At 67.6% G+C, this 55018-nt stretch carries 57 protein-coding genes and 1 rRNA gene (1 of these 58 running past the window's edge); 30 read left to right on the forward strand and 28 right to left on the reverse strand.

Going from position 1 to position 55018, the window contains the following annotated elements:
• Positions 1-354 carry the end of an alkene reductase gene (locus AS031_RS17810; protein ID WP_058269501.1) on the forward strand. Its footprint begins 723 nt before the window's first position, so only the last 354 of its 1077 coding nucleotides appear in the window; its start codon lies off the left edge, out of view; the stop codon is at positions 352-354.
• Between the two features lie 252 nt (positions 355-606).
• On the opposite strand, the gene AS031_RS17815 is transcribed toward AS031_RS17810, so the two are convergent.
• Entirely contained in the window at positions 607-924 is a 318-nt protein-coding gene (locus tag AS031_RS17815; RefSeq protein ID WP_058269557.1) for a hypothetical protein, read from the reverse strand.
• Positions 925-1044: 120 nt separating this feature from the next.
• Here AS031_RS17815 and AS031_RS17820 point away from each other — a divergent pair, with 120 nt between their 5' ends.
• Both AS031_RS17820 and AS031_RS17825 read left to right on the forward strand, forming a co-directional pair.
• The gene (locus tag AS031_RS17820) at positions 1045-3471 is read left to right on the forward strand and encodes a Tex family protein (protein WP_058269502.1); all 2427 of its coding nucleotides are present in this window, start codon (positions 1045-1047) and stop codon (positions 3469-3471) included.
• Between the two features lie 71 nt (positions 3472-3542).
• Entirely contained in the window at positions 3543-3893 is a 351-nt protein-coding gene (locus AS031_RS17825; protein ID WP_058269503.1) for a hypothetical protein, read from the forward strand.
• Here AS031_RS17825 and AS031_RS17830 read toward each other — a convergent pair.
• From AS031_RS17830 to AS031_RS17840, 3 genes are all read right to left on the reverse strand, one after another.
• On the reverse strand, positions 3890-4735 hold the full coding sequence (locus tag AS031_RS17830) for a YqjF family protein (RefSeq protein ID WP_082642044.1): 846 nt from the start codon (positions 4733-4735) through the stop codon (positions 3890-3892). The two genes, AS031_RS17825 and AS031_RS17830, sit on opposite strands and share 4 nt — an antisense overlap.
• 79 nt (positions 4736-4814) lie before the next feature.
• Complete coding sequence (locus AS031_RS17835) at positions 4815-5675, reverse strand: NAD-dependent epimerase/dehydratase family protein (protein WP_058269505.1); 861 nt, start codon at positions 5673-5675, stop codon at positions 4815-4817.
• A 2-nt stretch (positions 5676-5677) separates the two neighbouring features.
• Positions 5678-6598, reverse strand: coding sequence for an MSMEG_6728 family protein (locus AS031_RS17840; protein ID WP_058269506.1), 921 nt, complete (start codon positions 6596-6598; stop codon positions 5678-5680).
• 156 nt (positions 6599-6754) lie between these two features.
• On the opposite strand from AS031_RS17840, the gene AS031_RS17845 reads away from it, so the two are divergent.
• Positions 6755-7342 carry a hypothetical protein gene (locus tag AS031_RS17845; protein ID WP_058269507.1) on the forward strand — a complete coding sequence of 196 codons (588 nt, stop codon included), beginning with the start codon at positions 6755-6757 and terminating at the stop codon, positions 7340-7342.
• Positions 7343-7478: 136 nt separating this feature from the next.
• On the opposite strand, the gene AS031_RS17850 is transcribed toward AS031_RS17845, so the two are convergent.
• Positions 7479-8117, reverse strand: a complete 639-nt coding sequence (locus AS031_RS17850) for a LysM peptidoglycan-binding domain-containing protein (RefSeq protein WP_058269558.1) — start codon at positions 8115-8117, stop codon at positions 7479-7481.
• Positions 8118-8401: 284 nt separating this feature from the next.
• On the opposite strand from AS031_RS17850, the gene AS031_RS17855 reads away from it, so the two are divergent.
• The 3 genes from AS031_RS17855 to AS031_RS17865 all read left to right on the forward strand — a co-directional run bounded on the left by AS031_RS17855 (position 8402) and on the right by AS031_RS17865 (position 11136).
• The gene (locus AS031_RS17855) at positions 8402-9508 is read left to right on the forward strand and encodes an adenosine deaminase (RefSeq protein ID WP_228379668.1); all 1107 of its coding nucleotides are present in this window, start codon (positions 8402-8404) and stop codon (positions 9506-9508) included.
• Between the two features lie 259 nt (positions 9509-9767).
• Entirely contained in the window at positions 9768-10694 is a 927-nt protein-coding gene (locus AS031_RS17860; RefSeq protein WP_058269508.1) for a pullulanase X25 domain-containing protein, read from the forward strand.
• Between the two features lie 109 nt (positions 10695-10803).
• Positions 10804-11136 carry an acylphosphatase gene (locus AS031_RS17865; protein ID WP_074447014.1) on the forward strand — a complete coding sequence of 111 codons (333 nt, stop codon included), beginning with the start codon at positions 10804-10806 and terminating at the stop codon, positions 11134-11136.
• Positions 11137-11193: 57 nt separating this feature from the next.
• On the opposite strand, the gene AS031_RS17870 is transcribed toward AS031_RS17865, so the two are convergent.
• From AS031_RS17870 to AS031_RS17880, 3 genes are all read right to left on the reverse strand, one after another.
• Positions 11194-14826 (reverse strand): TM0106 family RecB-like putative nuclease, encoded by a 3633-nt coding sequence (locus AS031_RS17870; RefSeq protein ID WP_058269509.1) that lies wholly within the window; start codon positions 14824-14826, stop codon positions 11194-11196.
• A gap of 197 nt (positions 14827-15023) precedes the next feature.
• The gene (locus tag AS031_RS17875; RefSeq protein ID WP_058269510.1) at positions 15024-16223 is read right to left on the reverse strand and encodes a TerC family protein; all 1200 of its coding nucleotides are present in this window, start codon (positions 16221-16223) and stop codon (positions 15024-15026) included.
• A gap of 33 nt (positions 16224-16256) precedes the next feature.
• Entirely contained in the window at positions 16257-17966 is a 1710-nt protein-coding gene (locus AS031_RS17880) for a RecQ family ATP-dependent DNA helicase (protein WP_058269511.1), read from the reverse strand.
• Between the two features lie 186 nt (positions 17967-18152).
• Here AS031_RS17880 and AS031_RS17885 point away from each other — a divergent pair, with 186 nt between their 5' ends.
• Positions 18153-20480, forward strand: a complete 2328-nt coding sequence (locus AS031_RS17885; protein ID WP_058269512.1) for an FdhF/YdeP family oxidoreductase — start codon at positions 18153-18155, stop codon at positions 20478-20480.
• 125 nt (positions 20481-20605) lie between these two features.
• On the opposite strand, the gene AS031_RS17890 is transcribed toward AS031_RS17885, so the two are convergent.
• Complete coding sequence (locus AS031_RS17890; protein WP_058269513.1) at positions 20606-20935, reverse strand: DUF6457 domain-containing protein; 330 nt, start codon at positions 20933-20935, stop codon at positions 20606-20608.
• A 71-nt stretch (positions 20936-21006) separates the two neighbouring features.
• Complete coding sequence (locus AS031_RS17895; protein WP_058269514.1) at positions 21007-21981, reverse strand: aldo/keto reductase; 975 nt, start codon at positions 21979-21981, stop codon at positions 21007-21009.
• A 333-nt stretch (positions 21982-22314) separates the two neighbouring features.
• Here AS031_RS17895 and fdhA point away from each other — a divergent pair, with 333 nt between their 5' ends.
• The 4 genes from fdhA to AS031_RS17915 all read left to right on the forward strand — a co-directional run bounded on the left by fdhA (position 22315) and on the right by AS031_RS17915 (position 26272).
• The gene (fdhA, locus tag AS031_RS17900; protein ID WP_058269515.1) at positions 22315-23526 is read left to right on the forward strand and encodes a formaldehyde dehydrogenase, glutathione-independent; all 1212 of its coding nucleotides are present in this window, start codon (positions 22315-22317) and stop codon (positions 23524-23526) included.
• A gap of 120 nt (positions 23527-23646) precedes the next feature.
• Entirely contained in the window at positions 23647-24000 is a 354-nt protein-coding gene (locus AS031_RS17905) for a GNAT family N-acetyltransferase (RefSeq protein ID WP_058269516.1), read from the forward strand.
• 136 nt (positions 24001-24136) lie between these two features.
• Positions 24137-25498, forward strand: coding sequence for an MFS transporter (locus AS031_RS17910; protein WP_058269561.1), 1362 nt, complete (start codon positions 24137-24139; stop codon positions 25496-25498).
• 9 nt (positions 25499-25507) lie between these two features.
• The gene (locus AS031_RS17915) at positions 25508-26272 is read left to right on the forward strand and encodes a dienelactone hydrolase family protein (protein ID WP_074447015.1); all 765 of its coding nucleotides are present in this window, start codon (positions 25508-25510) and stop codon (positions 26270-26272) included.
• A gap of 15 nt (positions 26273-26287) precedes the next feature.
• Here AS031_RS17915 and AS031_RS17920 read toward each other — a convergent pair whose 3' ends face one another.
• The 4 genes from AS031_RS17920 to AS031_RS17935 form a co-directional block, all read right to left on the reverse strand.
• A complete protein-coding gene (locus tag AS031_RS17920; protein ID WP_058269517.1) occupies positions 26288-27916 on the reverse strand; it encodes an alpha-amylase family glycosyl hydrolase in 1629 nt (542 codons plus the stop codon).
• A 46-nt stretch (positions 27917-27962) separates the two neighbouring features.
• Positions 27963-28904: an SAM-dependent methyltransferase gene (locus tag AS031_RS17925; RefSeq protein WP_058269518.1), complete on the reverse strand. Its 942-nt coding sequence runs from the start codon at positions 28902-28904 to the stop codon at positions 27963-27965.
• A 139-nt stretch (positions 28905-29043) separates the two neighbouring features.
• Entirely contained in the window at positions 29044-29796 is a 753-nt protein-coding gene (locus tag AS031_RS17930) for an ArsR/SmtB family transcription factor (protein ID WP_058269519.1), read from the reverse strand.
• A 200-nt stretch (positions 29797-29996) separates the two neighbouring features.
• Entirely contained in the window at positions 29997-30404 is a 408-nt protein-coding gene (locus AS031_RS17935; protein WP_058269520.1) for a DUF1304 family protein, read from the reverse strand.
• Between the two features lie 86 nt (positions 30405-30490).
• Here AS031_RS17935 and AS031_RS17940 point away from each other — a divergent pair, with 86 nt between their 5' ends.
• Together AS031_RS17940 and AS031_RS17945 are read left to right on the forward strand one after the other, a co-directional pair.
• Positions 30491-31534 carry a helix-turn-helix transcriptional regulator gene (locus tag AS031_RS17940; protein WP_058269521.1) on the forward strand — a complete coding sequence of 348 codons (1044 nt, stop codon included), beginning with the start codon at positions 30491-30493 and terminating at the stop codon, positions 31532-31534.
• Positions 31535-31544: 10 nt separating this feature from the next.
• On the forward strand, positions 31545-31880 hold the full coding sequence (locus tag AS031_RS17945) for a cupin domain-containing protein (RefSeq protein WP_058269522.1): 336 nt from the start codon (positions 31545-31547) through the stop codon (positions 31878-31880).
• 71 nt (positions 31881-31951) lie between these two features.
• Here AS031_RS17945 and AS031_RS17950 read toward each other — a convergent pair whose 3' ends face one another.
• The gene (locus tag AS031_RS17950) at positions 31952-33205 is read right to left on the reverse strand and encodes an MFS transporter (RefSeq protein WP_058269523.1); all 1254 of its coding nucleotides are present in this window, start codon (positions 33203-33205) and stop codon (positions 31952-31954) included.
• A 193-nt stretch (positions 33206-33398) separates the two neighbouring features.
• Here AS031_RS17950 and AS031_RS17955 point away from each other — a divergent pair, with 193 nt between their 5' ends.
• Both AS031_RS17955 and AS031_RS17960 read left to right on the forward strand, forming a co-directional pair.
• Complete coding sequence (locus tag AS031_RS17955; RefSeq protein WP_058269524.1) at positions 33399-33869, forward strand: SRPBCC family protein; 471 nt, start codon at positions 33399-33401, stop codon at positions 33867-33869.
• Between the two features lie 8 nt (positions 33870-33877).
• The gene (locus AS031_RS17960; RefSeq protein WP_058269525.1) at positions 33878-34222 is read left to right on the forward strand and encodes an iron chaperone; all 345 of its coding nucleotides are present in this window, start codon (positions 33878-33880) and stop codon (positions 34220-34222) included.
• 51 nt (positions 34223-34273) lie between these two features.
• Here the strand turns inward: AS031_RS17960 and AS031_RS17965 are convergent, their stop codons facing one another.
• Positions 34274-35137, reverse strand: a complete 864-nt coding sequence (locus AS031_RS17965; RefSeq protein WP_058269526.1) for a sugar phosphate isomerase/epimerase family protein — start codon at positions 35135-35137, stop codon at positions 34274-34276.
• 153 nt (positions 35138-35290) lie between these two features.
• On the opposite strand from AS031_RS17965, the gene AS031_RS17970 reads away from it, so the two are divergent.
• Positions 35291-35614: a hypothetical protein gene (locus tag AS031_RS17970; protein ID WP_058269563.1), complete on the forward strand. Its 324-nt coding sequence runs from the start codon at positions 35291-35293 to the stop codon at positions 35612-35614.
• A 276-nt stretch (positions 35615-35890) separates the two neighbouring features.
• Positions 35891-36277, forward strand: a complete 387-nt coding sequence (locus tag AS031_RS17975) for a VOC family protein (RefSeq protein WP_058269527.1) — start codon at positions 35891-35893, stop codon at positions 36275-36277.
• Between the two features lie 119 nt (positions 36278-36396).
• Here the strand turns inward: AS031_RS17975 and AS031_RS17980 are convergent, their stop codons facing one another.
• From AS031_RS17980 to AS031_RS17990, 3 genes are all read right to left on the reverse strand, one after another.
• On the reverse strand, positions 36397-36909 hold the full coding sequence (locus AS031_RS17980; RefSeq protein WP_058269528.1) for a DinB family protein: 513 nt from the start codon (positions 36907-36909) through the stop codon (positions 36397-36399).
• A gap of 155 nt (positions 36910-37064) precedes the next feature.
• Entirely contained in the window at positions 37065-38324 is a 1260-nt protein-coding gene (locus AS031_RS17985) for an MFS transporter (RefSeq protein WP_058269529.1), read from the reverse strand.
• Positions 38321-38779, reverse strand: a complete 459-nt coding sequence (locus AS031_RS17990) for a MarR family winged helix-turn-helix transcriptional regulator (RefSeq protein WP_058269530.1) — start codon at positions 38777-38779, stop codon at positions 38321-38323. Before AS031_RS17990 ends, AS031_RS17985 begins: the two co-directional genes overlap by 4 nt.
• 216 nt (positions 38780-38995) lie before the next feature.
• On the opposite strand from AS031_RS17990, the gene AS031_RS17995 reads away from it, so the two are divergent.
• The 3 genes from AS031_RS17995 to AS031_RS18005 are packed head-to-tail and all read left to right on the forward strand — an operon-like array spanning position 38996 to position 40599.
• Positions 38996-39436 carry a DUF3592 domain-containing protein gene (locus AS031_RS17995; RefSeq protein WP_228379669.1) on the forward strand — a complete coding sequence of 147 codons (441 nt, stop codon included), beginning with the start codon at positions 38996-38998 and terminating at the stop codon, positions 39434-39436.
• 52 nt (positions 39437-39488) lie between these two features.
• A complete protein-coding gene (locus tag AS031_RS18000) occupies positions 39489-40082 on the forward strand; it encodes an SOUL family heme-binding protein (protein WP_058269531.1) in 594 nt (197 codons plus the stop codon).
• Positions 40083-40095: 13 nt separating this feature from the next.
• On the forward strand, positions 40096-40599 hold the full coding sequence (locus tag AS031_RS18005; RefSeq protein ID WP_058269532.1) for a GNAT family N-acetyltransferase: 504 nt from the start codon (positions 40096-40098) through the stop codon (positions 40597-40599).
• Here the strand turns inward: AS031_RS18005 and AS031_RS18010 are convergent.
• From AS031_RS18010 to AS031_RS18020, 3 genes are all read right to left on the reverse strand, one after another.
• The gene (locus tag AS031_RS18010) at positions 40596-40832 is read right to left on the reverse strand and encodes a helix-turn-helix domain-containing protein (protein ID WP_176716570.1); all 237 of its coding nucleotides are present in this window, start codon (positions 40830-40832) and stop codon (positions 40596-40598) included. The two genes, AS031_RS18005 and AS031_RS18010, sit on opposite strands and share 4 nt — an antisense overlap.
• The gene (locus tag AS031_RS18015) at positions 40832-41473 is read right to left on the reverse strand and encodes a hypothetical protein (protein WP_058269534.1); all 642 of its coding nucleotides are present in this window, start codon (positions 41471-41473) and stop codon (positions 40832-40834) included. Before AS031_RS18015 ends, AS031_RS18010 begins: the two co-directional genes overlap by 1 nt.
• A gap of 96 nt (positions 41474-41569) precedes the next feature.
• Positions 41570-41962 carry a VOC family protein gene (locus AS031_RS18020; protein ID WP_058269535.1) on the reverse strand — a complete coding sequence of 131 codons (393 nt, stop codon included), beginning with the start codon at positions 41960-41962 and terminating at the stop codon, positions 41570-41572.
• A 120-nt stretch (positions 41963-42082) separates the two neighbouring features.
• Here AS031_RS18020 and AS031_RS18025 point away from each other — a divergent pair, with 120 nt between their 5' ends.
• Positions 42083-42625 carry a DUF2231 domain-containing protein gene (locus tag AS031_RS18025; protein ID WP_058269536.1) on the forward strand — a complete coding sequence of 181 codons (543 nt, stop codon included), beginning with the start codon at positions 42083-42085 and terminating at the stop codon, positions 42623-42625.
• Between the two features lie 94 nt (positions 42626-42719).
• Here the strand turns inward: AS031_RS18025 and AS031_RS18030 are convergent, their stop codons facing one another.
• Positions 42720-43154 carry an ester cyclase gene (locus AS031_RS18030; RefSeq protein WP_058269537.1) on the reverse strand — a complete coding sequence of 145 codons (435 nt, stop codon included), beginning with the start codon at positions 43152-43154 and terminating at the stop codon, positions 42720-42722.
• A gap of 298 nt (positions 43155-43452) precedes the next feature.
• On the opposite strand from AS031_RS18030, the gene AS031_RS18035 reads away from it, so the two are divergent.
• Positions 43453-43728: a hypothetical protein gene (locus AS031_RS18035; protein WP_058269538.1), complete on the forward strand. Its 276-nt coding sequence runs from the start codon at positions 43453-43455 to the stop codon at positions 43726-43728.
• Positions 43729-43757: 29 nt separating this feature from the next.
• Here the strand turns inward: AS031_RS18035 and AS031_RS18040 are convergent, their stop codons facing one another.
• Entirely contained in the window at positions 43758-44396 is a 639-nt protein-coding gene (locus AS031_RS18040; RefSeq protein WP_058269539.1) for a hypothetical protein, read from the reverse strand.
• A gap of 143 nt (positions 44397-44539) precedes the next feature.
• On the opposite strand from AS031_RS18040, the gene AS031_RS18045 reads away from it, so the two are divergent.
• On the forward strand, positions 44540-45307 hold the full coding sequence (locus AS031_RS18045) for a DinB family protein (RefSeq protein WP_058269540.1): 768 nt from the start codon (positions 44540-44542) through the stop codon (positions 45305-45307).
• Between the two features lie 14 nt (positions 45308-45321).
• Here the strand turns inward: AS031_RS18045 and AS031_RS18050 are convergent, their stop codons facing one another.
• Positions 45322-46203 (reverse strand): universal stress protein, encoded by an 882-nt coding sequence (locus AS031_RS18050; RefSeq protein WP_058269541.1) that lies wholly within the window; start codon positions 46201-46203, stop codon positions 45322-45324.
• Between the two features lie 152 nt (positions 46204-46355).
• On the reverse strand, positions 46356-48032 hold the full coding sequence (locus AS031_RS18055) for an FAD-binding dehydrogenase (protein ID WP_058269542.1): 1677 nt from the start codon (positions 48030-48032) through the stop codon (positions 46356-46358).
• A 76-nt stretch (positions 48033-48108) separates the two neighbouring features.
• Between AS031_RS18055 and AS031_RS18060 the strand changes: the two genes are divergently transcribed.
• The 3 genes from AS031_RS18060 to AS031_RS20060 all read left to right on the forward strand — a co-directional run bounded on the left by AS031_RS18060 (position 48109) and on the right by AS031_RS20060 (position 50380).
• Positions 48109-48660, forward strand: coding sequence for a GNAT family N-acetyltransferase (locus AS031_RS18060; RefSeq protein WP_058269543.1), 552 nt, complete (start codon positions 48109-48111; stop codon positions 48658-48660).
• A gap of 183 nt (positions 48661-48843) precedes the next feature.
• On the forward strand, positions 48844-50238 hold the full coding sequence (locus AS031_RS18065; RefSeq protein ID WP_058269544.1) for an OFA family MFS transporter: 1395 nt from the start codon (positions 48844-48846) through the stop codon (positions 50236-50238).
• 1 nt (position 50239) lies between these two features.
• Positions 50240-50380: an MFS transporter small subunit gene (locus AS031_RS20060; protein WP_169793889.1), complete on the forward strand. Its 141-nt coding sequence runs from the start codon at positions 50240-50242 to the stop codon at positions 50378-50380.
• A gap of 135 nt (positions 50381-50515) precedes the next feature.
• On the opposite strand, the gene AS031_RS18070 is transcribed toward AS031_RS20060, so the two are convergent.
• A complete protein-coding gene (locus tag AS031_RS18070) occupies positions 50516-51250 on the reverse strand; it encodes a YoaK family protein (RefSeq protein ID WP_058269545.1) in 735 nt (244 codons plus the stop codon).
• A gap of 187 nt (positions 51251-51437) precedes the next feature.
• Positions 51438-51866, reverse strand: a complete 429-nt coding sequence (locus AS031_RS18075) for a DUF2177 family protein (protein WP_058269546.1) — start codon at positions 51864-51866, stop codon at positions 51438-51440.
• Between the two features lie 163 nt (positions 51867-52029).
• On the opposite strand from AS031_RS18075, the gene AS031_RS18080 reads away from it, so the two are divergent.
• From AS031_RS18080 to AS031_RS18090, 3 genes are all read left to right on the forward strand, one after another.
• Complete coding sequence (locus AS031_RS18080) at positions 52030-52899, forward strand: DUF1295 domain-containing protein (RefSeq protein ID WP_058269547.1); 870 nt, start codon at positions 52030-52032, stop codon at positions 52897-52899.
• Positions 52900-53067: 168 nt separating this feature from the next.
• Positions 53068-54147 (forward strand): TerC family protein, encoded by a 1080-nt coding sequence (locus AS031_RS18085; RefSeq protein ID WP_058269548.1) that lies wholly within the window; start codon positions 53068-53070, stop codon positions 54145-54147.
• 576 nt (positions 54148-54723) lie between these two features.
• Positions 54724-55018 (forward strand): 16S ribosomal RNA (locus AS031_RS18090); the annotation flags it as partial.

Raw genomic sequence — 55018 nt, forward strand, 5'->3', positions numbered from 1 at the left:
GCCACCTACGAAGTCCTGGTGGACAGCATCGCTCCGCTCAACCTAGCTTACCTGAGCATCCTCCACCACCAGCCCACCGGCGAACTTGTCCAGGATCTCCGCAACCGTTTTGGCGGCACCTTCCTGGTGAACACGGGCTTCGGCGTGGTGACCACCCGGGAAGAAGCCGTCGACCTCGTGGCCGAAGGGCACGCAGACGCGGTCGTGGTGGGACGGCCTGCCATCGCCAACCCGGACCTCGTCCGGCGATGGCAGGAAGGCCTCCCGCTCAACGAGCCGGACTCCGCCACCTTCTACTCCACAGGCGCTGAAGGTTACACCGACTACCCCTTCTTCGAGAGCCGGAACTCCTAGCAGCGAGGCAGGCTAAAAACACCCCCAACAGCAAGGACGGCGGCACCCGGTATGGGTGCCGCCGTCTTTTGTGCTGCAGGGTGTGCTGTCCCGGCAGCCAAAACCGGAAGCCATCCGACGACCCCCGGCCTACGCGGAATATTGGCCCGCCGGACCCCTCGAGAAGCCGGCGGTGATCGAATGCTACTCCAGCGAATGGACTTTCGCTAGGGGGGCTCTTACGCCCGGTTATGGAAGGGGGGGAAGGGACGCCTACAGCACCGCCTCGCGGCCGGTTCCCTCCTTCATCACCAGCTTGTCGTCCTGGATGGAGACGAGCACGCTTTTGGGTTTCCCGCTGACCTTGGTGATCGCCTTAAGGCCCCGGTTGGTGACCTCGACCCCCACCTGCGAACCCTTCGCCGGCAGTTCCACGGAGATCTCCGAAGCGATGCCAAGGATCGGATTCGTGGAAACATCCACGTCGCGCCACACCTGCTTCCCGTTGACCGTCAGGGTGATGTTGGCCTCCTCGAACCCCTCCTGAAAAACAATCAGCAGTTCCTTCATCACGGCCTCTTCCTCGAGCAGCAATTGCCTCTGACGGCATATCAACTACAGCACTTCGCGGACCCGAGCGGAATACCTTTGCCGAGTCGCCGGCGGCCCCGGCCGGTGGAGTGCGGCGGGCACGTAGGGCAAGATGTTCTGGTGACTCAACAGCCGCAAGCCCCTTCCGCTGCCCCGAAAGCTCCCCACCAGGACGATGCCATCCACGCCCAGATAGCCGGCGAACTTGGCGTCAAGCCCTGGCAGGTCAAGGCGGCGGTCGAACTGCTCGACGGCGGGTCCACCGTCCCGTTCATCGCCCGCTACCGCAAGGAAGCCACCGGCACCCTGGACGACGGCCAGCTCCGTGAGCTCGAGGACCGCCTGCGCTACCTCCGCGAGCTGGCTGACCGCCGTCGTGCCGTCCTTGAAGCCATTGAAGGCCAAGGGCAGCTGACCGCGGACCTGAAGAAGGCAATCCTCGCCGCCGACACCAAGTCCCGGCTGGAGGACATCTACCTGCCTTTCAAGTCCAAACGGCGCACCAAGGCCCAGATCGCGCGCGAGGCCGGCCTGGAACCGCTGGCCGATGCTCTCTTGAAGCGGCCGGACCTGGATCCGGAACGTGAGGCCGCCAAGTACCTCAATGCCGACCATGCCATCGGCGACCCCGCCACGGCACTCAACGGCGCCAGGGCCATCCTCGTCGAACGGGTGGCACAGGACCCCGACCTTGCCGCCACCCTCCGCGACCGTCTCTGGACCCAGGGCCGGATGGTGTCCCGCGTCAAAAAGGGCAAGGAAGCGGACGGCCAGAAGTTCGCCGACTACTTCGACTTCACCCAGTCACCCGCCGGCATGCCCTCGCACCGGGTGCTCGCACTGCTGCGCGGGGAGAAGGACGGCGTCCTGGAACTTGACCTCGCCGAGGCGGATCCCGCGGACGACGACGCCCTCGCCGCCGCCCGCGCACGCTACGAATCAGCGGTGGCCAGGTTCCTCGGGGTCGCCGACCGCGGCAGGCCCGCCGATGCCTGGCTGATGCAGACGGCGCAGGTGGCGTGGAAGTCCAGGGTCCTGGCCCGGCTCACTGCAGACCTTCGCGGCCGCATGTTCGCTGCGGCCGAGGATGAAGCCGTCCGGGTGTTTGCCGCAAACCTCCGTGACGTCCTGCTGGCCGCCCCCGCGGGGAACCGCCCCACCCTAGGACTGGACCCGGGCCTGCGCACCGGCGTCAAGGTGGCCGTGGTGGACGGCACGGGCAAGGTGGTGGACACGGACACCGTGTACCCGCACGCCCCGGCCCGGAAGTGGGACGACGCCTTGGCAACGCTTGTGAAGCTGGCGCGGCAGCACGCCGTCGAACTCGTGGCCATTGGCAACGGAACCGCCTCCAGGGAAACGGACAAGCTGGCCGCTGAGCTCATCAAGCTCCTGCCGGACGTGGACCGGAAACCGCAGAAACTCGTGGTGTCCGAGGCAGGTGCGTCCGTCTACTCCGCCTCGGCGCTCGCAGCTGCCGAACTTCCCGGAATGGACGTCTCGCTGCGCGGTGCCGTGTCCATCGCCCGGCGCCTTCAGGACCCGCTTGCCGAACTCGTGAAGATTGATCCCAAATCCATTGGGGTGGGGCAGTACCAGCACGATGTGACTGCCTCGAAACTGGACCGCAGCCTTGATGCCGTGGTGGAGGACTGTGTGAACGCCGTGGGCGTCGACGTCAACACCGCGTCGCCGGCGCTCCTGAGCCGGGTGGCCGGCGTCGGGCCCCTGCTGAGCGAAAACATCGTGGCCTACCGGAACGAAAACGGCCCGTTTGCTAAACGCTCGGACCTCAAGAAGGTGCCCCGGCTGGGCGCCAAGGCCTTCGAGCAGTGCGCCGGCTTCCTCAGGATCACCGGGGGAGCGGAGCCGTTGGACGCGTCCAGCGTTCACCCGGAGTCCTACGCGGTGGCCCGGAAGATCCTGGTGGCGGCGGGTGCGGCGCCGGCGTCAACGCTTGATCCCCGCGACTTTGTGGACGACACCTTCGGCCTGCCCACCGTGACGGACATCCTTGCCGAACTCGACAAGCCGGGCCGTGACCCGCGCCCGGCATTCACCACCGCGACGTTCTCCGAAGGCATTGAAAAGATCTCCGACCTCAAACCGGGCATGGTCCTGGAGGGGACCGTCACCAACGTGGCCGCCTTCGGGGCGTTCGTGGACGTGGGCGTGCACCAGGACGGGCTGGTCCATGTGTCCGCACTGTCCAACCGCTTCGTTTCCGATCCGCGCGAGGTGGTGAAGTCCGGACAGGTGGTGCGCGTCAAGGTGCTGGAAGCCGATCCTGACCGGAAGAGGATTTCCCTGACGCTGAGGCTCGACGACGAACCGGGCGCCCGTCGGTCCGAGCAGGGTCCCCGCCGGACCGAAGCAGGGCCGCCGCGTGGCGGCAAGCCTGGCGGCCAGGGCGGCGGTAAGCCCGGCGGCCAGGGCGGCAGGAACAGCGGAGGAAAGAACCCCGGCGGGCGCGCTTCTGCACCCCAGCCGGCCCCGGCGAACACCGCCATGGCCGAGGCGCTGCGCCGGGCCGGGCTGGGCAAGTAGGACCGGAACCCCGGCCGGCTGCCGGGCGCGTCGGGGTTTCGGGCGGGGCGGCTTTCTGCAAGGGTGGGGAGATGACCTATTTCCTGGAGTACACGGTCCCTGCCGCTTCCAGCGACGCCGAGTTTGAGTTCCCCCATGATGAGATCAACCCAGGCACCACGGTTCCCCTCAGCCAGACGGACGCGGACGTTGTCCATGCCCCCGAACTGCCCGCCCGAACGGGCATTGTGGGTGCCACGGTGCCCGAAGCGAAGCTGGAGGCCGAACAGCTGATTGCCAACAGCCGGGCGTCCGAAGCCTCGTTGTACTTCGATCCGTCCGATTCCCTGCAGGCAGGTGTGGGAACCCTCGTGGCCACCTTCACCGAGGGCACGGGCTGGCAGGACACCCCCGGGGAGGATCCACAGGGGAGCACGTTCTAGCGGGTCAGCCCGGATGCTGGCTTCCCCACCATGCGGGGCATGCCGAACCTCGTCTGCACCCCGGGTGAGTAGAGGACGGACTCCGGCGGCCCCTCTGTCCTGATGCCCGCGGACCCAACCAGCCCGTCGGCCAGCACGTGGACGTCCGCGTCAAAGAGGGGCCAGGGGCTGTGCGTATTGGGGATGAATGCGGTCTGGCCGAAGAACCGGCCGTGCATGCCGAACCGTGCCGTCAGGAAAACGGACAAGGGGTCCGCCGCTGCAGCGCCCAGGCGGGGGACAACGGCAAAATCGCTGCCGGTTCCACTGCCGAAGCGGCGCACCGAATAGCCCAGCGGGAAGGCTCCGCCACCCGGTACCGCGGTTCCGGCCCCGGTTCCGTGCTGTCCGCCTGCTCCCGGGGGAAATGCCGGCCAGCGCCGGATCCTGGACCAGACGTAGGGGATGCCCGCTGCCCGGGTGGCAACCACCACCGGCAGCCGGTTGGCGTCCAGGCTGAGGAACACCACGCCGCGCGTCCCGTCCGGGGCCCGTGAGTAGAGCCGCACGTTGACCTCGTTGAAGCTCCCCAGATAGGGGATGCCGGGCCCGCGCCCCAGCCCGGCTTGTTCCATCCGGAACCCGATGAGGCCTACCCACGAACTTCCGTCAAAGACGTCCGGGCGGACGCCCGCGGGCATGAACCGGGACGCCTCGGCCACGCTGATGCGCCAGTGAAGGAAAACGGCGTCCAGCCAGCGCTGGTCGGAGAGCACCGGCGCCGGCAGCCCCGGCGGGTGCAGCCACGCATCGTTCACTGCCGGCCCTGGGCGAGGACCACCGTCGGGTGTGGGAACAGTCATGGCTGAAGCCTAGACGGCTGGGCAGTACGTGACCCAGCCTGCAGGAAGCGGCTGCCCGCCCCGGAAGCCGCTCAGCCGCTCAGGGGTGCCGTACCCCGTTCCCTGCCAGGACGTCCCTGTACCCTTCCCGGAACGTGGGGAACGCAAAGGTGAAGCCGCTGGCCCGCAACAGGGCGCTGGAACACCTCTTGTTGCCGCCGCGCGCCGGTCCGGCGTCGCCCACCGCCGGGGCGGGGAGCTTCATCTCTGCGGCCAGGAACCTGAGCACTGAGCCAAGGTCGGCTGCTTCGTTGTCCACTCCGATGTAGACCGGTGCCGGGGCGGGCTCCATGGTGGCAAGATGCACGATGGCGGCCGCGGCGTCGTCGCGGTGGATGCGGTTGGTGTACCGGATGTCCTCCGGGACGACGGCGGTCCCGCCGCGCACCTGGTCGATCAACCGGGTGCGTCCTGGCCCGTAGATGCCGCCGAGGCGCAGCGAAACGGGCGCCGCCGCTGTTCCGGCAAGCCGCGACGCGATGAGGTCTTCGGCTTCCAGCAGGACCCGTCCGGAAAATCCGCCCGGTGCGGCGACGGTGGTCTCGTCCACCCGGCCGCCGCCGGCGTCGCCGTACACCGCAGTGGAGGAGACAAAAAGCACCCGCCGCGGGACCACGCCGTCGCGCTCCAGCGCATCCAGCACGTGCGAGGCGCCTTCCACGTAGGCGGCCCGGTAGGCGTCCTCGGTGGGGCTGTCCGCCGCAACGGCAATGACGACGGCGGAGGTGTCCGCCGGCACCGGCGGCAGGTCTGCGGACGCCAGGTCAGCCGCGACGCCTTCGATGGCGGGCGGCAGTTTCCCGGGGGAGCGGCGCCACCCCACCACGCGGTGCCCCAGGGCGGCGAACCGCAGCCCGGCTTCGGTGCCCAGATCCCCGCAGCCTGCCAGGAGGACCGTCATGGTCAGGGGGCCTCGACGGGGAAGAAGACCCGGGGATCCTGCAGCATGGCCGGGTAGGCGAAGGCCGAACGGTCAATGATCTCCGTGACTTCGAAATGCCTGCCGAACCTGCCGTCCGCCAGGGTGATGGGCCGGCCCGTCACTTGGCCGACGGCGAACTTGGCGCCCTGTTCGAACGGGACAGCCACGGGCGTCTTGCCCGGCAGCGTGGAGAAAGCCTCCTCTTGGGCGAGTCGCTTGCGGGTGGGCTTCTTCTGCTGCGGCTTCGGCGGTGCCTTCCGCGGCTCCTTTGAAGGCCGCCGGGACTTCTCCTCGAGGTACACCGGGGTGTAGCCGTCCTCCGCCCCGGGCTCAACGGCAGCTGCAGCGTTGCGGCGGTTCACCGGCGGCAGGGCCACGGTGTCCAGCGACTGCGGATCTACCTCGGGGTGCGGGTCGCGCAGGATCCACAGGATCTCCCCGTCCGGCTCCTGCGGAAGGAACTCATGCCGGGGCTCAGGCCAGACGTAGTCCATCTCCGGAATCGCGTCCGGGAAGATCGGACTGTAGAACCTGACGTCCTTGTGGACCAGCTTGGAGCGGTGGCTCAGGTGGAATTCCGGGTCGCCAAGCCACGGCGGCAGCGGAATCTTCGATGCATAATCCGGGTGCGCTGCCTGCGGGGCGAACTCTGCAATGTTGGCCCGTGTGTTGTCCGGGTGGCCGCGTTCCTCCCATTCGTCCACCATGGCCAGCCCGTACCTGGTCAGGGCCGGAACATAGCCCATCCACATGCGGATGGCCGGATGGGTCTGCCAGCCGTAGCCGGGAAGCACCAGCGCCCGGAGCGTCTGGAGCGCCTCCACCCGCTGTTTGCCGAGCCGGGCGGTGTCCAACGCGGCGGCGCTTTGCCGGAAATCAGGGTACGGGAGGAAGGTTTGCATCCACTCAGTCTGACGGCACCCGGCGGATGTGCCAATTGCAGTGCCGGGCGCCACAGGAAGACACATAAGTTGTCCAAATAGTGGACGCATGCATACTGGAAGGAGGCTGAACCACTAAGATCTCCGCAACCCCTCCCGCGTTTTGGAAGCTCCCTCATGACATCTACACCTGAAACAAGCACCATCGCCGCCCGCCCTGCCCTGCCCCGGTACGGGCTGATGCTGGGTCCGGAAGCCAACGGCATCCTGGTCCTTGATGAGTTCACCATCGACCCCGCCGCGGCCCGCAAGGAACAGCACGGCTTCCGCGCCGGCATGGCCACCGTGGCCCGGACCATGCGCCGTATCGCAGCCCTCCGGGTGGTGATCGCCCTCGTGGCCATCGGTAACCTGCCCCTGTTCCTGCTCTCCAGCGGCTGGTGGATCTACGCCGTCTCGCTCGCCCTGGTGGTGGCCGTGCACACGGCCGTGACGCTGCTGAACAGGCACGAGCCTCGGCTCAAGCAGCGGTCCGCGCTGGAACTGCACATGCACCGGGAACGCAGCGCCAACTACCGCAAGGTGCGCGACGCCGTGAAGTACATGATCGACACCCCTGCGCGGATGAACGAGCATCTCTACCTTGAGCTGCTGGCCGTCAAGCGCGTGGCACTGAACCTGGCCCACGGCACGGTGGCCCTGCTGGACACCACCGACGATTCCGCCTGGAAGGTCCGGATCGTCCGGGAGATCCCGGCCGCCTAGCGATCCGGTGCCTCCCGGCCCGGGAGGCAGTCCGGAAATACTTAAAGAACGACGCCGGCACGTCCCTTGTGGGGGCGTGCCGGCGTCGTCTTGTGGTCAACGGAATTTGTCTATCGCCGACCTGTCTGATGCCCGCTTAGGCGGGGAGCTGGAGGACCTGGCCCTCGAACACGACGTTGGGGTCCGTGATGGTGTCCAGGTTGGCGTCGGCAAGGTGCTGCCAGCCGCCTGCGATACCCAGCTTATCGGCGACGGAGCTCAGGGTGTCGCCGGCCTGGAGGGTGTAGGTTTCCCCGCTGAGCGCCACGGAGGTGGCGTGCCGTGCCGGTGCCTGCGCGGCCGGGGCGCTTTCCACTGCGGCTGCCTGCACCGGTGCCTGCTGGACGGGTGCCTGCTGGATTGGTGCCTGCTGGACAGGGGCGCCGCCGCCGCCATTGAGGCCAAGCTGGGATGAGCAGGACGGCCACGCACCCCAGCCCTGGGAAGCCTGGACCCGCTCCGCGACCGCGATCTGCTGTTCGCGGCTGGCGTCAGCCGGAGAGCCCGTGCCGCCGTAGGCCTGCCAGGTGCTGGAGGTGAACTGCAGTCCGCCGGAGAAGCCGTTGCCGGTGTTGGTGGACCAGTTGCCGCCGCTCTCACACTGCGCCAGCGCATCCCAGGTGGACGTGGGCGTGGCAGCGGTGGCCGCGGACGTGGAGAGGGCAATGCCCGCTGCGGAAAGAGCCGCCACGGTTGCTCCACGGCGCGCGACAGTACGGAAAGAGGATTTATTCATGGTGGTGATGCTCCTGAAGGCCACCGGCGCTGGCTCCGTCCCCGAAGATCGTCGCGCCACTGCCCGCCCCTGACAAATAGAGGTCAACGTCGGTGGCTGCCGCTGGGCAGTTCTGGTGTAGGCAGCACCGGGCATTCGTGCGCCCGCCGGGCGGGCATGCAATTCACGCTAGGACATCATCCTGGCGTTATCAAATCGAGACCGGATGGGCGTTTCGCCTGTTCCAGGCACGGGGACGGTTGCTGGAAAAGCGGGAAACCCCGTACGGGGATTATCCTGACCGGATGGAAAACTTTGCCGGTGGCCCTGCCGCGTCCGAATCCGAAGCACCTGCGTCCGAAGCGCTCCTGGCCGAATCGCCGCAGGCCGACGCGTCATTGGAAGGGGAAGCCGTACCGGCCCGGATCCTCCCTGTGGCCGAGCTGCACCTGCACATCGAAGGAACCCTGCAGCCGGAACTCATCTTTGCGCTGGCCGAACGCAACGGCATCACCCTCCCGTACGCGGACATCGAGGAACTCCGCCGGCGCTACGAGTTCACCGACCTCCAGTCCTTCCTGGACCTGTACTACGCCAACATGGCGGTGCTGCAGACCGAAGAGGACTTCGCCGCCATGACCCACGCCTACCTGGAACGGGCGGCTGCCGCCGGCGTCCGGCATGCGGAGATCATGCTGGATCCGCAGGCCCACCTTTCCCGGGGCATCCCGCTGGAAACCTGCGTCAACGGCGTGGCGTCGGTGCTGGCCACGTCGAAGGAGGACTTCGGAATCTCCACGCTTCTCATCGCGGCGTTCCTCCGGGACCTGCCTGAAGAGTCAGCCCTCGAAGTCCTGGACGGACTCCTTGCCATGGACGCCCCGATTGGTGCCATCGGACTGGATTCCGCCGAGGTGGGCAACCCGCCGTCGAAATTTGAGCGGCTTTACGCCAAGGCCCGCGAGGCGGGCCTGCGGCTGACCGCCCATGCGGGCGAGGAGGGCCCGGCGTCGTACGTTGTGGAGGCCCTGGACATCCTGGGCGTGGAGCGGATCGACCACGGCATCCGCTGCATGGATGACCCCGACCTAGTGGAGCGGCTGGTTGCGGACCGGATTCCGCTCACCGTCTGCCCGTTGTCCAACGTGCGGCTGCGCGCGGTGGACACCCTGGCGGACCACCCCTTGCCCGCCATGCTGGCCGCGGGGCTGAACGTGTCCGTGAACTCGGACGACCCCGCCTACTTTGGCGGCTACGTGGATGACAACTTCGCCCAGCTGCAGGCGGTGTTCGAGCTTTCGGAATTCGACAAGGCGCGGCTCGCGGCCAACTCCATCCACTCGTCGTTCGCGTCCGAGGAGCGCAAGGCTGAACTGCTGGAGGAACTGAACAGCGGCGAACCCGCGCAGTAAGACCGGTCCGCCCGCGTACCGGGTGGCGTGATCACCGGCTAAACTTGGTCCCGCAGGCCGGTCAGGGCCAGCCCGGCACGCGACGCGCGCCGGCGCAACGGGGTTATGCAGCCGGCCCTACCCGAGACCGCCGCCTCAGTTGTTGTGATTTCCGCTTCATAGTCGGTCATGACACGCAGAGTTAACCAATTAAAGTCGCGCGATTTAACGGGCACTTGGCAAGATGCTCTCATCGGATCGCTCTCACACAAGGGGAATCATGGCCAAGTCCACCGCAGAAAACACCTTCCTTCGACTCAAGACCGTGCTGGATGTCCTGACCGAAGGCGTGTGGTCCGGTGATGCGCTGAATGCTGGCCAGGTCCTGGCGGAGTCCACGGCACGCGTGCCGTTCAACGATCACGAGGCAGAGCTGCTTAGCGGCGGCATTCCGCGCGGTCACAAGACCCTCACCACAGCCACTGCGAAGCTGGTCAAGGCCGGCTGGCTGGTTAAGGGCCGCTCCGGCTGGACCATCACCGAGGACGGCATGCGTGCCACAGTCGCCTTCCCGGACGCCGTGTCCTTCGCATCGGCGCTCGACGCCGGCACCCCCGTTCCTGCCGACACCCCGGTTCCCACCGCACCGGCAGGCTTTGTCCGCCCGGTCTCCGCGGCCGCAGCCACCCTTGAGGTGCCCGCCAAGGACGATGCCAAGCCGGCGAAGAAGGCCCCGGCCAGGAAGACGCCCGCCAAGAAGGCTGCCGCCGTTGTGGGCAAGGCGGCAAAGGCCATCGAGGACGCGGTGGAACCCGTGGTCAACGCCGTGAAGAAGAAGTCCCCGGCGAAGGACGGAGCCGCCCCCGCCGCCACCGAGCCGTTTGAGGGTCCGGACGTGGAGACGCACCCGCAGCCGGAGGCCGTGGCTGTGGCCGGCGACTTCAACACCATCCTCGGCGCTCCGGAAAACTGGGCACCGCAGTACGACGAAGCCCAGATGGAGTTCGACTTCCTGGACCAGCTGTGGAAGAAGAGCGCCGAACTGCCGGCTGGCTACTACACGTTCAAGATCGCCCTGAACCGGTCCTGGGCAGAAAACTACGGCGCATTCGGCGCATTCGACGGGCCCAACCACGAGCTGCACCACGCCGGCGGCACCGTCACCATCCGCTATAACCACGCAACCCGCGACATCACCATCAACTAATCGGACCGCACCCCAACTGGGTCGCGCTAACTGCCGTTTTGAGCCCTCATAACGGCCGTTGGTGCTACCCAGTTGGGGAAGGGGCTGGTTTTGAGGAGGAGGCGCACCCATGGCACACCACGCAGGACCAACGCCCGACGGCGGAACGTCGCCTGACGGAAGGTCACCGGATCAGGTCCGCCTGAGCGCGCGGGTGTTCGGTGTGGTGCAGGGCGTCGGCTTCCGGTACCGGACCATGGGGAAGGCCGGGGAACTCGGCCTCACCGGGGAAGTGCAGAACCTGGCGGACGGGTCGGTGGACCTTGTTGCCGAGGGGCCGGATGCCCGGGTGCGTCAGCTCCTGGACTGGCTGAACTCTGGCGGTGCCCCGGGGCGGGTGGAACGGGTGGAGCACTCCTTTTCCGATGCTGAGGGGACGTTCGGCGACTTCACGGCACGCTGATTCCCGCAGCCCTGAGATCACCCGGCAGCCGCGAGGTCACCCAGCTTCCGCGCAGGGTTACTCCCGCGGGCTCAGCCCGATGAAAGCCCCCAGTTCCTCCAGCCCGGCCGGTTTGTGGGGCATGTAGCTGGTGAGCTCGGGGGAGCGGATGATCACCGCGCGCCACTGCCCACGTGACACGGCAACATTGATCCGGTTCCGGTTCAGGAGGAACTCTGCCCCGCGGGGTGCCTCCGAGACGGCCGAACACGCCATGGAAACAAACACCACGGGAGCCTCCTGGCCCTGGAATTTGTCCACCGTACCCACGCGGACGTCCGGCAGGCCGGCGTCGGACAGCATCTTCCTGACCAGGTGGACCTGGGCGTTGTAGGCGGCCACCACCAGCAGGTCCTGCTGTTCCAGCGGCCGGGCCGCAGTGTCCGGCCCCGGTGTCCATTTCAGGCCCAGGTGCCGTTTCGCCTGCCGGACCACTTCCGCGGCTTCCTCGGCGGAGCTCGTGGCATGTCCGGAGTGCTCCACAAACACGGTCTCGACGCCGGGCGGCAGTTTTTCCAGCTCCCGGCCCGACGCTGCCGGGGCTGAATGGAGCTTGCCTTCGTAACTGAGCACGGACACCGCACGGCACAGCTCCGGGTGCATGCGCCAGCTGTCAGCCAAAAAGTATCCCAGGCGGGCAGGAAGGGTGGCATGCCCCGCTGCCAGCCAGCCGAGCGCCGATTCATCCACCGGTTCAGGGTGGGCGCCCTGCGTGACCTGGGGCAGTTGCTGCGGGTCACCCAGTAGGAGCAGCCGCTTTGCCGAACGGGATACGGCAAGGGTGTTGGCCAGGGAGAACTGTCCGGCTTCGTCGATGACCAAAAGGTCCAGCGAGTCTGCCGGGACCTCCTTGCCGGTCATGGTCCAGGCGGTTCCGCCCACCAGGCACCCGCCCGGTGCCTCCAGCAGTCGTGCCACGTCGCCGTCGGACGTAGCTTTCCACGGCACCGGGTGGGGTGAGCTGAGTTTCTTGGCCACCGCCGCTGGGTCCACCCCGCCGGTTTCGATGGACCGGCACAGCAGGTTTTCCACCACGTTGTGTGATTGGGCCACCACGCCCACCTTCCAGCCGTCACGGACCAGCATCCCGATTACACGGGCGCCCACGTACGTCTTGCCGGTGCCAGGAGGACCCTGGACGGCAAGGTAGGACCGGTCCAGGTCCCGCAGTGAAGCGGCGATGGCTCCGGCATAGTCGGCCCCGCCGCCTGCTCCGTGGGCCACTGGCGCGGGCCCCGGCAGGGTGTGGAAATGCGGCGGCAGCTTCCGGAGGATGTCCACGCCGGGCTGCCTGGGCAGATCCGGCACCGCCGCGCCGACAGCCCTGGCAATCTCTTTGATGGCCGCCTCGATGCTCACCGTGGCAAGCGGCTGGTCCTCCGTCAGGGCGACCGGAAGGTGCGGATAGGCTGCGACCTTTCCGCTTTCGCGCTCGGCGATGGTGATGACGGTATGGTCCGGATTGTCGGGCGCGGGCGCGATGTCACTGATCAGGGTGCCGAATCCGAATGCCCTCGCGGTGGGGGAGGCGTTGGCATCCGCCATGCCCTCCGGTGCCGGAGGGTCGTACAGCCGGCACCAGGTGGTGTCGGCACGGAAGTCAGACCCTTCGGTCATGGTGCCGCGCAGCTTCAGTACCCGGGTGCGCATGCGTTCCCGTGGCTTGGCCAGGGCCCAGTCGGTGGTTACCTCGGCAGACTCCACCACGAAGACGTTGCGCTGCCCGGACCAGTTTTCCACGGGTGCTTCAACCCGGTCGAAGTGCTGCCACCAGAACTGCTTCCGTTCGCGCCGGTGGTAGCCGGTGGCCGCGGACACCATCGCAACAGCGCGTTCGTCGTCCGTCCATGGGCGGTTGTCCGGCAAAGCGTCCAAATAGTGCCGGAGCTGCTGCTCCTCGGGGGTTTCCCCGGGAGTTTCGGCCGGGGCAGGGCTGGTCGCGCGGTCCGCAACGGCCTCCGCTTGGATACCGGCTGCCGTCGGCGCGTCCGCCGGAAGAGTTCCCGCACGTGCCGAAATCCCCAGCAGCCAGTCCCGCAGCTTCAGGGTGGACAGGCAGTCGTACCGGTTGTAGTCCGAAATGGAGGCGAGAATGGCCTCCGCCTGGTCCTCTTGCCCGGCATCCCGCGCAGCGCAATAGGCCGCGTAGGCAACCACGGAGGCGCCGGCGTCCTTCACGTCCCCGGACCGCAGGTTGTCGCCCATGTACAGCGGTTCGAGCTTCTTGATGGAGTAGGACGCCTCGGAGATGCGCAGCGAGTGTTTCACGGTGGCGTAGAGGTCCACCAGCAGGCCCTGCCGCAGCCAGTCGTCCACGATGTCCTCACCGGCCTGGTGGGCCAGCGAAAGATTACGCAAGGCCGTTTTTTCGTAGGCGGCGTAGTGGTAGACGTGCATGTCCGGATACTGCGCCCGGCGTTGCTCCACGTACTCGAGGAAGTCCAGGAACGCCTTCCGCTCACCGGAACGGGTGTGCGCCCAGAAAGGCCGGAACACAGGATCACCGGCCGCACCAGCCACCGGCGCCTCGATGACGCCGAACAGGTACTCGATGCCCCATGCCCCTGTTGCGGGGTCCTGCCAGAGCGGGTCGCCCTCGAAGTCGAAGAAGATGTCACCGGCGCTGGGCGCGGGCAGGCTGCCGATGGCGTGGTCCGGCAGGACGGTGTAGGAGACCGTGTGGGGTTCGCCGTCCTTGCTGAAGGTCCGGGACCCGGCAGGGGTATCCAGCCCCAGCTGCATCCGTGCCTGGGCGCGCAGGCGGGCTGCCGTGTTAGTCACGTCCGCGGCCGGCAGGGATGCGAGCTCGTCGATGGTGGTGACTCCGGCAGCATGGAGCTTCCGGCGCTGCACCACCGACATTCCGGCCACCATGAGGAGGTCCCGGTTCAGCTGGACCTGTTCCGCGCAGTAGTCGCACCGCCCGCAGTGGACGACGCCGGGCTGCTGCCACCTGACTGCCTCCGCGCCCCGGCGGTGTTCGGCCGTGAGCTGGCGGAAGCGCCGGCGTCGTTCGCGGAAGACGGGCAAAAGGTCCGGCAGCGAGTGGGTGCTGCGCAACCAGTCCTCACCGACGCGGGTGCCCAGGACGAGCGTGACGACAGGGGAGGGATCCAGGCCCATGCCTAGAAGCTGGTCGCCGTAGGCCGCCAGCTGAAGCAGGGCTCCCACCTTGGCGTGCCGGGCCAGCTTGGTGTCCCACACTTCGTAGCGGCCAGGCTTTCCGGTGCCGGCGGCCTCGTTGACCAGGAAATCCGCATATCCAAGGAACTCACCGTCGAAGAACGTAGCCTGGAAAACGACGTCGGCGCCGGAACGGAGGGCCAGCTCGGTTTCGGCGTGCTTTGCCTGGAGTTCCCCGCGGACGTTGTTGCCGCGTTCCAGGGAGTAGACCCCGGCGGCCCGGCCGGCATCCCACACGCCGTACTTGGCCACCAAACTGGCCAGCACCGTCTGCTCGTGGCGGTCGCCCAACTCGCCGGCACGGACCCGCATCTCGTCAGCGGGAAACTCGGCTTTGGGCGCCCGTCCCAGTTTCTCGTCCAGGATCCGGAGCGTGCGGTACTCGCACTCACTGGCGGCAACGAGATCGCTCGCGGAAAACACCAGGTCTTGTGGAGCGCCGCTGGCAGCGGATTCGAGCAGGAACACGGGGCCTCCCCATTGACAGCCGGGCCGGTGGGCGGTTGCCGCGGCCCTGTTTTACAGCTGCATCCAACGTAGCAAGAGGGGCCGACATTCCGGGCTCAGGCGAGCCCTCCAGCGCTGACCATCCCAACCAGGTAGCAGCAAGTGCCGTTATGGACCCCCAAAACGGCACTTTGCGCTACTTAGTTGGGAGGAAGGGGTCAGGCTTTCGCATCGGCGCGGACCTGGGCCTTGTCGTGTTCGGTGTGGGCCTTGCGGATGAGGTCCAGGAATTCCGTTTCGTTGCGGACCAGCCGCTTGTACTTCTCGGGGAGCTTGCGGATCTGGTCCTCCTCGCGGACCATCTTGGCGAAGAGCTTGTCCCGCTCGGCCATGTCCGTCTCGTAGTTGAGGTCCAGGTACTCCACGGCGTGCCGGCGGGCACCGGACACCGCGTTCTTGGCCTTGCCCTTGGGGCTGAACACGGAGGCCAGGATGGTGATGATCAGTACGCCCAGGATGACGCTGAGCGACAGGCCGGTGCTGACTTCCACCACGTTGACGTGCTCGCCGTCGTTGATGAACGGCAGCGTGTTCTCGTGGAGGGCATGCAGGATGAGCTTGACGCCGATGAAGCCCAGGATGACGGCCAGGCCGTAGGAGAGGAAGATCAGGCGGTCCAGCAGGCCGTCGATCAGGAAGTACAGCTGGCGCAAACCCATCAGCGAGAACGCCGTGGCGGTGAACACGATGAACACGTTCTGGGTCAGCCCGAAGATGGCCGGGATGGAGTCCAGCGCGAACAGGATGTCGGTGCCGCCGATGGCCACCATGACCAGCAGCATGGGGGTCAGGACCTTCTTGCCGTCCACCACGGTGAAGAGCTTGTCGCCGTCGTAATGCTCGGAGGCGGGGAGGAACTTCTTGGCCAGCCGGACGACGAAGCCTTCCGAATCATCCTCGTGGTCGTCCGGTTTGAGCAGGTTGCCGGCGGTGATGAGCAGGATCAGGCCGAAGATGTAGAACACCCAGGCGAAACTGTTGATCAGCGCAGCGCCCAGGAAGATGAACGCCGTCCGGGCGATCAGGGAGAACACGATGCCGAACAGCAGGACCTTCTGCTGGTCCGCGCGGGGCACCTTGAAGCTGGACATGATGATCAGGAACACGAAGAGGTTGTCCACGGACAGGGCTTTTTCCGTCACGTAGCCCGCAAAGTATTCGGTGCCCATCGTGGGCCCGCCGAACAGGAGCACGCCCAGCCCGAACAGCAGCGCGATGCCCACATAGATGGCCGACCAGATGGACGCTTCCTTGAGCGTGGGGGTGTGGGCCTTGCGGACATGGAAGAAGAAGTCGAAGGCCAGCAGCCCCACGATCCCCGCGATGGTCAACATCCAGACATAAGAGGGTACTTCCACGCGCGGGCCTTTCCTCGGAGGTGTCCCTTTACCCTAAGCGGGTTTGAGGAGTTTGTGCTCCATGACCGCCGTCCGCGACAACGTTTTATACCCCTCCTGCTCGAACAGCACGGTGATCACGTCATCCTCGTGCCGCATTACCAGCCCCTGGCCCCACTCCTTGTGGACCACGGCTGACTGCAGCGGGAACGGATCGTCAGCCCCGGCACCCTGGGAAGCACCGCCGTCGTACTTCTTTCCGCCTGCGCCGGCGTGCTTCCCGCTGCCCAGAGCCTGGCCTTCGCCCCGGCGGCCCGCCTCGGCGCAACCGTCGCAGTTGTTGCAGGGTTCGGGCAGGTCCTCGCCGAAGTAGCTGAGCAGGAACTGCCGCCGGCACCCGTCCGTTTCAGCGTAGGCGCGCATCATGGTGAGGCGGGACTGCTCCACGCGCTGCCGGGCTTCACCGAGCTCGACGGCGGCAGCCACCAGGGCGGAAAGCTTCGCCTTCGAGGCCAGTCGGACGCCGCGTTTGCCGATGGTGACGGACCCGGCTTCCTCCAGCTGGTTCACCAGGTTGGTGATGCGGCGTGGCTTGAAACCCGTCAGCTCCGCCAGGGAGGACTTGGGCGTGGCGGCGTGTGCGGCCTTGAGGACCTTCAGCACGGCCATGAGTGACTCGGGATCCGGTGTGTTGGTGCTGAAGAACTTGCGCAGCCCCAGGTCCTCGGACCGGTAATGCAGGATGGCGGCGGCAGGCTTCCCGTCGCGGCCGGCACGGCCAATCTCCTGGTAGTAGGCGTCCAGGGACTCCGGGATGTCGGCGTGCACCACGAAGCGGACGGTGGGCTTGTCGATGCCCATCCCGAAGGCGGTGGTGGCCACCACCACGTCCAGGTCATCCCCTTGGAACTGCTCGTGGATGCGTTCCCGCTCGGCGGCGGCCAGGCCAGCGTGGTAAGCCTCTGACCGCAGGCCCTCTTCGGCGAGCTTGGCAGCGTACTTCTCCGTGTCCTTGCGGGTGGCGGCGTACACCAGCCCCTGCCCGTCACGGGCCAGCCCGGCCACCTGCCGCAGGACTCCCTTGCGCTTGTCCTTGTCCTCGTGGTGCCGGACCACGTCCAGGCTGATGTTCGGCCGGTCGAAGCCGTGGACCAGGACCAGCGGGTCCTTCATGCCCAGCCGTTCCACGATTTCGTCGCGCACCGGCGGTGATGCGGTGGCGGTGAGGGCCGCCACGGGCGGGTTGCCCAGCTGCTCCCGGACCGTGCCCAGGCCCAGGTAGTCGGGCCGGAAGTCGTGGCCCCATGACGAAACGCAGTGCGCCTCATCCACCACGAACAGCGCGACGTCCAGGGCAGCAAGCCGCTGCACCGTCCGTTCCTTGGCCAGCTGCTCCGGCGCAAGGTAGAGGAACGTCGCCTGGCCGGATTCCGCTGCCTTCCACGCGGCTTCCACCTCGGCGTCGGTGTGGGAGGAATTGATGGCGACGGCGGCTTCCGGGCCGAGCGCGTCACGCAGCCCGTCCAGCTGGTCTTCCTGCAGGGCGATCAGCGGCGAGACCACCACGGCGGGCCGCCCCGAGTTGCGGTGCAGGTGCAGCGCCGCCACCTGGTAGATGGCCGACTTGCCGTAACCGGTGGGCATGACGGCCAGGACATCGCGGCCGGCGGCAAGCGCCGACATCCCGGCGAGCTGGCCGTCACGAAGGTCCGGCAGGGAAAAGGAAGATGCCGCGAGCGCGGCAAGCGTGGTGTCATCCGGCATGATGGGGCCTCCGCCTTGAGGTTCAGGCCGCTTGCTTCAGCCGTACGCTCCACCCTATCGCCCCACCCCGGGCCGCCGGGGCCGGTCCCCTTGACTTCCGCGGATGGCTGAACAACTGTGGACAATGCGGTGACGCCGAAGCAGCCGGCGCCGACCGTACCGGCAACGACGCAAGGAGGCCGCATCGTGGTGCGCCAGAATCCCAAGGTTGAAGAGCCCGACGAATCCGAACTTGAAGTCAGCGGACACCCCAAGACGTGGGCCGCCGGCGTCCCGGGGGTGTACCACTCCATGAAGCCCGCCCTCGAACACATGGGCGTGGAACGGTCGAGGAAGACCCTGCTGGCCCTGAATCAGAAGGACGGCTTCGACTGCATGAGCTGTGCCTGGCCGGACCCGGGGCACCGCAAGACGTTCGAATTCTGCGAGAACGGCGCCAAGGCGGTTACCTGGGAGGCAACCCCCGTGGTCATCGGCAGCAGCTTCTGGGCAGAACACCCCGTCAGTGAGCTGCGGCAGCGGTCCGAATACTGGCTGGGAATGCAGGGCCGGCTCACCGAACCGGTGTACAAACCGGCCGGGGAGGACCACTACCGGCCGGTCAGCTGGGAGCAGGCGTTCAGTATCGTGGGGGACAAGCTGAAGTCGCTGCCGGATCCCAACCAGGCCACCTTCTACACCAGCGGCCGCACCTCCAACGAGGCCGCGTTCCTGTACCAGCTGTTCATCCGCGCCTACGGAACGAACAACCTGCCGGACTGTTCCAACATGTGCCACGAGTCCTCCGGCTGGGGCATGGGCCAGACCATCGGCGTAGGCAAGGCCACGGTGGCCTACAACGACTTCGAAAAAGCGGACCTGATCATCATCATGGGCCAGAACCCCGGCACCAACCATCCGCGGATGCTCACCGCGCTGGAGGAGGCCAAGGAAGCCGGCGCGAAGATCGTGGCCGTCAACCCGCTGCCCGAGGCCGGTCTGATGCGGTACAAGAACCCGCAGAAGGTCAAGGGCATCATCGGCCACGGCACGGACCTGGCGGACCAGTTCCTGCAGGTGCGGATCGGCGGGGACATGGCGCTGCTGCAGGCCGTCTCCAAGCGGGTCCTCGACGCCGAGGCAGCCAACCCGGGCCACGTCCTGGACCACGCCTTCCTCGAGGAACACTGCGAAGGGCTTGAGGAACTGCGGGCACACCTCTCGGACCTCGATGAAGGCGCCGTCCTGGCCGCCACCGGACTGCGCAGCGCGGAGATCGACGAACTCGCGGCGCGGTACATCGCGGCGGACCGGGTGATCATCACCTGGGCCATGGGCATCACGCAGCAGAAGAAGGGCGTGGCCACCATCAAGGAGATCATCAACCTGCTGCTGCTGCGCGGCAACATCGGCAAGCCCGGCGCGGGCGCTTCCCCCATACGTGGCCACAGCAACGTGCAGGGGGACCGGACCATGGGCATCTGGGAGCAGATGCCGCCGGCATTCCTGGACGCGCTGGGCCAGGAGTTCTCGTTCGAGCCGCCGCGGGAGCACGGCCTGGACGCGGTACAGACGGTGCGCGGGATGCGCGACGGCGGGGTCAAGGTGTTCGTGGGCCTGGGCGGCAACTTCGTGGGCGCCATTTCAGACACGGCTGTGGCCGAGGAAGCAATGGAGAACACGGAACTCTCGGTCCAGATCTCCACCAAGCTCAACCACTCCCACGCTGTCACCGGCGCGGAGGCGTTGATCCTGCCCACCATGGGTCGGACCGAAATCGACCGGCAGGAAAGCGGGCCGCAGTTCGTTTCCGTGGAGGACACCGTCTGCGCGGTCCACGCCTCCCACGGCACCGTTGAACCCGTGGCGCCCGGCCTTCTGTCAGAGGTGGCGATCATCTGCCGGCTCGCCGCGGCCGTGGTGGGGGACAGGACGTCCGCTGACTGGGCCGGGTTCGAGAAGAACTACGACCTCATCCGGGACCACATCTCACACGTGGTCAACGGCTGCGAGGACTACAACCGCAAGGTACGGCAGGATGGCGGCTTCGTGCTGCCCAACGGCCCGCGGGACTCCCGCACGTTCAACACCCCCACCGGCAAGGCCATGCTCACCGTCAACGAACTGGAGCACGTGGAGCGCCCGGCGGGCACCCTGATCCTGCAGAGCATGCGCTCGCACGACCAGTTCAACACCACCATCTACGGCAACAACGACCGCTACCGCGGTATCAGGAAGGGCCGTGAAGTGGTGTTCGTGAGCCCTGCGGACCTCGCCGAGCTGGGCTTGGAGGACGGCCAGCGGGTGGACATCCACGGCGTCTACCCGGACAACGCGGAGCGGGTGCTGCGCAACTACCGCATTGTCTCCTACCCGTCGGCCAGGGGATGCGCCGCCGCCTACTACCCGGAAGCGAACGTCCTCGTGCCGCTGGACAGCGTGGCGGAGGGCAGCCAAACCCCGGCGTCCAAGGCGGTCATCGTCCGCCTCGAACCGGTGGCGGTGCTGGAGGATGAACCGACGGCCTGGGGCTGACGGGGCCGGGCACCGGGAGCAACGCGGCCCTGGCCCGCACAACCGGCCCTGGCCCGCACAACCGGTGGGGGCCAACACCGGTTGAGCGGGCCAGGGCCGCTTTTGTGCCTCCGGGGCCTGTTCGCCTATTGCGCGGTGTCGGCCCAGCCGCGGCTGGCCGGGCCGCCGTCGTGCCCGTCCTCGCACAGCTGGAAGGCCACCTGAGCCGCCTTCTCGACGGCGGCTGCCGCGGACTCCCGGGACCCGGCCGTGCCGGTGCGGGCGTCCAGGCCGGCCGCATAGCCCACCATGAAGGTAGTGACCGGCGCGGCGGCGTGGATGACCGAGTCCGCGGATTTCCTGGCCAAGTCCAGGAGCAGTTCCTGGTCCACCTTCAGGTCCAGGATCTGCAGGGCCTGGGCCAGCCGGTTGCTCCACTGGTCCAGTATCTGTGCTTCGTCGTCGTTGACTGCCATGGTTCTCCTTGCGCTCTCAAGGCCCGGCGGGCCGGTGGGATGGGGTTGGCCGGAAGGTTCCGGTGGGGGGATCAGGTGTCGATGGTGGACATGTTAGGGTACCGGGCGCCCGCTGTGGACCCCGCCGGTGCCAGCCGGTCCAGCAGTTCCAAGTCCCCCGGGCTGAGTTCCACGTCCACGGCGCCCAGGTTCTCGCGCAGCCTTTCGCGTTTCTTGGTGCCGGGGATCGGCACGATGTGGTCCCCCTGGGCGAGCAGCCAGGCCAGGGCCAGCTGGCCTGGTGTACACCCCTTGCCGGTGGCGAGCTCCCGGACGCGGTCAACCAGCTCAAGGTTCCGGGTGAAGTTTTCGCCCTGGAACCGGGGGGAGTGCCGCCGAAAATCGTCCTCGGCGAAGTCGTCCTCGCTGCGGATCTGCCCGGTCAGGAAGCCACGGCCCAGGGGGCTGTAAGGCACGAAACCGATGCCAAGCTCCGCGAGCACGGGGAACACCTTGGTCTCGGGTTCGCGCTCCCACAGCGAATACTCAGTCTGAAGCGCGGTGATGGGGTGCACGGCGTGGGCCCGCCGGATGGTTTCCGCGGACGCTTCGGACAGGCCCAGATGGCGGACCTTCCCGGCCTGGACGAGTTCTGCCATGGCGCCCACGGTGTCCTCGATGGGCACGTTCTTGTCCACCCGGTGCTGGTAGTACAGGTCGATGTGGTCCACGCCCAGCCGCGCCAGGCTGGCGTCGCAGGCACGGCGCACGTAGTCCGGGTGGCCGTTGATGCCAACCCAGGAGCCGTCCTCCCGGCGTTCGTTGACGAACTTGGTGGCCACCACCACCCCGTCGCGGCGCCCCGCGATGGCCCGGCCCACCAGTTGCTCATTGGTGAAGGGGCCGTACATGTCAGCGGTGTCCAGCAGGGTGCCGCCGGAGTCGAGGAACTCGTGGATCGTGGCAACGGATTCCTGCTCATCACCTTGGCCGTAGAACTCGCTCATGCCCATGCAGCCCAGGCCCAGGGCGGAGACGTCCAGTTGTCCGATGGCACGGGTCTTCATGTGGTCCTCCTTGACGGTGGAACTGGCGGTGCACCGCCGGTCCCGGCATGTGCAAAAGCCCTTGGTTGCAGCGTACGCCACCCGTGCAAGGTCCCCCGGAGCCCGCCATTCCAAACAAGGGGGCACCACCCCTAGACCAGTTCTACCGGCCTGCCTAGACTGGGCGGACCCCCACCGAAGGAACCCGCAGCGCCTGACTTCCCGGCCGTCCCTGCAGGGGCAGCGCGGCCCGGGAACGCGAAGTGTCCAGGCAGGTTCCCCGCCCTCGGGGGATGCATCACACATCCAACCATCACGGCCCGCCCGACCGGCGGCCTGACAACAGGAGAACAGATGACAGGGAACAAAGCCGTTGCCTACAAGGAACCCGGCAAGGTTGAGGTAATCAATGTTGACTACCCCACCTTTGAACTGAAGGACGGACCGGGCGTCAACCCGGCCAACGTGGGGCGCCCGGTCAACCACGGGGTGATCCTGAAAACCGTGGCCACCAACATCTGCGGCTCGGACCAGCACATGGTGCGCGGCCGCACCACAGCCCCGCCGGACCTGGTGCTGGGCCACGAAATCACCGGTGAAGTGGTGGAAGTGGGCCGGGACGTCGAATTCATCAAGGTGGGGGACATCTGTTCCGTTCCGTTCAACATCGCCTGCGGCCGGTGCCGTAACTGCAAGGAACGGAAGACGGGCATCTGCCTGAACGTGAACCCGGACCGCCCCGGCAGCGCCTACGGCTACGTGGACATGGGCGGCTGGGTAGGCGGCCAGGCCAACTACGTGCTGGTCCCGTACGCCGACTGGAACCTTCTGAAGTTCCCGGACAAGGACCAGGCCCTGGCCAAGATGATGGACCTGACCATGCTCTCGGACATCTTCCCCACCGGGTTCCACGGCGCCGTGACAGCGGGCGTCGGCGTCGGCTCCACGGTCTACGTGGCGGGCGCCGGTCCCGTGGGCCTGGCAGCGGCCACCAGCGCACACCTGCTGGGCGCCGCCGTCGTGATTGTGGGCGACATGAACGCCGACCGCCTGGCCCAGGCCCGCACGTTCGGCTGTGAGACCGTGGACCTGACCAAGGGCGGCCCGGCGGAACAGATCGAACAGATCCTGGGCGTCCCGGAGGTCGACTGCGGCGTGGACGCCGTGGGCTTTGAAGCACGCGGCCACGGGCAGGGCGCGTCCGAGGCTCCGGCCACCGTGCTGAACTCCCTGATGGAGATCACCGCGGCCGGCGGCGCCTTGGGCATCCCGGGCCTGTACGTCACCGGTGATCCGGGCGGCATCGACGAGGCCGCCAAGAAGGGCGCACTGAGCCTGAGCCTGGGCACGGGCTGGGCCAAGTCCCTTTCCTTCACCACGGGCCAGTGCCCGGTAATGAAGTACAACCGGCAACTGATGATGGCCATCCTCAACGACAAGGTGAGCATCGCCAAGAACGTCAACGCCAAGGCCATATCGCTGGAGGACGCACCCAAGGGCTACGCCGAGTTTGACGCCGGCGCCGCCACCAAGTACGTCCTGAACCCCAACGGCTACCTGAGCTAGGAAGGAGTCTCCGACGGCGGGCTGCCGGCTTGCGGGCCGGCAGCCCGCCGCGCGGAAATAAGGCCTGGCGGATGCGGGTTACGCTGTCACTGGCTTTGAACTGCAACGAAGGAGACACCCTTGACCGACATCACCGTCCGCCACAACGCCGACCGCGAACGCTTCGAAATCCTGGACGCCGGACGGGTCATCGGCAAGGCGGTCTACAAGGCGTACGACGGCGGCGCGTCACCGCAGCGGATTTTCTACCACACGGTGATCAACGAGGAATACGGGGGACAGGGCCTCGCCGGCCAGCTGGCCACGGTGGCGCTGGATGCCACCGTGGCCGATGATATCGCCATCGTCCCGGTGTGCCCGTTCATCAAGAAGTTCATCGGCAAGCACCCCGAGTACGCCGCCAACACCGTAGCGGTCACCCCGGCGCACCTGGAGTTCCTGGACGACGCCCTTTCCGCCCGCACCCGCGGCTGATCCCGCGCCACGGTTTCGACGCAGGAAACGGGTTTCCGACGCGCATAACCGCCTGCGCACCGCAGATCCAGGGTGCGCCGGCGAACAGGCGGGTCGAAAGTCGTGCGGGGACGTGCCGGTGCACCAGACTGTTACCGTGAGCAACAACCCGCGGACCACCCTTGCCGTCGCCGGCCTCAGCCTGGGCACGGCACTGAACCCCCTCAACTCCTCGATGATCGCAGTGGCCCTGGTGGTGCTGCGCGCAGACTTCGAGCTGGACGTCGCCGCCGTAACCTGGGTGGTGACGTCCTTCTACCTCGCATCCGCGGCGGGGCAGCCGGTGATGGGACGCCTGGCGGACCGGTTCGGCCCGCGCCGGATGTTCATGCTGGGGATGGCCCTGGTGGCGCTGACCTGTGCGTTGGCTCCGCTGGCGCCCAACTTTGCCCTGCTCTGCGTGGCCCGCGCCGTCATGGCGCTCGGCACCGCCACCGCCTACCCCAGCGCCGTGGTCATGGTGGGGGCCATCGCGCAGCGGGCGCAGGTGGAGTCGGCGCGTCCGCTGGGCCGGCTGCAGATGGCCAACACCTCCGCGGCGGCGGTCGGGCCCGTCGTCGGCGGCCTGCTGGTGAGCTTCGTGGGCTGGGAGGCGCTGTTCCTGGTTAACGTACCGCTCGCCGTCGCGGCCCTGCTGATGGTCCGGAAGGCGGCGCCGCGGGACGAGGCACGGGAACACGGCAGCGTGGCCGGGCTGGTGCGTGACTCGGACATCCCCGGAATCCTGGCCTTCGTCTCATCGCTGCTGCTGGTGATGATGGCCGCCCTGAACGTGGCGCAGGGCTACCGCTGGTGGATGCTGGCCGCCGGCACCGTGATCGCAGCCCTGTTCGCGTGGCGGGAACTGCGGTTTGACCGGCCGTTCCTCAACCTGCGGCTGCTGGGACGGAACCGGCCGCTGCTGCTGATCTACCTGTCCTTCGCCGTGTTCAGCAGTGTCTACTACTTCGTGTTCTTCGGCCTGCCGCAGCTGCTGCAGGAGGGCGGCGGCTATGATCCCGGCGTGGTGGGCCTGCTGATGCTGCCGCTGGCCGCCATGTCCGTGCTGGCCACGCCGTGGGCCGTTAAAGCGATGGGAAGGTTCGGCGTGCGGCGGGTGCTCCTGGCTGGTGTGCTGCTCCTGACCATGGTGGCTGCCCTGATGTGGCTGCTGACCGGCAGCCTGGTCATCCCGCTGGTGGCGGTGCTGTCCGCGTTGATGGGCGTTCCGTACGGCACGGTCAGCATCGCCACCAACCAGGGCATGTTCGTGTCCACCCGCCCGCAGGACCGCGGGGTGGCTGCCGGCATCTACCAGACCTGCCGCTACGTCGGCGCCATCACCGCCACCGTGATGATCGGGGTGTTCGCCGCCGGCGGGGTGCACCAGGACAGCTGGGCAAGGATGGTGCTTGCCATGCTGGTGCTGTGCGCCGTCACCTTCGGCGTGAGCCTGTTCTGGCGCCAGCGGACGGAATAGCCTGTCCTGATGGGACACATGATGACCGTCGGAAACGCCGAAACCTCCGTCCAGGCCTACGTCAGCGAACCAGCCCCCGGCCCCTTCCAGGAGAAGCCGAAAGGCGGGCTGCTGCTGATTTCCGAGATCTGGGGCCTGGTGGACCACATCAAGGACGTGGCGGACCGGTTCGCCGCCGAAGGTTACCTGGTGCTCGCCCCGGACCTGCTGACGGACATCGGCATGACCCCCGACGTGGCGGCAGAGGTCCTCGAAGGGCTCGCCGATCCCGACCCGCAGCAGCGCAGCAAGGTCCAGCCGCGCCTGCGCCAGCTCACCTCACCACTGCATGCGCCCGGGTTTGCGGAGAAAGCCACGGCCGCCCTCGCCGTCTGCTTCGACCATCTCGAGGGCGTGCCCGCACTGGCCGGCCGGGTTGCCGTGGCGGGTTTCTGCTTCGGCGGCACCTACAGCTTCACGCTCGCCACCAGGGAGCCCAGGCTCCGGGCCGCCGTGCCGTTCTATGGCACCTGCGAGTTCACCGAGGAGGAGCTGGCGCGGATCAACTGTCCCGTCCTGGCGTTCTACGGCGAGCAGGACAAGGCGCTGGTGGACAAGCTGCCCCTGGTCAAGGCCCGAATGTTCGGGGCCAAGGTGGACTTCGAGGCCGTGGTGTATCCGGGGACCGGCCACGCATTCTTCAATGACAGCACCCCTGCCCGGTACGACTCTGCGGCGGCCACGGATTCCTGGGAGCGGACCCTGGCCTTCCTGGAACGGAGCCTCAGCCGGTAACGCCGCGGGGCGGGCTCAGCCGAGCCTCAGCCACACCGCGTTGTCCGGCTGCAGCCAGCCCTCACGTTCCAGCGGGAACGCGCTGAACAGTACGACGCCGGCCGGCAGCCTGACCGGCCCGGTCCCCATGGCAACCGCCACCAGGAACCCCGGGCTGCGTTCGCAGAGCAGCAGGTTCCCTGCCTCCACGCGCCAGGTGCCGCCGTCGTCCGCTGCGAAGTCACCGTCCGCCCACAGCTGCCGGCGCAGCGCGAGCGCCCGGGTGGCCAGCGCGAGGACGGAGTCCTGGTCCTGCCGCTGCCGGTCAACGGCGTGGACGCCCCAGCCGGCGGGCTGCGGCAGCCATGGCGCGGCTGCCTGGTCCGGCAGCGAGAATCCGTGGTTCCTTCCGGCGTCCCCGGTCCAGGGGAGCGGGACGCGGGCACCGTCCCGCGTGATGCCGCCCCGGGCCCACATCGGGTCCACCCGGTCCGGCACCGGAACCTCGACTTCGGGCAGGCCCAGTTCCTGGCCCTGGTACAGGTAGGCCGAGCCGGGCAGGCCCAGCAGCGCCAGCAGGGCGGCCCGGGCACGGCGGGCCCCGGCGGCGCCGCCGCCGAAACGGGTCACCGAGCGGACGACGTCGTGGTTTTCCAGCGCCCAGGTGGGGGCGGCGCCGTGCTGTTTTCGGGCGGCGTCCAGCTCGCTGCCCACGGCTGCCCACGCCGCCGCGTCCCAGCCGAGCTTCACGAACGCGAACGCGAACGCGAACGCCTGGTGCATCTCGTCGCCGCGGGTGTAGCGGGCCGCCCGGGCCGGTTCCAGGTTAACTTCGCCCACCAGCAGCCGGTGCGGCTGGTATGTCCCGGCCAGGCGCCGCCACCGCCGGTACACCTCGTGCACCTCCTCCTGGTCCGAGACCAGCGGGTTGGCGCGCAGCCCGTCCACCACGGCCTCGACGGAGGGCGCGTCCGGCAGTCCGGCGGCCTTGAAGAGCCCGTGGGCGACGTCGATCCGCAGGCCGTCCACGCCCTTGTCGAACCAGAAGCGCAGCACGTCTTCGAAGTAGTCGCCCACGGCGGGGTTTCGCCAGTTCCAGTCCGGCTGGCCGGGGGAGAAAAGGTGCAGGTACCACTGGGTGTCGGTGTCCGAGCCCGGGAGGGCCCGGGACCAGGCGCTGCCACCAAAGACGCTTTGCCAGTTGTTGGGCGGCACGTCGCTGCGGGCATCAGGGCCGGAACTCCGGCCGTCCACGAAGTGGAACATCTCCCGCTCCGGCGAACCGGGTCCGGCTGCCAGTGCGGCCTGGAACAGCGGGTGGGCGGAGGAGCAGTGGTTGGGGACGACGTCGAGCAGGACCCGCAGGCCCAGCGCGTGGGCCTGTTCCAGCAGGGCGTCGAAGTGCTCCATGGTGCCGAACAGCGGGTCCACACCGCAGTAGTCGCTGACGTCGTAGCCCTGGTCCACCTGCGGGGAGGGCTGGAACGGGGTCAGCCAGATCCCGTCCACGCCCAGCCCGGCGATGTAGTGCAGCCGCTCCAGCAGGCCGGGGAGGTCGCCCACGCCGTCGCCGTCACCGTCCGCGAAGGACCGCGGATACACCTGGTAGATGACGGCGGACTGCCACCAGTCGAGGGGACGGGGGTCGGGATTGTTGGGTCTCACTGCGTCGCTTTCTTTGTGGTGTATTTTTCCGGTTCTCAAGGTGCCGCTAAAGCCAGGCCGTGACGAAGCCGCCCCGGGACTGGCCGTCAGCGGACGACGGCGGCGGCGCGCCGTCGTCGTCCGCGTTGCCCGGGGTGCGTGGCGCCTCGGCGCTGCCGGTCAGTGAGATGGTCCGGCCGTACGTGGCGCACAGGTCCGCGACAGTGTGCAGCCTGCAGTGCCAGCCGGCGGCTTCCAGGACCGCCACGGGGTCCGGAGGGTCTGCCCGCGCCAGCAGGTCGCTCATGGGCAGGCCGGTTGTGCGGCTGAATTCCTGCAGTTGGGCGTCCAGGTCCTCGGTTTTCGGCAGCGGCACGGCCCGCTCGATGACCGTCCGCGACCCCGGTGCGGAGAGGGCTGCCAGGTCGTCGAGGACGGCCCGTTGCCCCGCGGCGTCGAGGTACGGCAGCAGGCCTTCCACAATCCAGGTGGCCGGCTGCCCCGGGTCGAAGCCGGCGGCCTGAAGGCTGTCCTGCCAGGGCTGTGCGAGATCGACGTCGAGGGTGGTCCGGTCCGCGCCGGGGGTGGCGGCAAGGCCGTGGAGGACGCTGTCCTTGAAGTCCAGGACGTTGGCGGAGTCGAGCTCGAAGATCCTGGCCCCCGCAGGCCAGGGCAGGCGGAACGCCCGGGTATCCAGGCCGGCGCCCAGGATCACCGTCTGCGGCGTGGCCCCTTCCCGGAGGAGGTCGTCGATGAACCTGGTGCGCATGCCGATGTAGATGGAGGCCAGCAGCAGCGGCTGAACCAGGGGAGAGGCGGCGGCCGGATCCTCCGGCCACCGCGTCGGCATGTCCACGCGGGACCTTGCCGCAGCCACCAAATCCGCCGCGAACCGGTCCACCACCAGCGGATCAGGCCGGGACGTTTCCACGGCCCGGCCCGCCGCGACCGCCAGGGCCGTCAGCGGCAGGCCGCTGTCCTCGAATGCCGTGCCCGGTGAATGCGCCACGCTGTGCCCCCTTTGGCCGATGGGTCGATGGTGGCACCATCCTTGCACCGGGACCCGATGGCGGACACAGAAGTTGCCGCATGTCATCCCAGGGCAGAAAAAGTGGGCCGGCACCCAGGCCGGGTGCCGGCGTCGTGCCCTACGTGTACATCAGCGACCCGGGCGTGGTGAGCTTTTCGCCCGTCTCCAACCAGGTCTTCAGGCCGGAGAGGATCATGGGCCAGCCGCCGTAGAGCTGGTCGTTGGCGCCCTCGCGCAGGTCGCTGTGGGTGACGGTCAGGTGGCAGGAGTCGCCCACGGGCTCGATCTCCCAGGTGACCTTGGAGGTTCCCTCGGCTTTGACGTCGTCGCCCCAGAGTGCCCGCATGGTCTGCACCAGCCGGCGCGGGGGATCGACTTCGAGGTTTTCGCCTTCGCCCAGCGGCGCCCCCGCTTTGGGGTTGTTCATGACGAACCGGCCGCCGGGAGACCAGTCAGACTCCATGGTGTTGCCGAACTGGTACTTGCTGCGGATGTCGCTGTCCGTGATGGCTTCCCAGAGCTTCTCGGGCGTGGTCTTGATGTAGATCTCGAAGATTTTTTCCATGGGACTTTCCAATCTGGATTTGAGGTCGCTGAGGGCAGCGGCCCATGGTTCTGCGTACTTGCTGACCCAGCGGTCGTGGACCAGGCGGATGGGCACCGGATTCAGGTAATGCAGTTTCTCCCGGCCCCTGCGGCGGGCCACCACCAGGCCGGCGTCCTCCAGGATGCGCAGGTGCTTCGCAATCCCGAACCGGGTCATGCTGAACCGTGATTCAAGCGCGCTCAGGGTCTGGCCGTCCTCGCGGAACAGCTCGTCGAGCAGGTCCCGCCGGGTGGGGTCGGAGAGTGCTTTGAACACGTCGTCCATGCACACGATAATAGGTGACCATATGGTCACCTATCAAGAGTTTGGCTTCATCAGTTGCGGAGCCCGTGCGTTCCTCCCCGGTTACACGCTCGCCCACGCCGGCTCAGGCGGGCTGATCGGCGCCATAGCCGGGGCTGTGCGGGCCAGTGCCTGATTGAGAGGCAGTAACTGGGCGGGAACGCACAGCCGAAGCGGTCCAGTTACGGGCCGAAGGGCAAAGATGCCAGGGCCAGCAGTGCCGGGACCGTGGCGGCGAGGGTGCCCGGCACGCTTTCCCAGCGTTGGGGGTAATGGCCCTGGAGGTCAGCCAGGAGCATGGTGGGGGCGGTGAGCACCATGTTGAGGCAGCAGTAGACCACCAGGGTGTACCCCACCACGGGTTCGCCGATGTTCACCGCCACCAGCCCGGCCGCCACGCCCAGGGCGATCACCAGGTTCTTGTACCCGGTGGGAATGGCCCACATCATCACGGCGGGCACGTTCTCCGGCGGCGTGCTCAGGAACTTCTGCGCCCACCGGTTCCGCCGCAGCAGGAAACTCTCCACCGGGAAGACGCCTACATAGACAACCACTGCCAGCACCGCAAAGACCTGCGACATGATGTTCATACCGGAAGGTTAGGCCCGCCCGGCAGCCGGGACCATCCCCGGATCGGGGGATTCCGCCCGGCGCCGCGGGGCCGGATACTGGACCTATGTGGGAGGAGCGCGCTGAGCGTGCCCGGCGGGAGATCGCCGCGCTGGCCACGGACGGACTGGACCTGGCCGCCCTGTACACCGCCGCACTGGCGCTGGTGCGGCAGTCCGTGCCGTTCGACCAGGCCTGCTGGGCCGGCGTCGACCCCGAAACCATGGTGATCAACTCCGTCACCAACTGGCGGCCCTGGCCCGTCACCGACGAATACGCCGTCCGGTTCGCCCAGTCCGAATACCGCGGCACCGAGCCGAACACGTTTGCCCGGCTGATGCTCCGGCCGCACCCGGTGGCGCGGATCTCGGATGCACCCCGGAGTGAAGTGGCCGGCAGCGTCCGGATCAACGACCTGCTGCGCCCCCTCGGCCTGGTCCACGAACTGCGCGGAGCGTTCCGCATGGACCAGTCATGCTGGGGCGTGGGCAGTCTGTTCCGCGAGGGGACTGCGGACTTCAGCGACCGGGAGGTGGAATTCCTTGCCGCGGTGACGGCTGCGCTCGCGGCCGCAAGCCGGGTCGCGGCCCGCGCCCGTTACCGCCCTTGGGACCGGCCGGACGGGCCGGTCATCGTGCTGGCCGGGGACCGCGGAGAGCTGCGCGCGGCCACTCCGGCCGCCACCACCTGGCTCCGGGCACTGGAGGACAGGGCCCCCGGCCGCTTCGGCATGGTGCTCTACGCGGTGGTGGCGCAGGCCAAGGCCTCACCTGCCGGGACGGCCAAGACCAGGATGCGCGACGCCGATTCCGGCTGGGTGGTCCTGCAGGCCAGCCGCCTCATCACCGGCGATGACCCTGGCCAGATGGTGGTCACCGTGGAGCCGGCCAGCACCGGGCAACTGCTCACCCTGCTCCTGGCGGCCTACGGGCTCACGCCTCGGGAGCAGGAGGTCTGCCTCGAGGTTCTGGCCGGAAGCGCCGGCGCGGACATTGCCACGCACCTGTTCATCTCCCCGCACACCGTCCACGACCATCTGAAGTCGATCTTCGACAAGGTGGGTGTGGGAAGCCGCGGGGAACTGGTCGCCAGGCTGAGCGCAACTGGGTAGCCTTGGGCGCATGCAGAAGATTTCGGTCGAAGCGCTGGCCCGCCAGCAGCTTGAGGCGGCATTGTCATCCTCCAACGGCCGCGCCGCGGACACGGTCTACGGCGGCCACGAAAAGATCCTCCGGCAGTCCGTGATGGCCATGGCCGCCGGCACCCGTTTGAGCGAGCACCAGAACCCGGGAGACGCCACGGTGTTCGTCATCGGCGGCTGTGTGAGGCTGCTGGCCGGCGAGGAATCCTGGCAGGGGAAATCCGGGGACCTCCTGATCGTACCGCCCGGCCTGCACAGCCTGGAGGCGGAAGAAGACTCCACCTTCCTGTTCACGGTGGCCAAATACCGCGACTGAACCATCGATTGCTCCGTAACTGCCGTTTAGGGCGCCCATAAGGGCAGTTACGGAGCAATCGATGAAGGGGGTCAGGCGCGGTCCCTCACCCTGTCCTGTTCGGGCGCCCGGACCGGGCGCGGCTCAAGCCAGACCCGCTCCCGGGGTCCCGGCGGGTAGGCGTGCTTCTTCCCGGCAATGGTGATCACCAGGGCCGCGAGCACCGGCAGGGCGGCGGCAACCGGCACCAGCAGCGGCCCGCCCACCACCAGCGCACCTGAACCGTAGAGTGCGCCCACGGTGATGCCCAGCTGGATGGTCAGCACCGTGAGGCCGTTGGCCGCTTCGCTGTATTCCCCGCCCGCGCGGAGGATGGCGGCCTGGTTGTAGATGCCGATTGCCCCCAGTCCGGCACCCCAGACCGTCATCAGGACCAGGGCCACCGGCAGGTTGCCCACCGCCAGCGGCAGCAGCGCCATGGAAACGGCGATGGCCGCCGTGGTGACCATCAGCGAGCGCCGCGGCCGCGAGTCCACGGTAAGGCCGGCCACCCAGATGCCCAGCAGGCCGGAGGCGCCCAGCACGGTGAGCGCCAGGCTGGTGGCGTACTCGGGGAGGGCGGCCTCCCGGATGAACGGGGCAATGTAGGTGAACAGGGCGAAGTGCGCCAGGACCAGCAGCGGCCAGGCCGTGGCCACCGCCTTGACCCCGGGCTCAGCAATGGCCCGCCGGATGGACGGCCGGGCACTGTCCGAAATCCGCCGCACCCGCGGCAGCAGGAAGAACGCCAGGACGGCCAGGACCAGCCCGAACCCGGCCAGCACCAGGAAAGCAGCCCGCCAGCCCAGGAGGCCGCCCAGGGCAGTGCCCACCGGAGCGCCGATGGCCAGGCCCAGGCTGTTGCCGCTGAACACGATGGCCAGGGCCTTGCCCACCTGGTTGGCCGGCACCACCCGGGTAACGAACGGTGCCATGGTGGTCCACAAGAGGCCGTGCGCCAGGCCGCCCACCATCCGGGCGGCCATCGCCGTCGTGAAATCCGGGGACAGGCCCACCCAGGCGTTGCTGGCCGCGAACGTCACCACCAGGCCCACCAGCAGCGTGTGCCGGGGTATTCCGGCCAGCAGTCGGGCCACCGGCACCACCGTGACCACGATGACGGCGGCGTACGCGGCGGCGAGGTAGCCCGCCACGGGTTCGGACACGTTCAGGCCCGTGCTGATCTGCGGCAGCAGGCCGGACGGAAGGAGTTCAGTGGTGATGGCGGTGAAGGCGATGGTCGCCAAAACCAGCAGGGCGGCGTAGGGAAAACGGGCAGGGGCGGGCACGGAAGTCGCGGAGGACATGGGGGAGTGGATCCATTCAAGGGGGAGAGGTGGAAAGCGGCTCGCTGGCCGTCAATTCCTGCCCTTAAATTTACAGGATCAGGCCCCTTGGATTCGACACCATGACGGCCCGGGCGGGCCGTCCGGACAGTGGTTTCAAAAGCCGGCGGACGTGGTGCTGTTCAGCGTGCGGGCGGACTCCTAAGCTGGGTCCATGTCTACCTTTGAGGTCCGCCGCAGCGCGGTCATTCCGGCCACTCCCGAAGAGATCTTTCCGCTGGTCAACAGCTTCCACGAGTGGCAGGCATGGTCGCCGTGGGAGCAGGTGGACCCCGGCATGAGCCGCCGCTACTACGGCCCGGACTCAGGCGTCGGCGCGGGCTATGAGTGGAGCGGCAACCGCAAGGCCGGCAGCGGAACCATGGAGATTGTGGAATCCCGGCCGTCCGATACCGTCCGCATCCGCCTCCAGTTCACCAAACCCTTCAAGGCACTGAACCCCACCACGTTCACCTTCACGCCCGCGCCGGGCGGCACCGAGGTGACCTGGCGGATGACCGGGGAGAACAAAGGCGCCGCCAAGGTGTTCGCGCTGTTCATGAACATGGACAAGCTGGTCGGCTCCGACTTTGAACGCGGACTCGTCGCGCTGGGCCAGGCCGTGGCGGCAAAGAAGAACAGCTGATCCCGGCCGTGGGCACCGTTGACGACGCGCTCGCGGAGGTGTCGGAGCCGAACCGGGGCTGCCTGCAGTCCATCGTGGACCGTGCCAGGACCATGTTTCCCGAGGCCACGGACGGCATGAGCTACGGGATGGCCGCGCTCAAGCTCGACGGCAAACCGTTGCTCGCCGTGGTGGCCGCCGCCAGGCACCTCTCGGTCTTCCCCTTTTCGGCGGCCGTGGTGGAGGCGGTCGCTCCGCAGTTGGAGGGCTACTCGCTGTCCAAGGGAACCATCCGCTTCACGGCGGACCGTCCCCTGCCGGACGGCGTGGTGGAAGAGATCGTACGGCTGCGTGCCACGGAGATCCGGGGGTAAGGGTACGACGCCGGCACGTTCCAAAGTGCCGGTTCCCGCCGTTCCCACGGGTCAGGCGAGCAGCATCCGCACGGTGTTGCGCAGTGTGGACGCCACTAGGTGGTCGTCCAGCTCGGCCACTTTGTCGCAGAAGATTTCGGTGCAGTACCAGCCATCGAATCCGGTGGCCCTGCAGGCATCCACCCATTCCTGCAGCGGGATGTCGCCGGCACCCGTCCAGACGTTCCGGGAGACCGACTGGTCCGGGACTTCGCCGGCGGGAACATGCAGGCCGTCGCACACATGGACGGCCGCGATCAGGTCTGCGGGCAGGGCAGCCACGTCTTCCGGGGTGTCCCCGGCAGCCCAGAAATGCCAGAAGTCCACACACAGCTTCACGTTGGGCCGCTGGATGGATTCGAAGATCTGCAGTGCCTGGCTGACCCGGTTCACCGGTGACCAGGCCAGCGGTTCCAGGTAGACGCCCACGCCGTGATCGGCGGCGATGTTTGCGGCCAGGGCAACCCGCTTGGCCGTTTCAGCCAGGGCGTCCGCGTCGCTGAGTCCCAGGGCGCCGCGGAAGCGAAGGTCCGCGGGGTGGAGCGTGCCGGCCCGGAAGTCTTTGACCACGCGGACGTCCACGGGTCCGGTGCACATCTGAACGTAGGGGGCACCAACCACCTGCGCTACGTCGGCGAGGCGGGTGGCGTCCCGGGTGAACTCCTCCTCGGGGGCTTCCTGGATGGCGCCCACGCCGGAGACCGGGAAACCGTCCAGGGCAGGCAGCAGGTCCCGTGCCGTGAAACCGGCGTCCAGGAAACGGAACAGCTTGGGCGTCTGCAGTTCCACGGCATCGAATCCCGCGGCCTTGGCGACGGCGATGTCCCGCAGGGTGGTGCCATGGAAGGCCGCCGTCGAGTTCATGGAGATGTTCATGAGGGATTCCTGTCTGTCACCGGAGGCGTTAGAGCGCTCTAACGAAGCCATAAGAACTTTGTCATGACAAAGTCGCGGAGTCAACGACCAGTCGGCCAGGGCAGCCGGCCAAGGCCCCTTACCGGCATGGCCGCGGGCGTCTACGCTGGGCCCATGGCTGATACTTTCCCGTCCCTCGTGGACACCTTCAAGAACGTGGGCGTCACTAAGGCCTACGGCACGCCGGTGAACCTGGGCGGCCAGGAGATCGTCCCCGTGGCGTTGGTGTCCTTCGGCTTTGGCGGCGGCAACGACGCCGGGGACGGGGCATCCGGCGGCGGTGGAGGCGGGACGGTCATCCCTTTGGGGGTGTACGCCACGGTGGACGGCCGCACGGTTTTCCGCCCCAACACCCTGGCCCTGCTGGCCTGCCTGGTGCCGCTGGTTGCGGTGACCGGGGCTGCGGTGCGGCGCGCCATCGCCGCCGGCGGAAGATAGCGCCGGCCGCCGTCGTCGGACGTCCTTGGCGGGCGGGGTGCCCGCAAAATACCCTATTTCGCTCCAGCCCCGGCGGTTCCATAATGGCCTCATAGGCTTCGGAGACCCTCCCCGCCACCGTGCCTGATGGGCGGGCGCGGGAGAGTCCCAGGTGGCAGCCCCGGTGTCGGCGCAGCGGGCAGCCACGCGGCCCGCCAGATCTCCGGCAGGGACCTCTCGGACCGACCCAGGGGGAGAGCAACCGCCATCGAAGGAATTGCAGCAAGGAGATTTGTCATGCTCAAGGATTCGCAGGTCATGGCCGTACTGCCTGCCAAGGACATCGACAGGGCCAGGGAGTTCTACCGCGACAAGCTGGGACTCGAACCCAGCCAGACCATTGACGACCAGAACCTCATCTACATGTGCGGCAACGGCACCGGATTCCTGCTCTACCAGACGGACAACGCCGGCACAGCGAAGAACACCCAGATGGGGTGGGGCGTGGCGGACGTAGAGAAGGAAGTCGAGGAACTCCGCGGACGCGGGGTCGTATTCGAGGAATACGACATGCCCGGGCTCAAGACCGAGAACGGCATCGCCACCTTGGAGGGTATGGGCCAGGGTGCCTGGTTCCTCGACAGCGAGGGCAACATCCTGAACATTGCGTCGATGCCCATGTAGGCCACCCGGCTGCACCGACAACGCACGACGCCGGCCGCCCGCCTTCCGCAGCACCCCGCACCCGGGGTGCGGGGCCGCGGGAGTCCGGCGCCGCCGTCGTGCGCCTGTTGCCTTCCCCGTCAGTGCAGGTTGGCGTCGGCGCTGAGGATCTGCTCGCGGAGGATGTCTGCGTGGCCGCAGTGTTGGGCGGTCTCGCGGATCATGTGCAGGTACACCCATCGCAGGGGGAGCGGGCCGCGGCGGTTACCCCTTAGGACGCTGTCAAGGTCCAGCCCGGAGACCGCCTGCCGCGAGGCTTCGCACGCCTGCCGGTAGGCTCCCCGGATGGTGGCGACGGTGTCTTCGTCGTCCAGGATGAAAGACGCATCCGGCGTGGCAGGGATCCCGATCTCGGAGCGGGACCGCCCAGTGAGGGCTTCGTTGAACCAGACCTTCTCGACGAACACTGCATGTTTGACCAGCCCCAGCAGCGTGGTCCTGGACGGTACCAGGGAACGCCGCGCCTGCTCTTCGGTCAGGCCGTCGAGGCTGGCTGCCAACATGGCCCTGTGCTGGTCCAGGAACGCTTCGAACTGCTGCCGCTCGGGCTGGTGGATGACGCCGTCAGGCTCGGCGGAGGAGTGTTCCGGCATGGCTGCAGTATGCCATGCCCGCTGCGGGCTGCCACGGCCTGCGCGGCCAGCTTCCACAACCGGCCCGAAGCCGCATAACCGGTGCCGGGCAGCAACGCTTATGCGGCTTGAGGCCGGTCGTGGTCTCTCGATGTGGCCCCAACAGGAGCGGAAGGTCAGGCTGCGGCCTCGCGCTTGCCGCTGAACGCCACCCGGAAGGCGCGGCGGAGGGTGAGATGGCTCCTGCGGCTGACCACGATCACGGCCCCGAGCCCGGCCAGCAGGACCACCAGGCCGCCCACCGCCACGGACCAGCGGGCGCCGAACTCGCTGCCGATCCAGCCGATCAGCGGAGAGCCCACGGCGGTTCCGCCCTGCAGGATGGCCAGGTAGAGGGCCAGGACGCGGCCCCGGAACTGCGGCTCGACGGAGAGTTGGATGCTGGTGTTGCAGCTGTTCAGGAATGTGATGGATGCCAGTCCCACCGGAACCAGCACCGCCGTGTACACCCAGAACGACGGCGCCACGCTGGCTGCCACGGTAAAGATCCCCAGGCCCAGCGCGCCACCGAGGAGGTAGCGCAGCCGCGGACGGGCACGGCGTGCGGCAAGCAGCGCCCCCGCCAGGGTGCCCACGGCCATGATCGAGCCGAGCAGCCCGAATTCGCCCGGCCCGGCGTGGAATTCGGTGGTGGCCATGAGCGCGTTGATGACCGGGAAATTCATGCCGAACGCACCCAGGATGCCCACCAGGACCAGGATGAGGACGAGGTCCGGGCGGCTCCGGACATAGCGGAGTCCTTCGGCCACCTGGTGCTTGCCGCGCGCTGCGCGGACTGCCGGAACCAGCTCGGAGGTCCGGATCAGGAACAGGGACCAGATCACGGCGGCGTAGCTGGCGGCATTGAGCAGGAAGACGGGCCCGGTTCCCACCCAGGCGATCAACACGCCGGCGATGGCCGGGCCGGTGAGCCGGGCGGTGTTGAAGGACGCGGAGTTCAGGGCCACCGCGTTGGATATGTTGTCCTGGCCCACCAGTTCGGAGACGAAGGCCTGCCGGGCGGGTGCATCAATGGCGCTGGCGATGCCCAGGCAGAGGGCCGCCAGGTAGGCGTGCCACAGCTGGGCCGTGCCGGTGACCACCAGCAGCCCGATGGCCAGGCCGGTGATGCCCATGGCCAGCTGGGTCCAGAGCAGGATGACGCGTTTGCGGTAGCGGTCGGCCAGGACTCCGCCGTAGGGACCCAGCAGGAGCATGGGGAGGAACTGCAGGCCTGTGGTGATGCCGACGGCGGCGCCGTCATGGTTGGTCAGCACCGTCAGCACCAGCCAGTCCTGGGCGATGCGCTGCATCCACGTGCCGATGTTGGAGACGATGGCGCCTCCGGCCCAGATGCGGTAGTTGCGGTTTTCGAGGGCGCGGAACATCTGGCTCATTTGCCGCTCATTTCCTGCATGATGCGGGCTGCGCGGCTGAGGACCAGCCGGTCTTCGTCGCTCAGTCCTGCCACGCGCCGGGCCAGCCAGGCGGTGCGCTGGTTGCGGGCTTCCGCCAGGACGGTCCGGCCTGCGTCGGTGATGCCGATGCTGACTTGCCGCCCGTCGTCGGGATGCGGTGTCCGGGTGACGTACCCGTTCTCGGCCAGGGCGTTCACGATCCGGGTCATGGACGGGGCCTGGACGTGTTCACGGTCCGCCAACTCGCGGAGGGTGCGGGGCCCGAACTCGTTCAGCTGGGCCAGGACGGTGTACTGGCCGGGGGTGATGGCGTCGCCGGTGGCCTCGACGCGAAGGCGGCGTGACGTGCGCATCACGGCCGTGCGCAGGTCGATGGCGAGGGTATCCGGGGTGATTTCTGCGGTGTGCTGGGTCTGTGTTTTGGTGGGGGCCATGTGGGCGGGTGCGCCTCCTGGAGAAGTCGGCCGGCAAGTTTCTTAGCACTGCTAATTAGTTCTGCTAACTATCATCCTCCTTTTAGTTGCTGGCAGCAACTGTTTTTGCTGTGGTTCTGCTAACGTCCGCCACGGCTGGCCCGGGTTGGCACAATGGTCAGCGTGACTGGGCGCAGAACTGATCGAATCCGTAAACCTCAACAGGCGTGGAAAAGGGTGCTGAACCTGGCGGTCACCGTCCTGGTCCTCCTGCTCGGGCCCATCATGTTCGGCGTCGGCAACTCCATGATTGAGGCCGATGAGGAACTGGCACGCACCGGAGTACAGACTGCGGGCACCATCGTGAACTTCGACGACGTCACCAAGGCATCCCAGCGCAGGATCAAAGTGGAGTTCTATGCGGGCGACGCGTCCGTCCATGCCACCTTCGCGGCCGTGGATCACGACCAGCACCCCGTGGTGGGCGATGAGGTGACGGTGGTCTATGCGGGGCAGGATCCCGGCCGGGCGATTGTGCTCGGTTACGAAAGCGACGGTGTCTGGTTCCGCGGGGCCGGCATCATACTGATCCTGATCTTTGGCGGGATTGGCGTTGTGCTGGTCCTCGCGTTCCTGCGGGGCTACTTCAAGAAGGGCACCCGGAAGCCGGCGGCCTGAGATTACGACGGCTCTGGCCGCTGCTCCCCGACAAGCGTCGGCTCGGTCCACCGTGACCGAACAGCAGCCTTATGAAGTGATCCGGCGCTATCCGCATTTCGAACTGCGACGCTACCCGGACTACGTGGTGGCTGAAGTGGCGGTGGCGGCGGATTTCGACCGGGCCGGCAACGCAGCTTTCAGGCGGCTCTTCAACTACATCACCGGGTCCAACACGGCCCGGGAGAAGCTGGCCATGACGGCCCCCGTCCTCCAGGCGCCGGGAACGCCGCACAAGCTGGCCATGACGTCGCCGGTGCTGCAAACCGGCCCGCTGCCCGGCGCCGCGGAAGCGGACAGGTTCGTGGTGGCCTTCGTCCTCCCGGCAGGGGTCACGGCAGACACCGCGCCGGTCCCCACCGATCCCACGGTGGCCGTCCGCTCGGTACCCGGATCCGTTGCCGCCGTCCTGCGCTTTTCCGGGCGGGGCACGGCGGCGGCCTTCCAGCGCCGGACCGGCGACCTGCGGGACGCGCTCGCGGTGGCAGGACTTGTGCCCGTGGGGGCGCCCCGGTTCGCACGCTTTGATCCGCCCTTCAAGCCGTGGTTCCTGCGGCGCAACGAGGTTGTCCAGGATGTGCAGGAGCCGGAACCCGGAGGTGCCTGATTAGGCTGGGGGAATGGACTATGTGCTCCGCCAAGCCGCCCCGGACGACGCCGAGGCCGTCGTGTTGATGCACACCGCAGCGCATGAGGAAAGCTACGGCCACCTGCTCTCGCCGGCTTTCTTCGCCGAAAGGCGCCGGTCCATCCCGGAACGCGTGGCCCGGCGTCGGCCATACCTGGACGTTCCGCACCCACGGATCCTGGCGATTGACTCCGGAGGCGGGATAGTGGGCCTCGCGGACGCCGGACCGCCCCGCCAGGAGGACGCCCCGTGTGCGCTGGAGCTGTACTCCATCTTTGTCCTGGCGCGGGCGCAGGGAAGCGGCCTGGGCCGGGCGCTGATGGCGGCTGCGCTGGGGGAATCGCCCGCCTACCTTTGGGTGCTGGAGGAAAACACCAGGGCCCAAGCGTTCTACCGCCGGCAGGGTTTCGCGTTCGACGGCGGACGCGGCCACCTTCCGCCCGAATGGGAGGGCGTGCCGGAGTTGCGGATGGTCCGGGGACAGCCTGCAGCCTAGCCTGCGGGGCCGTCCGGGTCGGCCACCAGCAGGTCACCCACCTCGCACCCAAGCGCGCTGCAGATGGCGGCGAGGGTGGAAAACCTGATGGCCTTGGCGCGGTCGTTCTTCAGGACCGACAGGTTCACCAGGCTGACGCCGACGCGTTTGCTGAGCTCTGTGAGGGTCATGCCGCGCTGCTCCAGCAGCTCATCCAGCCTGCAATGAATGCCGCTGGTCTCCTCTGCCGGCATCAGACCAGGCCCTCAGTATCCTTCTGGAGGCGGCCGCCGAACTGGAATACACCGGCAATGAAGATCAAGGCTATGCCGGCCACTACGGGTACCAGGCTGATGGTGCCTTCAAACAGTACGCTTCCGGGGATGCGGTCCGGATTCAGGCCCAGCGCATCCGCGAGCCGGGTCCGGGCCAGGGCGTCCAGGACCTGCCCGGCCGTCCCAGCCACGGCGATCGCAGCCCCGCACGCGCCGATGACCCACACCGATCCCCGGGTGAAAAGAACCGCGCCGCGGAGCCGCACGGCCAGCAGGAACAGCAGCGCCAGGAAGGCAAGGACGGCAACCTGGGTCAGGACGGCGGCCCACGCGAGAAGGCCGGCTTCCGTTCCGGGGAGGGCAGGGATGGTCGCTTCGACGGCCGAGAAGTGGGCTTCCGCACCCAGCCCCAGGCTGCCGGAGGGGCGGGTTCCGCCGTCAACGGGCAGGGTAAGGGTGGCGGGCCCTGTGAGCAGGCCGACGATGCCGACGACTGACATTACGGTGGTTACCGCGGCAACTACGGCCGAGCCGATCATCAGCACAGCGGCGTCCGCCCTGGACACCACCTCGCGCTTTCTGTCTTCAGACGGGCGTCCGGTGTGCTTGGCTAGCTTCATGTTTCCCCCCCAGGGTTATCGAATGTCGTTATTAACGATATTCGATAATGTAGTGGGCGAGCCAGCCGCCGGTCAATTCTCCGCCGCCGTTGGTGGCTACGCTGTGTGCGCGTCCCTGACGGCCGGCGGAGTCGCTCCTTGAAGCACCCAGCGGTTGCCGTCCGGGTCGGTGAAGTGCGCAAACAGCACCCCGCCCATGTCCTGGACCTCGCTGACGCCCGCGCCGCGCTCCACCAGCTCCGTGCGCACGGCGGGGAGGTCGGGGACTACCAGCTGCAGTCCTTCGAGGCTTCCCGGTGCCATGGACGTCATCCCGGTGCCGATCACCACCGAGGTGGGTGAACCCGGCGGCGTCAACTGCACCACCCGCATGCCCGGGACATGCTCCACGTCGTGGTCCAGGACGAAGCCCAGCTTTTCGGTGTAGAACGCTTTGGCGCGGTCGACGTCGGACACGGGAACCTGGACAACCTCAAGGCGCATTTCCATGCCCGTCACTTTACCGTTGACGGGGTTGATCGCTCCCTTATCGGCGGAAGATCCGGCTGTAAGAACCAGCCAGAAAACCAACCGGTGCAATCGGCCGAAGCGCGGAGTATCTTGTGGTGCATGCGCAGCAAGGTGGCGGGCGGAAGCAACTACAGGCGGCTACTGGCGGAACTGGAGACCGCGGGACCACTGGACAAGGTGGTGGACAGGGCCCAGCCGGTGGCCAGTCGCCTCATGGCTGACCGCCGTGTCAGGTCCGCCGTGCTGGGGGACACCACGGGCATTCCCCTGCACGGCATCCTCACCGACCTGCCTTTCGGGGCCTGGTGGATGGCCGTTTTCCTGGACTTCTATAAGGACGACGGATCCCGGCAGGCCGCCAAACGGCTCGTGGCCCTGGGCGTGGTGGGCGCCGTACCCACCGCCCTCACCGGCTGGGCCCACTGGACCACCAAGGACCGGCCCATCCAGCGGGTCGGCGTCGTCCATGCCGCGGTCAACGCCACCGCCGCCGTCGTCTTCCTGTCCTCGTGGGCGGCGCGGCAGCGGGGCCGGCACAAGCTGGGCATCCGGCTGGCGCGGGCCGGGGCGGTCCTGCTGCTCGTCAGCGGGTTCCTGGGCGGGCACCTGAGCAGCGGACGCACCGCCAGTAAGGGGCAGTAGCCACCAAGGCACGTGAAGCAGATGCCGTGGAAACCCGAATCGGGTATCCACGGCATCACTGCGTCCCCGGGGGCGGGGTCGCCGAAGGCATCGGTCAGTGCTCGGACATCTCCGGCATCAGCCCCAGCTGTGACAGGAACTCCACCTGGTCAAAGTAGAAGCGGTGCTCGGTGATTTCGCTGTCTTTGACGGTGGCGATGTCGCAGCTCTTCATCCTCAACTGCTTGCCGGTGGCCGGCAGGTTGTTGCCGGACGGGTGGGGCAGCGGACCGGTGTTGGTCCCGATGATGGTGCCTTCGTCGATGGCGACGTCCCCGGACTCATGCCGGGCAGTGTGCTCGTAATGGACATCCGGCATGGCATCCCAGAACTGGAAGAGGTAGGCGGTGATGGCGTCCCGTCCCCGCAGCTCACCCCGGTCCGGGGTGTAGGCGACGGCGTCGGCGGCGTAGCATCCGGCCAGCGTGTCCTTGTCCTTCTGGTCCATGGCCGTGGTTAAGCGATCCATGACTTCGCGTGCCTGTCCCATATCGACCTCCATTTTTGGGCGGCCTTCCGGAAGCGGAGGCCGCTTCGTGGACTGGCTTCTGCTGCTGTAGGAGCCGCTTTAATTCCACTCCCGCACGGATTCGGCCGTCAACGGAAAGGGCTACCCAACCGCGTGCAGCGCCCGGCGTCCGGTCACATTCCGTTGGGGGCTGCCCGGCAGTGCCGGATCCGGGCCGGCGCGCTAGTCTTGCCACACCACGCGCAGGATGCGTGACCTGGGAGCAGCGGGCAGGGTTGTAATGAGCTGACCACGCCCGACCGCGAGCCAAGGACAGCCGATGCGCCAGGACCACCAGACAGCACCGCCGCAGCCACGCCGCAAGCGGACCCGCCACCCCCGCCTGTCCGCAGGGGACAGGGTGCGCTTCGCCGAGGGGACCCTCAGCGGCACCGGAACCGTGGACGCCGTGACCTCCGATTACGCCATTGTCTGGGTATGGGCGGATGAGGGCCAGGGCCGCCGGATGCTGATGCAGGGCTACGGCAGCATCGTGTCCCTAGACCCCGAAGGTCTCGACGCCGAAAATTTTGACACGGACGACGGCGGCAGCTGAGTCCGCGGCCGACGTCGCCCGCCGCGTCACTAGGCCGGAGTGTCCTCCTCCGGGAAAAAGCGCTGGACTCCGGCCGCAGCGTCCCGCAACGCCCCGCCGTCGAGCATCACGGACGTTTCCGCCAGCCCGAACTGTGTCCACTGCACCACCAGCCGCAGCTCGCCGGCGGGCGGCAGCGGCCACAGCCAGACGGTGCCCGAGCCGGCGAGTTCATCGTTACCCCCGCTCCCGCCCCCGCCGTTCAACGCAATGACGGGAGGGGCCGGCTCTACGGCGGGTTCCATGAATCCCGGAAGGGGCTGGTGTGCCGTGCTGGCCTTCGAACCGTCCGGGAGCTCCACGCCGAACATGAGGTTGGTTTGCTGGCCGGCGCCGCGGCGGTGGCCGATTCCGGGCTGGAAGAAGACGTGGTGCAGGTCGGCCCAGGAATCCTCGTCCTGTTCTCCGCGGCGGAAGAGCCACCCAACATTGAACACGCACCCGGTGGAGTAGACGTCTGCGCTTTTGAGCGTCAGGGCCATGGTGGGCGTTCTGTGCAGGAAGCGTCCCAGGTGCACCGCGACCGGCAGTTCGTGGGCCGGTGCGCCGGCCCAGGGCGGAGGAATGTAGCGCGTTGCCCGCGGCTGCGGCGGCCGGGGTGGAACGGGAAAGTCCTGGAAGAAGGTCACGGTGCTCCTTGGATCCGCTGGCGGCGACCGACCAGCGGAACAGCGGCGCGCCGCCGTGGATCCCCCAATCCGTCCTGACCCGGCCAGTCTAGCCCCGCGAACCCTCCTTGCTGCCGGGCCTACCGCAGGGAATGATGGCGCGCATGGCTACCTTCGACGGTTCAGAAGACCTGGGCGGCGCCGAGTTCGCGGACGTGAACCTGCGCGGGGCGAGGTTCGTCCGCAGCAGCCTGTCCGGCGTCGTGATGCGCGGCGTCGACATCGAAGGCGCGGACATCGACGCGCCGTGGCTCCTGGAGGACGGAGGAACGCTGTTCGTCAACGGCGTGAACGTCGCCCCGCTGGTTAACGCCGAACTGAACCGCCGCTTCCCCGGCAGGGAAATGCGGCACGCCGAAGGCCCCGGCGAGCTGCGGGAAGCCTGGGAGCGGCTCCAGGAAGCCTGGTCCGCGGCGGCCGGGAGGGTGGCCGGCATGCCGCCGGGCTCCGAGGACGCAGCGGTCGACGGCGAGTGGTCCTTTGCCCAGACGCTGCGGCACCTGGTGATGGCAACGGACAAGTGGCTGCGCGGAGCCGTGCTCGGCGTGGCACAGCCCTACCACCCCATCGGGGAACCAAACATCGAATACGAAACCGACGGCCTGGACATGTCGGTTTTCCAAGCCACCAAACCCAGCTACCGGGAAGTTCTTGAGGTCCGGGCCGGCCACGTCGAACTGGTGCAGGGCTTCCTTGCCAACGCCACCTTGGAGGACCTCCAACAACCGCACCCGGCACCGGACAATCCCCGTTTCACCGTCACCACGCTGGACTGCCTGCACGTGATCCTGCACGAGGAATGGGAGCACCTCCGCTTCGCCACCCGAGACCTGGACGCCATTGAGGCCAAGGCTGCCCCGTCCCGGCAGTGAACCGGAGGGACGGGCTACCGGTCCGGTTGCGGATCGCCGTGGACGCTGGCGGGCTGGCGGCGGGACACGAGCACCGGGCCTTTGGCATGGTGGAGGACGGCGTGGGCCGTTGACCCGATGCTGCCCCTGATCACCCCGTGGCCCTTGGTTCCGACGACGAGGAGCCGGGAGCCCCGGGCCGCCTGCAGGAGGGCCCGGGGCACGGAAGTATCTGTCAGGAGTTGCCGGTCCACAGTGATTCCCGGCGCCAGCTCCCGCGCCTTGGCAACCGCCGCCTCCAGCAGCTCCTCCGCGGCGGCACCGGGGTCCACCGGGTCCCTGACCAGCCGGTAGCCGGCAGGAACCGTCCGGACGTGGATGATGACCAGCCCGGCACCCGCAACAGCGGCCGCCCTGCACGCGTCCTCAAGGGCGGGCGAAGCGGGATCGTCAACGGCAACCATGACCGGGCCGTCGGGGTCTTCACCCTGCTTGACCACGGCCACCGGGCAGGCCGCCGTCGCCGCCATTTCCAGGCTCACCGAGCCCACCAGCAGGCCCATGAATCCGCCCAGGCCGCGGCTTCCCAAAACCAGCATTTCCTGGCCCGCCGATATCCTCGGCAGGTGCGCGGCAGGGCTTCCGGACAGGAGGCTGGTGAGGATTTCGACGCCGGGCGCGGCCTGCTGCGCGTGCTCCACCCCTTGTTGGAGCGTGAGTTCCGCGGCGTGCTGCAGTCCGCTGTCGGCGACGCCGGGCACCGGTCCGAGGTTCTTGGTCAGCAGCGGCCACAGCGTACAGTGCACCACGTGCAGCGGCACCTTACGCAGTGACGCCTGCGCAGCCGCCCACCGGACCGCTGTCGCGGCTGGTTCCGAGCCGTCGTAACCAACCACTATGGACCGTGTTTCCTGCATGATGCCCCCATTCCTCCGGCCGTGGCCACGTCCTCGTCACCCGGCCGGGTCGCTTGTCTTATGCCGATCCTAGGGTCAACCCGGGGCCTGGAACAGGGCCGATGTTCCTGCCGGACTCGGCTCGGCGGGCTGCCAGGATGATCCAGCCGCTCCTACAGCGACCGGACGAGTGATCGCCCCACCGTGAGGCCGGTGAACAGGCACCCTCCCAGGAAGGTTCCTTCCAGGGCGTTGTACCCGTGGGCTCCGCCGCCGCCGAAGCCGGCGGCTTCTCCCGCGGCGTAGAGCCCGGGAACGGGGGCGCCGTCCTGGCCGAGGGCACGGCCGGCAAGGTCGGTTTGGATACCGCCAAGGGATTTGCGGGTCACCACATGCAGCTTGACGGCGATCAGCGGCCCGGCTGCGGGGTCGAGGATCCGGTGCGGCTTGACGGTGCGGAACAGCCGGTCGCCCAGAAAGCGGCGGCTGTTGCGGATGCCCGCCACCTGGATGTCCTTGGAGTAGGGGTTCCGGATCTCGGCGTCGCGTTCCTCGATCTGGCGCCGCAGCTGCCCGTAGTCCAGCAGGGCTTCAGCGGTCAGCCCATTCATGCCGCGGACCAGATCCTCCAGGCTGTGCGCCACCACGAAGTCGGCGCCGTGCTGCTTGAACGCTTCAATGGGGCCGGGAGCGCCCTTGCCCAGCCGGCTGCGGAGCAGCAGCTTCAGGTCCCGGCCGGTGATGTCCGGGTTCTGCTCGGACCCGGAGAGGGCGAACTCCTTTCTGATGAGCCGCTGGTTGAGGATGAACCAGGAATGGCTGTGGCCCTGCAGGTCCGGAGTAGTGCGCAGCAGCCGGAGGGTGCCCAGGGTGTCGTAGCCGGGGAGCCCGGGTGCCGGCAACCGGCGGCCGAGCGCGTCAAACCAGAGCGACGACGGCCCGGGGAGGATCCGGATGGCGTGGCCCGGCCAGACGGGGTTCCAGTTCCGGATGCCCTCGGTGTAGTGCCACATGCGGTCGCGGTTCACCAGGCGGACGCCCGCGGCGTCGGCGATGTCCAGCATTCGCCCGTCCACGTGCTCCGGCACTCCCGTGACCATGGTGTCCGGGGGCGTTCCCAGCCGTTCGGGCCACCAGCGGCGGACCAGCTCGTGGTTGCCGCCGATACCGCCGCTGGCAATCACCACCGCCTGCGCCCGCAGTTCGAATCCCCCCACCACGTCCCGGTTGGATGCCGCACCCCGCGGCGATGCATCCGGTGCCAGGATGGAGCCGCGCACCCCGGTGACCGTGCCGCCGTCGTACGTTAGACCGTCCACCCGGTGCCGGAAGTGGAACCGGACGCTCCCGTCAGAAGCTGCCGCCCTGGCTTTGTCCGCGAAGGGCTCGGAGACGCCGGTTCCCGTGCCCCACGGGACGTGGAAGCGCGGCACCGAGTTGCCGTGGCCGCCGGCCCGCCCGTCGCCGCGCTCGGCCCAGCCCACCAGCGGGGTGAAACGGATGCCCTGCTCCCGCAGCCAGGAACGTTTCTCCCCGGCGGCGAACTCCACGTAGGCACGGCCCCATTGCTGCGCCCACCCGTCGTCGGGCAACAGGCCGGTGAGCCGGTCCCACTGCGCCGAACCCTGCCAGTCCTGCCAGGCCAGGTCGAACGAATCCCGGACGCCGAGGCGCCGCTGCATGGGAGTGTCCACCAGGAAGAGCCCGCCCAGGGACCAGAACGCCTGGCCGCCCAGGTTGGCCTCGTTCTCCTGCTCCACGATCGCCACGCGCCTGCCGGCCCGGACCAGCTCGCCGCAGGCCACCAGACCTGCCAGCCCGCCGCCGATGATGATGACGTCCGCGTCCATCCGATCTCCGCCCTGGTCCAGAGGTATGTGAGAGTCCAGCATCAACCTACAGCAGCGGCGGGATAGGGTCGTGGACATGTTTGCACTGGTCACCCCGGATGTTTCCTTCTACCGATCCTTCGCCGAGTCGCACCGCGAGTGGGGCGGTGTGCACCAGGACGGCGCCGGGCTGTTCGCCGGTGACGACGTCACCAGCCCGGAGGGGTTCGACGCCTGGGTCCGGAAGCTCCTTGATGCGGAGAACGCTGACGGGAGCGGCGGCATTGTTCCGTGCACCTACCGCTGGATCATCAGCGGTTCGCAGTATGTGGGGGCCATCGCCTTCCGGCACTACCTCACCCCGGCCCTGCTGAACTCGGGCGGGCACATCGGCTACGGCGTCCGGCCTTCGGCCCGCGGACAGGGTGCCGCATCCTGGGCCCTGCGGCTAGTCTGCGACCGCTTGGCAGAGCGGGGAGAACCGGACCGTGTCCTCCTGACCTGCGACGACGCCAATGTTGCCTCGGCCCGCACCATCGAGCGGTGCGGCGGCGAGCTGGAGGACGTCCGGGTGGGCGCGGACGGGCAGCCCTTCCGGCGCTACTGGATCGACCTGGCCGGCGGCAGCCTGGACCGTGCCGCCCGTTAGCGCCAACCCGGGGGAGCACCGCTCACCGTGAATCTCCCACCGCTCACCGCAGGAATCCTACGTTTGCTGATGATCTGGCGCAGGATGGCCGGAGGCGTGTGGAGGTGCCGACGTGTCCCGCGGAAGGGCCATTGGCCTCTGGACAGCCGGACACCGACGTCTAATTGAGCAGGGGAATCATCCATGGGCTTCCTGGACCGCGAAAGAACCATTGCCCCGGCGGGCTTCAACCGCTGGCTGGTGCCTCCGGCGGCGCTCGCCGTCCACCTCTGCATCGGGCAGGCCTACGCCACCAGCGTGTACAAAACGGCGCTGGTGAAGCATTTCGGCGCCAGCCTGACCGAGATCGGCCTGATTTTTTCCATCGCCATCGTGATGCTGGGCCTGTCCGCCGCGATCATGGGCACGTGGGTGGACCGGAATGGGCCGAGGAAGGCGATGTTCACCTCGGCCATGTTCTGGACCGGCGGGTTCCTGATCGGTTCGCTGGGCATCTTCACCCACCAGCTGTGGCTGGTCTACCTGGGCTACGGCGTGGTGGGCGGCATCGGCCTGGGTATCGGCTACATCTCGCCGGTGTCCACACTGATCAAGTGGTTCCCGGACCGGCCCGGCCTGGCCACCGGCATGGCGATCATGGGCTTCGGCGGCGGTGCACTGATCGCCAGCCCGGTGTCCACCGCACTGCTCAAGGCGTACGACCCCAACTCCGGCGCGCAGGGCTGGGTGGCCAGCGGCGATGCCGTGGGCAAGCTCTTCCTGACCCTCGCCGTCGCCTATCTCGTGTACATGCTGTTCGGAGCCTTCACCATCAAGGTCCCCGCGGACGGCTGGCGCCCCGCCGGCTTCGACCCCGCCACGGTCAAGGCCGCCAAGCTGGTGACCACCGAGAATGTCTCCGCCAGGAACGCCGTGAAGACACCGCAGTTCTGGCTGGTGTGGGTCGCGCTGTTCTGCAACGTCACCGCGGGCATCGGCATCCTTGAGCAGGCTGCACCCATGATCCAGGACTTCTTCAGGACGTCCGACGGCGCCTCCGCGGTGAGTGCCGCCGTCGCCGCCGGGTTCGTGGGGCTGCTGTCCATCGGCAACATGGCGGGCCGGTTCGCCTGGAGTGCCACCTCGGACATCACCGGCCGCAAGCGCATCTACATGCTCTACCTGGGGGTCGGGGCGGTGCTGTACACGGTGCTGGCGCTGGCCGGATCCAGCACCACCATCCTGTACGTGGCGCTGGCCTTCCTCATCATCTCGTTCTACGGGGGCGGTTTCGCCACGGTGCCCGCCTACCTGCGGGACCTCTTCGGCACCTTCCAGGTGGGCGCCATCCACGGTCGGCTGCTGACCGCCTGGTCCGCCGCCGGCGTCGCCGGGCCGCTGATCGTCAACGCGTTCCTGGACGCCCAGGGCAAGCCCGGCCAGCTGACGGCAGCGTCCTACCAGCCGGCATTGCTGACCATGGTGGCGCTGCTGGTGGTCGGATTTGTGGCGAACCTGCTGGTCAAACCCGTCAGCGCACGATTCCACGAACCCCGCCCGGACCGCGAGCGGCCGCACGAACCCGCCATGGAGGCCTGAGATGAGCACCAATCCCGCCAACCACTCCACGCCCGTCAACACCGCAGCCGGGAAGCTCGCCGTCGGCTGGGCCCTGGTGGGCGTGCCGCTGGCCTACGGCGTCTACGAGACCCTCACCCGGGTGGCGGCGCTGTTCGGCTAAAGGTCCGCGTCCGACGTCGGCCCGCGCCCTCGTCACGCACAGCATGCTTTCAGGGCAGCAACGACGGCGGGACCTTGAGTTTCCGGGGTTTGGTCGCCGCCGCCGGGCGTAAAGCGTGCCGTGCGTGACGCACGATCAACCGCTGACGACGCGGGCCCCGGGGTCCACTGCCGGGGCCGCCGCATCCCGGCGGGTCACCGCATTGCGGCCCACCAGGGCCACGAAGAGTGTGATCAGGGCGGTCACCAGCACGCCGAGGCCCAAGTGGATCTGCAGCAGCCCGGTGCCCACCGCCGCCCCGGCCATGATCAGGCCCACGGCCGCGATCCGGCGGCTCCAGAACGGGTGGGTGCCGGCGCCGAAGCGCGAATCGGCGGCGAGCCCGGTGATGGTGGAGGTGACCACCACGGTGGACACATCCTTGACGTTGAGGTGCCGGGCGGTGGCGGCCTGGACGCCCATGGCCACGGCAAGGACGCCGGTGATGGCGACGGTCAGGGGCTCGTTGTTGCGTGGCGTGACGCCGCTGAGCAGGGCGATGGCGACGGCGGCCATCACCACGCCCACGCCGGCCAGCAGTCCGGTGGTGCGGTGCGCCCACCCGGACGGAACCGTCCGCAGGGTCCGCCCTGAGATCAGTGCGCCCACCATGAACCCGGCCAGCGCCACCACGGGCCCCAGCACGGGAAGGTTGTCACCGCCCATCAGCGCCATGCCGAGGATCACCACGTTGCCGGTCATGTTCGCCGTGAAGACGCGGTCCAGGCCCAGGTAACCGACGGCGTCGATCACCCCCGTGGAGAACGTCAGCATCAGCATGAGCACCAGGTGCAGCCGGGCCGGGTCGGCAGGGAAGAAGCGGGCGGGCATGATGGCACCTTTCGCTGGTCAGTGGAGGGGGCCGGCCCGGTTGGTCGGCTTTTCCAGTATGCGCCGGTGTCGCGCAGAGCACGCTTTTGATGACGCACGACGGCGGAACCTTGGGTTCCGGGGAACGTTGCAGCCGGGAGGGCCAAAAGTATGCCGTGGATGACGCCGGGGACGGCGGGAGGGCGGGTCAGGGCACCCGGGCCGCGATCCGCCGTCGTAAGACCACCGAGGTGAGCCAAGTGACCAGGCTGCAGGCCGCGGCACCCCACAGAATGTCCGTCACGGCCACCAGGGCCGGGAAGTCCTTGAGTACGGCCAGGCCGGTGAGCGCCCACGTGGCGTAGGTGAAGAACCCGAACAGCGCAGCCCCGGCAACGCGCTGCCGGACGGTTGCGGCGGAATCATGCGGCCGGATGCCGAAGTGGACCATTCCTGCTACGAAGATGGCGTAGAACAGGACGGCCGCCACAAAGTTGGTCTTCTCCGCGAGGAGGTCCCCGATGGTGGAGCGGTAGAGCGGGTTGGCCACGCCCAGGATCCACACCGCATCCAGCACAGCGAAAATCACGGCCGCAACGGCGTAGGCGGTCAACCAGTTCTTCACGCGATGGTTCATGCTGGACTCCTCGGGATCGGGGGCTTCGGCACCAGCGGTTCGGCGCCGCAGCGTAGCCCGGACGGGTCACCCATACAAACTTGTCGCGGCTCCGAAGACCAAGTGGGCGGACAGACCGCGCCGTGCAGCAGCGTGCGGCAGGCCAGGGAAAGGATTCGACGCAATGACGGACAAGAGCAGGAAGGCGCTCATCAGCGTTGGGCTGGCAGTGGTGGCTGCGGTGCTGATCGCCCTCGCCGGCAGCCAGGGCGGTTCCAGCATCGGCGGATTCCCGGTGTTCGCGCTGGGCGTGGCGGCGGCAATGCTCATTCAGTGGCTGGTGTTCATCCCGTCCTTCGCCAAACAGACGGAGAAGTTCTATGACCTCACCGGGGCGCTGACCTACATCTCCATCACGGTGTTCTTGGTACTGGCCAGCCCCGGCATTGACGCCCGCGGCATGCTGCTGGCGGCCATGGTGGTCCTCTGGGCCTTGCGGCTGGGCGGCTTCCTCTTCCTGCGGGTCATGAAGCACGGCAAGGACGACCGCTTCGATGAACTCAAGCCGGACTTTGCCCGCTACCTGAACACCTGGACCCTGCAGGGCCTGTGGGTGGTCCTCACCGCCGCCCTCGCCTGGGTTGCCATCACCTCCGACAAGAAAGTGGGCCTGGACTGGTTCTTCTGGGTGGGCCTGGTGGTCTGGATCGTGGGCATCACCGTGGAAATCACCGCCGACGTGCAGAAGACCCGGTTCAAGAACGATCCCGCCAACAAGGGCCGCTTCATCTCCACCGGCCTGTGGTCCAGGAGCCGGCACCCCAACTACTTCGGCGAAATCACGCTCTGGGTGGGCGTGGCCATCATCGCCCTGCCCGTCCTGCAGGGGTGGCAGTGGGCTGCCCTGGTCTCCCCGGTGTTCGTCACCCTCCTGCTGACCAAAGGCAGCGGCGTTCCGCCGCTGGAGGCCAAGGCGGACAAGAAGTGGGGCGGCCAGCCGGATTACGAGCAGTACAAGAAGAGCACCCCCGTCCTGGTGCCCAAACTCACCTGACCCGGATCCATCCATGCGTTAGGATTGATGCATCAAGGGGAGTACTCCCGTCTGTGAGTGGCCCGTCAATACGGACGCAGCGAAGCGTCCCGGGCCACCGGCTCCGGTTCAACCGGGCGGAGGAGACCTTGGCGTAACTGTCAGCGCCAACCCCTTTGGAGTACCCATATGCAGGTCACACCGCTCATCTGGATCATCACCATTGCCGTGACAATCCTGTTCTTCGTTTACGAATTCTTCGCCCACGTCCGCAAGCCCCACGAGCCGTCCATCGGCGAATCGGCACGCTGGTCCGCCTTCTACATTGGACTGGCGCTCCTGTTCGGCGTCGGGATCGGCATGGTCTCCGGCTGGAACTTCGGCGGTGAATACTTTGCCGGCTACCTGACGGAGAAGGCCCTGTCCATCGACAACCTCTTCGTGTTCCTGATCGTGATGTCAGGATTCGCCGTCCCCAAGAAGTACCAGCAGAAGGTGCTGATGGTGGGCATCATCATCGCGCTGGTGCTGCGCGGCGGGTTCATCGCCATCGGTGCCACCCTGATTGAAAACTTCTCCTGGATCTTCTACATCTTCGGTGCCCTGCTGCTCTTCCTGGCATACAAGCAGGCGTTTGGCGGCCACGACTCCAACCCGGCGGACGGCAAATTCATGCAGTTGGTGCGCCGCGTGGTTCCGCTCACCGATGAGTATCACGAGGACAAGATCACCGTGAAGCAGGGCGGCAAGCGTTTCGCCACCCCGATGCTCCTGACCATCATCGCCATCGGCTTCGTTGACCTGATCTTCGCCGTCGACTCGATCCCCGCGATCTACGGCCTCACCAACGAGGCCTACATCGTCTTCACCGCCAACGCCTTTGCGCTGATGGGCCTGCGGCAGCTGTTCTTCCTCATCGGCGGACTGCTGGAACGCCTGGTCTACCTGGCACAGGGCCTGGCCGTCATCCTGGCGTTCATCGGCGTAAAGCTCGTCTTCCACGCGCTGCACGTCAACGAGCTCCCCTTCGTCAACGGCGGGCAGCCGTTGCTCTGGGTTCCGGAGATCCCCATCTGGTTCTCGCTGCTCTTCATCTTCGCCACCATTGTGGTGGCCACCGTGGCGAGCCTGGTCAAGACCCGCAAGGACGGAAAGGACGACGACGGCCGTCCGGTCGACGGCGGCAAGGGCACCGGAGCAGTCCAGCAGCAGGGGCCGGCGTCGGATCTTGACGAGGACCGGAGCCTCAGCGGGGGAGCGTCCAAGTAGGTTCTGCACAGACTGGCGGCCCGGGCCTGCCGGTGTGATCCACTCCATACGGGTCACATCCGGCGGGCCCGGGCCACCTTTGTGCCGCCAAGCCCTCGGTTTCCGCGTGATTCCGCGGCTTTCCAGGGTGCGCGGAGCCCGGTGCGGGTGGATTTGCGGTGGGGTTGGTGGGCGTGTATTGTTTTCTGAGTCGCCGCCGCTGATGCGGAAAAATAGCGGCGAAAACCCCTTCTGAACGGCCTGAAAAATGGTTCGCTTTTGAGTGTGCCTGATCGGGTGGGGCTGGTCCTTGATTGCTTGGGGCCGCGGGTAACGCGGTTTGCAAAGTGGTGGGGGATCGGGTAAGTTTGAAAAGTTGCTCCGGAGCGATCCTGAACGGAATTGTTTGGGTGGTGCCGGGTGTGTCTGTTGTTTGAGAACTCAATAGTGTGCCAAGTTTGTTGATACCAATTGTTTTATTGGTTGTTTTGGCTGTGCCGCCACCCCGTGGTTGGCATGGTTTTTACAGCTGGTTTCAAATTTTGTGCAGCCTTTTCTGGTGTTATTTCCACTGGTTTTGGTTGTGTCTGTTTGTTTTCAACGGAGAGTTTGATCCTGGCTCAGGATGAACGCTGGCGGCGTGCTTAACACATGCAAGTCGAACGATGAAGGGAGCTTGCTCCTGGATTAGTGGCGAACGGGTGAGTAACACGTGAGTAACCTGCCCTTGACTCTGGGATAAGCCTGGGAAACTGGGTCTAATACCGGATATGACCTTCCATCGCATGGTGGTTGGTGGAAAGCTTTTGTGGTTTTGGATGGACTCGCGGCCTATCAGCTTGTTGGTGGGGTAATGGCCTACCAAGGCGACGACGGGTAGCCGGCCTGAGAG

The sequence above is a fragment of the Pseudarthrobacter enclensis genome (assembly GCF_001457025.1).
Taxonomy (GTDB): domain Bacteria; phylum Actinomycetota; class Actinomycetes; order Actinomycetales; family Micrococcaceae; genus Arthrobacter; species Arthrobacter enclensis.

Bases quoted from the DNA above. Each gene is read 5' to 3' on its own strand.
- AS031_RS17825 (WP_058269503.1), top strand. From the start codon at position 3,543: ATGACCTATTTCCTGGAGTACACGGTCCCTGCCGCTTCCAGCGACGCC.
- AS031_RS18060 (WP_058269543.1), top strand. From the start codon at position 48,109: ATGTTTGCACTGGTCACCCCGGATGTTTCCTTCTACCGATCCTTCGCC.
- AS031_RS17975 (WP_058269527.1), top strand. From the start codon at position 35,891: ATGCTCAAGGATTCGCAGGTCATGGCCGTACTGCCTGCCAAGGACATC.
- AS031_RS18075 (WP_058269546.1), bottom strand. From the start codon at position 51,866: ATGAACCATCGCGTGAAGAACTGGTTGACCGCCTACGCCGTTGCGGCC.
- AS031_RS17840 (WP_058269506.1), bottom strand. From the start codon at position 6,598: ATGCAAACCTTCCTCCCGTACCCTGATTTCCGGCAAAGCGCCGCCGCG.
- AS031_RS18020 (WP_058269535.1), bottom strand. From the start codon at position 41,962: ATGGAAATGCGCCTTGAGGTTGTCCAGGTTCCCGTGTCCGACGTCGAC.
- AS031_RS18050 (WP_058269541.1), bottom strand. From the start codon at position 46,203: ATGCAGGAAACACGGTCCATAGTGGTTGGTTACGACGGCTCGGAACCA.
- AS031_RS17985 (WP_058269529.1), bottom strand. From the start codon at position 38,324: ATGAGCCAGATGTTCCGCGCCCTCGAAAACCGCAACTACCGCATCTGG.
- AS031_RS18015 (WP_058269534.1), bottom strand. From the start codon at position 41,473: ATGAAGCTAGCCAAGCACACCGGACGCCCGTCTGAAGACAGAAAGCGC.
- AS031_RS17930 (WP_058269519.1), bottom strand. From the start codon at position 29,796: ATGGACGACGTGTTCAAAGCACTCTCCGACCCCACCCGGCGGGACCTG.
- fdhA (WP_058269515.1), top strand. From the start codon at position 22,315: ATGACAGGGAACAAAGCCGTTGCCTACAAGGAACCCGGCAAGGTTGAG.
- AS031_RS17865 (WP_074447014.1), top strand. From the start codon at position 10,804: ATGGCACACCACGCAGGACCAACGCCCGACGGCGGAACGTCGCCTGAC.
- AS031_RS17955 (WP_058269524.1), top strand. From the start codon at position 33,399: ATGTCTACCTTTGAGGTCCGCCGCAGCGCGGTCATTCCGGCCACTCCC.
- AS031_RS17950 (WP_058269523.1), bottom strand. From the start codon at position 33,205: ATGTCCTCCGCGACTTCCGTGCCCGCCCCTGCCCGTTTTCCCTACGCC.
- AS031_RS17860 (WP_058269508.1), top strand. From the start codon at position 9,768: ATGGCCAAGTCCACCGCAGAAAACACCTTCCTTCGACTCAAGACCGTG.
- AS031_RS18035 (WP_058269538.1), top strand. From the start codon at position 43,453: ATGCGCCAGGACCACCAGACAGCACCGCCGCAGCCACGCCGCAAGCGG.
- AS031_RS17890 (WP_058269513.1), bottom strand. From the start codon at position 20,935: ATGGCAGTCAACGACGACGAAGCACAGATACTGGACCAGTGGAGCAAC.
- AS031_RS17855 (WP_228379668.1), top strand. From the start codon at position 8,402: ATGGAAAACTTTGCCGGTGGCCCTGCCGCGTCCGAATCCGAAGCACCT.
- AS031_RS17895 (WP_058269514.1), bottom strand. From the start codon at position 21,981: ATGAAGACCCGTGCCATCGGACAACTGGACGTCTCCGCCCTGGGCCTG.
- AS031_RS17970 (WP_058269563.1), top strand. From the start codon at position 35,291: ATGGCTGATACTTTCCCGTCCCTCGTGGACACCTTCAAGAACGTGGGC.
- AS031_RS18025 (WP_058269536.1), top strand. From the start codon at position 42,083: ATGCGCAGCAAGGTGGCGGGCGGAAGCAACTACAGGCGGCTACTGGCG.
- AS031_RS17945 (WP_058269522.1), top strand. From the start codon at position 31,545: ATGCAGAAGATTTCGGTCGAAGCGCTGGCCCGCCAGCAGCTTGAGGCG.
- AS031_RS18045 (WP_058269540.1), top strand. From the start codon at position 44,540: ATGGCTACCTTCGACGGTTCAGAAGACCTGGGCGGCGCCGAGTTCGCG.
- AS031_RS18010 (WP_176716570.1), bottom strand. From the start codon at position 40,832: ATGCCGGCAGAGGAGACCAGCGGCATTCATTGCAGGCTGGATGAGCTG.
- AS031_RS17850 (WP_058269558.1), bottom strand. From the start codon at position 8,117: ATGAATAAATCCTCTTTCCGTACTGTCGCGCGCCGTGGAGCAACCGTG.
- AS031_RS17980 (WP_058269528.1), bottom strand. From the start codon at position 36,909: ATGCCGGAACACTCCTCCGCCGAGCCTGACGGCGTCATCCACCAGCCC.
- AS031_RS17990 (WP_058269530.1), bottom strand. From the start codon at position 38,779: ATGGCCCCCACCAAAACACAGACCCAGCACACCGCAGAAATCACCCCG.
- AS031_RS17845 (WP_058269507.1), top strand. From the start codon at position 6,755: ATGACATCTACACCTGAAACAAGCACCATCGCCGCCCGCCCTGCCCTG.
- AS031_RS17880 (WP_058269511.1), bottom strand. From the start codon at position 17,966: ATGCCGGATGACACCACGCTTGCCGCGCTCGCGGCATCTTCCTTTTCC.
- AS031_RS17835 (WP_058269505.1), bottom strand. From the start codon at position 5,675: ATGACGGTCCTCCTGGCAGGCTGCGGGGATCTGGGCACCGAAGCCGGG.
- AS031_RS17935 (WP_058269520.1), bottom strand. From the start codon at position 30,404: ATGAACATCATGTCGCAGGTCTTTGCGGTGCTGGCAGTGGTTGTCTAT.
- AS031_RS18085 (WP_058269548.1), top strand. From the start codon at position 53,068: ATGCAGGTCACACCGCTCATCTGGATCATCACCATTGCCGTGACAATC.
- AS031_RS17830 (WP_082642044.1), bottom strand. From the start codon at position 4,735: ATGACTGTTCCCACACCCGACGGTGGTCCTCGCCCAGGGCCGGCAGTG.
- AS031_RS18065 (WP_058269544.1), top strand. From the start codon at position 48,844: ATGGGCTTCCTGGACCGCGAAAGAACCATTGCCCCGGCGGGCTTCAAC.
- AS031_RS20060 (WP_169793889.1), top strand. From the start codon at position 50,240: ATGAGCACCAATCCCGCCAACCACTCCACGCCCGTCAACACCGCAGCC.
- AS031_RS17940 (WP_058269521.1), top strand. From the start codon at position 30,491: ATGTGGGAGGAGCGCGCTGAGCGTGCCCGGCGGGAGATCGCCGCGCTG.
- AS031_RS18070 (WP_058269545.1), bottom strand. From the start codon at position 51,250: ATGCCCGCCCGCTTCTTCCCTGCCGACCCGGCCCGGCTGCACCTGGTG.
- AS031_RS17965 (WP_058269526.1), bottom strand. From the start codon at position 35,137: ATGAACATCTCCATGAACTCGACGGCGGCCTTCCATGGCACCACCCTG.
- AS031_RS18080 (WP_058269547.1), top strand. From the start codon at position 52,030: ATGACGGACAAGAGCAGGAAGGCGCTCATCAGCGTTGGGCTGGCAGTG.
- AS031_RS18055 (WP_058269542.1), bottom strand. From the start codon at position 48,032: ATGGACGCGGACGTCATCATCATCGGCGGCGGGCTGGCAGGTCTGGTG.
- AS031_RS17915 (WP_074447015.1), top strand. From the start codon at position 25,508: ATGGGACACATGATGACCGTCGGAAACGCCGAAACCTCCGTCCAGGCC.
- AS031_RS18005 (WP_058269532.1), top strand. From the start codon at position 40,096: ATGGACTATGTGCTCCGCCAAGCCGCCCCGGACGACGCCGAGGCCGTC.
- AS031_RS18030 (WP_058269537.1), bottom strand. From the start codon at position 43,154: ATGGGACAGGCACGCGAAGTCATGGATCGCTTAACCACGGCCATGGAC.